Genomic DNA, 54,723 nt, shown 5'->3' with positions numbered 1-54,723 from the left:
GATTCGGGCGGCACGCCGCTCGCCAACACGCCTGCCGCCAGCCTGCTCAGGTTGGCGCTTCAGGCTGTGTTCCGTCCTGGCGACCCGGTCGCCCTGCTGTCGCTGCTCAAGCACCCGCTGCTTGGCCTCGGCCTGGAACGCGCAAGCGTCCGTCGTGCGGCGGAGATCGTCGAACTGGTGGCGCTGCGCGGCGGCACCGGCCGCCCCGACATCGCATTGCTGCCTGAGCTCTTCGAGGCCCGTCTCACCGGCGTGGGCAACGGCACCCGCCCGCCTTTCTGGTTCTCCCGCCTGACTGTGCGAAACATCGAGGGCGCCCGCGAATTGCTCATCCGCCTTGCCGCCGCGCTGGCGCCGCTGATCGCCTTTCGCAGTCAAGCCGAAACAGATCTTGCCGAATTGACCCGGGCCAACGTCGTCGCGCTCGAAAGTCTTGGCCGCACCGCGGATGGTAGCCTGAGCGAGCTCTATGCCGGCGATGCCGGCGAAAAGCTAACCGAGCTCTTGCGCGGGCTGGTCGCTGCCTCGGCGTCGTTCTCCTTCGCGGCGGACGAATGGCCTGACGTGATGGAGGCGCTGATCGCGCCCGAAACCGTCAAGCCGGCACAAGGCACCGACAGGAACATCGCCATCTGGGGTGCGCTGGAAGCCCGGTTGCAGAACGTCGACACGCTGGTCATTGGCGGGCTCAACGAGGGCGTGTGGCCGCGCAAGCCGGAAAGCGACCGCTTCATGTCGCGGCTGATGAAGACCGGCATCGATCTCGAACCGCCCGAACGGCGCATCGGCTTGGCCGCCCATGATTTCCAGATGGCGATGGGGGCGAAGAAAGTGGTGCTGGCGCGCTCCGCCCGCTCGGGCGACGCGCCGGCGGTGCCGTCGCGCTGGCTGCAACGCCTCCTGACCTTCATCGGCAAGGACCATGCGGCGGTGCTTCGCCGGCGTGGTGATGAATTCCTGTCCTGGGCCCGTGCGCTCGATGCCGGCGAAAGAAGAGACTTCGCGCCGCGACCGCAGCCGAAGCCGCCGCTGGCTGTGCGGCCTCAGCATTTCTCCGTCACCGAGATCGAGACGCTGCGGCGCGACCCTTACGCAGTCTATGCCAGGAGGATTCTTGGCCTGATGCCGCTCGATCCGGTCATCCGCGACCCGGGCGCCGCCGAGCGCGGCACGCTGTTTCACGCCATCCTGCATCTTTTCTCGCGGATAGTGGCCGATCCGCTTGTGCCGGAGGCGCTGGACGGCCTCATCGCCGCCGGCCGCCAATGCTTTGCCGAGGCGGCCCTTCCTCCCGATGTCGAGGCGGTGTGGTGGCCACGCTTCGAAAAGCTCGCCGCCGGCATCATCAAATGGGAGCGCGGCCGCGCCTTCGCCGTGACACGGCGCCACGCCGAGGAGCGCGCCGAGAAAACCGGCGTCGGCCAGTCCGGCGTGACGCTGTCCGGCTATGCCGATCGCGTCGATCTCCTGGCTGGCGGCATGGCTGACATCCTGGACTACAAGACCGGCTCCTCGCCGTCCAAGGCGCAGGCCCATACGCTGCTTTCGCCGCAATTGGCGCTCGAGGGCGCGCTGCTCAGGCGCGGCGCCTTCAAAGGGCTTGGCGCGCGTGAGCCGTCGCAGCTGGCCTTCATCAGGCTGAAGCCGAACGGCGAGGTATTCGAGGAATCCATCCTCGAATACAACCGCAAGCCGCGAACCGCCGCCGATCTCGCCGAGGAGGCCTGGGCGCGGCTCGAAAAACTGCTGATCCATTATGCCGACCCGACGACCGGCTATTTGTCACGCGCGCTGCCGTTCCGCGAGGGCGAGACCGACGGCGATTACGACCATCTCGCCCGCGTGCTCGAATGGTCCGCCGGCGGCGACGCCGACGACGAAGGAGGGGAGGCATGAAGAAGGCCTATCCCATCCCGACCGACACCGCCGCCAGCCAGGCAAGCGCCTCCGACCCGAAAAATTCCGCCTGGGTGTCGGCCAATGCCGGATCGGGCAAGACCCATGTGCTGGCCCAGCGCGTCATCAGGCTCTTGCTGCGCGGCACCGATCCATCGAAGATCCTGTGCCTGACCTACACCCGCGCCGCCGCCGCCAATATGTCGAACCGGGTGTTTTCGACGCTGTCCGAATGGACGGCGCTTGGCGACGCCGAACTGGCAACAAAGATAGCGGCGCTGGACGGCCGCCAACCCGATCGCGAAACCATGCGCCGCGCCCGCCGGCTGTTCGCCGAGGCGCTGGAGACACCGGGCGGGCTGAAGATCCAGACCGTCCACGCTTTCTGCGAATCGGTGCTGCACCAGTTTCCGCTAGAGGCCAACATACCGGCCCATTTCGAAATGCTCGATCCGCAGATGGAGGCGTCGCTCTTCGCCGCCGCCCGCCGTGACATGATCTCGGGCACGGCCGCCGGCGATGCGGGACTGGCCGAGGCATTCGCCACCATTCTGGAGCGCGGCGGCGAACATGGGCTCGACGCGTTGCTGGCCGAGATCGTGCGCAAGCGCGACGGCTTGCGCGCCTTCATCAGCGCGGCCGGCGGCGATGGTTTCCGGGCGCTCTTCGACGAGTTTAGGTTTCGTGCCGGCATTACCGCCGAAGGCCTGGCGGCGTCCGTCTGGCCGCTGCCGGGCTTCCTGCCGGACTATTTCGTCACCTTTGCCCGCGCTGCCGAAGCCGCCGATGCCCGCATCGTGCTGAACAATTTGCTGCCCTACGCCCATCTTGCCTTCGCCGAGAATGATCCGGTTCGCCGGCTGCAATTGCTGGCAAAAGCCTTCCTGCGGGCGGATGGCGAGCCTTATGAGCCGGCAAAGACGTTCAAGAAAGCGTTGCTCGACCGGCTGCCGGATCTTGCCGAGCGCTATCAGGCGGCGGCCGATGCCATCCTCGAAATCTCCGATCGGCTGGCCTTGTTCAGGATGGTCGAGGGCACACTTGCCGCGCTGACCATCGCCGACTGGCTGATCGCCCGCTACGAGCATTTGAAGCGCGCGCGCGGCTTTCTCGACTTCAACGACCTCATCACCCGAACGGTCAATCTCCTGGCGCGGCCCGATGCCGGTCCATGGGTTCAATACAAGCTCGACCAAGGCATCGACCATATCCTGCTCGACGAGGCGCAGGACACCAGTCCCGACCAATGGGAGGTGGTGAAGCGGCTGGCCGAGGAATTCTTTGCCGGGCTCGGCGCGCGCGACGCGGTTCACCGCACGGTCTTTGCCGTCGGCGACGAAAAGCAGTCGATCTATTCCTTTCAAGGAGCGGCGCCCGATTCCTTCGCCGAGTCAAGGCTGCTGTTTTCCGGAAGGGTGCGCGACGCCAACGCCGCCTTCGCCGATCTCAAGCTGACCTGGTCCTTCCGCTCGACCGACGACGTGCTTGCGGCGGTGGACCGTGTCTTTGCCGACCCGGTCGTGCGGCGCGGCATCAGCCACGATCCCGATCCGCTGAACCACAAGGCGATCCGCACCGATGCGCCGGGCTATGTCGAGGTCTGGCCGTCGATCGGTGCCGACGTCGTCGACGAGCCCGACGACTGGACACAAGCCGTCGACCACGCCCATGCGCCGGCGGTGCGTGTCGCCGAAAACGTCGCGGCGACCATTGCCGGCTGGATCGGCGCCGGCGAGATCATCGAAGGCCGCGGCAAGAAGCTTCGGCCCGGCGATGTGCTGGTGCTGGTGCGCAAGCGCGATCGTTTCGTCCATGCGCTGACGCGCGCACTGAAGCGCCGCGACATACCGGTCGCAGGCGCCGACCGGCTCAGCCTGCCCGGCCATATCGCGGTAAAGGACCTGATCGCGCTCGGCCACTTTCTTGTCCAGCCTGAGGACGATCTGTCGCTTGCCGCCGTGCTGCGCAGCCCGATTTTCGATATTTCGGAAGAGATGCTTTTCGCGCTCGCCGGCGAGCGGCCGTCCGGCCTCTCAGTGATCGCTTCGCTCAGGCAGCAAGCCGGCGAAAGCGCCGCCTTGGCCGCAATCGTTGCCCAACTCGACACATGGTCTGATGAGGCCGCATTCAAGCCGGTGTTCGAATTCTATGCCGGGGCTCTCGCCCGCGACGGCCTGCGCAAGAAGATGATCGCGCGGCTCGGGCCGGAAGCCGGCGACATCCTCGATGAGTTCCTGAGCTTCTGCCTGGCCGAGGAACGGACCGGCCTGCCGGGACTGGAATCCTTCCTGTCGACGCTGGAAAATGCCGGCCCCGAGATCAAGCGTGAAATGGACCAGACCCGCGACGAGGTTCGCGTCATGACCGTGCATGCCGCCAAGGGCCTGGAGGCGCCTGTCGTGTTCCTGGTCGATGGTGGCTCGGCACCGTTTAGCGACCAGCATCTGCCGAGACTGATGCCGTTCGATGGCTCGGGCGACCATTGGGACGGCAAGGGCTATCTCTGGCGCTCGGCCAGCGATGTCGCCAATGGATTTTCGCGGGCCGCTTCGGTCCGCGCTCGCGAGCTGGCCGACGACGAATACCGCCGGCTGCTCTATGTCGGCATGACCCGCGCCGAGGACCGGCTGATCGTCTGCGGCTATCACGGCAAGCGGGCACCGAACGCCGGCACCTGGCATTCGATCGTCAGCCGCGCGCTGGTCGGCGCCCGCGAAAGCATCGAGCGGCAGCACCCCGCCACCGGCGAGACCGTGCATCGCTTTCACGTGACAAAATTGCCGCCCGTCGCACTGGCGGCCGCCGAAGAGGCGCGGCAGGCGCTACAGTTCGAGCCGTTGCCGAAGACCCTGTTCCAGCCCTTGCCGCCGTTCGAGGATCTGCCGCGGCCGCTGTCGCCGTCCGGTGCCTCGGCATTGATCGACGAGGCCAGGGAAGCGGTAATCGACACCGGCTCGCCGGTGCTGGACACCGAGGCGGAGCCTGGCTTTGCCGTGATCCGGGGGCTGGCGCTGCACAAATTGTTGCAGATGCTGCCCGGCATTGCGGAGGCCGAACGCCGCGATGCCGCTGAGCGCTATCTCAGGCGCGCCGGGGCGCAATGGCCTGAAACCGAGCGCGACAAGGCCTTGGCCTCGGTGGCAGCGATCCTTGCCGACAGCCGTTTCGATCAGCTGTTTGCGCCGAATTCACGCGCTGAAGTCGCGGTCATGGGCAGCCTGAAGGTCAAGGGCAAGCTGCGCTCGATCTCCGGCAAGATCGACCGGCTGGCGGTCACATCAGGCAAGGTGTCGATCGTCGACTACAAGACCAACCGGCCGGAGCCTGCAACCCCGTCGGACGTTCCACCGGCCTATGTCCTGCAGCTCGCTCTCTATCGCGCGCTCCTGCAGCCGCTTTATCCAGGGCATGAGGTCTCGGCGGCGCTGCTGTTCACTGAAGCACCACGCTTGATCGAGCTGCCGCCGGCGGCGATGGACGACGCCCTTGCCCGACTCACGGGAGCGTGACACAACGGCTGCTTGAAGAAGGGCGCGACCACCACCACATTTGGTGCGACAATAACTCTCGAAAGGATTTTCGCATGGCCACCGTCAAGGTCGACAAGAGCAATTTCCAGACCGATGTGCTTGATGCCAAGGAGCCGGTCGTGGTCGATTTCTGGGCGGAGTGGTGCGGGCCGTGCAAGATGATCGCGCCGGCGCTGGAAGACATCGCCATCGAACTCGGCAGCAAGGTCAAGATTGCCAAGCTCAATATTGACGAGAATCCCGAGCTTGCCGCGCAGTTCGGCGTGCGTTCGATCCCGACGCTGATGATCTTCAAGGGCGGCGAAATGGCCGACATGAAGGTCGGCGCCGCGCCGAAGACAGCGCTGTCGCACTGGATCAATGGCAATCTCGCTTGATCCGACCCTGAATCTCTGCATTCAAGCCCGGCCTCGCGCCGGGCTTTTTCGTGGCGTCATCTACAGCGCCGCGCGTCCTCTTGGACGCGCAAAGGACGCTGTAGGACTTGATCTTGCGCATGACCCAGAAAATCGAATCCGATTTTCTGGGTCATGCGCTGGTCCGCCCTGGCACTCGCCACTTGCCGCCTCATGCTCTTGTCTGGCTTAAAGCAGGAGAACGACATGACCGGATCCGCCAAGGCCACCGTCTTCATCGACAATGAGCGCGTCATCGTCACCGAATACCGCTTCGCCCCAGGCGACAACACCGGCTGGCACCGTCATGGCCACGATTATGTCATCGTGCCGCTGATGGACGGCAAGCTCAAGCTCCTGACCAAGGACGGCGAATCCTTCGCCGAAATGAAGAAGGGGGCGCCCTATTTCCGCAAGGAGGGCGTGGAGCATGACGTCATCAATGCTAATGAAGGCGAGTACGCCTTCATCGAGATCGAGCTGAAGTAATCCACCAAGGCCGTCTCAGGCCGCCAGGGCTGGAGGCGCGGTCACCAATCCGCGATACGATCGCCTCCGACGAACTGTGCACTTTTCTCGGTATATTCAAACAGTTCTATCTTCACGTCGTTAGGATCGCGAATCCATGCCTGGTAGGTATCATCGCACGCGTGTTTCTTTGAAGTGATATCAACGCCTTTCGACCTTACGTGGGCGATCGCGGCGTCAATGTTTTCCACTTCGAGGCAGAAGTGGTTGATCTGGTTCAAGTCGCTATAGCTGGCCTCATCTTTCTGGAACACCTCGATGTGGCTGCGGCTGCCGCAATTGAGGTAGAAACCGAAAATCTTGCCGTCGCGCAGGAAGTTGAACTGGGTGTCCATGCCGAGGACGTCCCGATAGAAGCTTCGCGTCACTTCGAGGTCATCCGCGAAGATGCAAACGTGAGCGAGCTGCTTTACCTTGATCATGACTGGCTCCTCGCGGTGATCTGACGAAGTCCGGCGTCATCGTGGCCTGGTGAACGCGCGCCTCAAGCCGGCGGCGTGCCGTTTTCGGCCAGCACCGCGCCGGCCAGATAGAGCGAGCCGCTGATCAGGATGCGCGGCGGCGGTCCGTCCCATGTGTCGCGCAGCAGCATCAGCGCATTGGCGACGGAGCTGACCGGTTCGGCCGACATGCCGGCTTCGACGGCGCGGATCGCCAGTTCGTCATTCGGCACGCTAGCCTCGCTGAGGCTCACCGGTACCGTGTAGACATGCCGCACCAGGCCGTTGAAGGCGCGGAAATAGCCGCTCTGGTCCTTGGTGTTGATCATGCCGGAAATCAGAAACAGCGGCCGCGGGTTCTTTTCCTCCTGCTCGGCAAGTGCTTCGGCGACGACCACGCCGGCGCCCGGATTGTGGCCGCCGTCGAGCCAGATGTCGGCGCCCTTCGGCGCCAGTTCCGTCAGCCTGCCTTGCGGCAACTTCTGCATCCGCCCCGGCCAGCTGACATTGGCCATCGCCTTGTCGGCGACGCGATGGCTGATCTCGAAGCCCGCCGCCTTGACCGCCGCAATCGCTGCCGCCGCATTGGCGAACTGGTGGCGCCCGGGCAGGCGCGGTGGCGACAGGTCCATCAATCCGTCTTCGTCCTGATAGACCATCCGGCCGTTCTCCTCGAAGGCGAGGAAATCCTGGCCATAGACGAAGGCGGGACAGTCGAGCCGCTCGGCGGTTTCGATAAGCACCTGCAGCGCCGTCTCGCTTTCCTGCGCGCCGATGACCACCGGGCAACCGCGCTTGATTATGCCGGCCTTTTCGGCGGCGATCAGTTCGACACGGTCGCCGAGATAGGATTCGTGGTCGAGCGAGACCGGCATGATCACCGACACCGCCGGCTCGCTGATGACATTGGTGGCGTCGAAGCGGCCGCCGAGGCCGACCTCGACGATGACGGCATCTGCCGGATGTTCGGAAAACAGCAGGAAGGTGACGGCGGTGAGGATTTCGAAGACGGTGATCTTCTGGCCTTCATTGGCCTTGGCGACGCGGGTGATGGCGTCGGCGAAGACCTTGTCCTCGACCAGCCTGCCGCCGCCATCGGCGGCCAGCCGGTAGCGCTCATGCCAGTTCACCAGATGTGGCGATGTGTGGACATGGACGCGGTGGCCGGCTGCTTCGAGCAGCGCCCGCGAAAACGCGGCGCAGGAGCCCTTGCCGTTGGTGCCGGCGATGTGGATGACCGGCGGCAAATGGTCCTGCGGCTTGCCAAGCTGCTCCAGCAGCCGTGAAATGCGGTCGAGGGAAAGATCGAAGCCCTTCGGATGAAGCGACATCAGGCTTTCGATTTCGCGGTCGGCGGCAAGCGTGGTCATGGGAGAATCCTAGCGCATGACCCCGAAAATCGAAAATCGATTTTCGGAAAGGATCATGCGCGAAATCAAGATGCTACAGCGCCACAGATGGCGCGCAATCGCGGTTCGCGACGACGGATGTCGCGTCAGGCTTGCGGGCGTGCTTCCGCCGGGAGCGCCATCGGCGGCAGGATTTCCGGCTCCAGCGGCTTTTCTTCTTCCGGCAGCTTGAGCAGCATTTTCAGGAGCCGCGCGATCGTCTGGCGCATCTCCAGCCGCGACACCACCATGTCGACCATGCCGTGCTCCATCAGATACTCGGAGCGCTGGAAGCCGTCGGGCAGCTTTTCCCTGATGGTCTGCTCGATGACGCGCGGCCCGGCAAAGCCGATCAGCGCACCGGGCTCGGCGATGTGCACGTCACCCAGCATGGCGTAGGAGGCGGTGACGCCGCCGGTGGTCGGGTTGGTCAGGACGACAATATAGGGAAGACCGGCTTCCTTCAGTCGATCGACGCCGATCGTGGTTCTCGGCAATTGCATGAGCGACAGGATGCCTTCCTGCATGCGCGCGCCGCCGGATGCCGCGAACAGGATCAGCGGCCGCTTGCGTTGCACTGCGACCTCGAAGCCACGAACGATGGCGTCGCCGGCGGCCATGCCGAGCGAGCCACCCATGAAGGCGAAGTCCTGCACGGTCACCACCACCGGCAGGCCCTCGACGGTGCCCAGCGCATTGATGATCGCGTCCTCCAGCCCGGTCTTGGCCTTGGCGTCCTTCAGCCGGTCGGTGTAGCGCTTCTCGTCGCGGAATTTCAGCGGATCCTGCACCACCTTGGGGTTTTCGAGCATCTCGTACTTGCCGTCGTCGAAGAAGAATCTCAGCCGCTCTTTGGCCGAGATCTTCATGTGGTGGCCGGAGGACGGGATGACGAACTGGTTCTGCTCCAGGTCCTTGTGGAAGACCATCTCGCCGGTCTCCGGATCCTTGATCCAGAGGTTCTCAGGCATGTCGGTGCGCCGGCCGAGCATCGAATTGATCTTCGGGCGAACGTAGTTGGTGATCCAGTTCATCGCTTCGGCTCCTGTCCTGACGAAGAGTTAGACCATGATCCCGAAAAGTGGAAACCGGTTTTCGGTGGAGATCATGGTCAACCAGAAGATCAAGACTATTCGGCGGCAGCAAGGCGGGCCGCGCGCACGCCTTGCGAAAGCCCGCTGACCAGCGTGGCGACCGCCTCGGCCGGGTCGGCGGTCTTTTCGCCCTTCGGCCCCAGAACATTGGCGACGGCATTGACGATCGCGGTGCCGACGACGACGCCGTCGGCCGACGCCCCGATAATGCGCGCCTGCTCGGCGGTCTTGACGCCGAAGCCGACGCAGACCGGCAGGTCGGTATGGCCCTTGATGCGCCTGACCGCCGCCGCCACCTTGCCGGTGTCGGCAAGCGCCGAGCCGGTGATGCCGGTCATCGACACGTAATAGACGAAGCCGGAGGTATTTTGCAGCACCTTGGGCAGCCGCTTGTCGTCGGTGGTCGGCGTCGCCAGCCGGATGAAATTAATGCCGGCCTTCAGCGCCGGAATGCAAAGCTCCTCATCCATTTCCGGCGGCAGGTCGACGACGATCAGCCCGTCGATGCCGCTGGCCAGCGCATCCCTGAGGAAGCGGTCGACGCCGTGGATGTAGATCGGATTGTAGTAGCCCATCAAAACGATCGGGGTTTCATCGTCGGTGGCGCGGAATTCAGAAGCCATCCTCAGCGTCTTGACCAGCGTCTGGCCGCCTTTCAGCGCGCGCAGGCCGGCCGCCTGGATCGCCGGGCCGTCGGCCATCGGATCGGAAAACGGCATGCCCATTTCGATGATGTCGGCGCCTGCCGTGGGTAGCGCCTTCATGATCGACAAAGCGGTGTCATAGTCCGGGTCGCCGCTCATGAAATAGGTGACAAGCGCCGGGCGGCCTTCGGCCTTCAGCTTGGCCATGCGTCGGTCGATGCGGGTGGTCATGATCAGATCTCCATGCCCAGCATATTGGCCACCGTATGCACATCCTTGTCGCCGCGGCCGGACAGGTTGACGATGACGATCTGGTCCTTGTCCATGGCGGGTACGATTTTCACCGCATGCGCAATGGCATGGGCGGATTCGAGCGCCGGAATGATGCCTTCGACGCGCGTCGTCAGCTGGAACGCCTCCAGCGCCTCGTCGTCGAGAACAGGCACATAGTCGACGCGGCCACTGTCGCGCAGCCAGGAATGCTCCGGCCCGACGCCCGGATAATCGAGGCCGGCCGAAATCGAATGGCCGTCCATGATCTGCCCGTCGGCGTTCTGCAGGAGATAGGTGCGGTTGCCGTGCAGCACGCCGGGCGCGCCGGCGTTCATCGAGGCGCAATGTTCGATGCCGTCGAGGCCGCGGCCGCCGGCCTCGATGCCGATGATCTTTACGCTGCGGTCGTCGAGGAACGGGTGAAAAAGGCCGATGGCGTTCGAGCCGCCGCCGACGGCGGCGATGATGGTGTCCGGCAGCCGGCCTTCCTGTTCGAGGATCTGGGCGCGCGCCTCAATGCCGATCACCGACTGGAAGTCGCGCACCAGCTCCGGATAGGGGTGCGGGCCGGCGGCAGTGCCGATCAGGTAATAGGTGTCCTCGACATTGGTCACCCAATCCCGGAGAGCTTCGTTCATGGCGTCCTTGAGCGTGCCGTGACCAGCAGTGACCGGCCGCACCTCGGCGCCGAGCAGCTTCATCCGGAAGACGTTCGGGCTTTGCCGGGCGACGTCGGTGGCGCCCATATAGACGACACACGGGAAGCCGAAACGCGCCGCCACGGTGGCCGACGCCACGCCATGCTGGCCGGCGCCGGTCTCGGCGATGATACGCTTCTTGCCCATGCGCTTGGCCAGCAGGATCTGGCCGAGGCAGTTGTTGATCTTGTGCGAGCCGGTGTGGTTCAAATCCTCGCGCTTGAAATAGACCTTTGCGCCGCCCCCAAGACCCTTCGCCGAGGAAACCTCGCGAAGATGCCTGGTCAGGCCTTCGGCGAAATAAAGCTTCGACGGCCGCCCGGCATAGTGGGTTGAAAGGTCAGTCAGTTCGGCCTTGAAATCCGGATCGTCCTTGACCTCGTTCCAGTGCCGCTCGAGGTCGAGGATCAGCGGCATCAACGTTTCGGCAACGAAACGACCGCCGAAGATGCCGAACATGCCCTGCTCGTCGGGTCCGGTGCGGAAGGAATTGGGTATCGCCGGCTTGTTCATCGCCGATCTCCTACTTCTTGGTTGGAGCTTGTCCTTGTCGGAAAACCGGTTTCCTATTTTCCGAGACATGCTCCGGGTTCTATCCTTCAGGCTGCGCGGGTATCCCGCGCGGCTCTGACGGCCCGGAAAAACTGTTCGATCAGCGCCGGGTCCTTGACGCCTGGCGCGCTTTCCACGCCCGAGGAAATGTCTAGTCCGGGCGGGTTGGCAAGCCGAAAGGCATCGCCGATATTGGCGGCGTTGAGCCCACCGGAAAGCATGTAATCGACGCCTGCGTCAAGACCGGCCAGAACGCGCCAGTCGAAGGCAATGCCGTTGCCGCCCGGCAGTTCCGAACCCTTCGGCGGCTTGGCGTCGAACAGGAAACGGTCGGCAATGCCGACGAAGGGTCTTATCCGCTCCAGGTCGGCAGCCTCGCTGACCGGCAGCGCCTTCATCACCGGCAGGCCATAGCGGGCCTTGATCTCGGCCACCCGCTCCGGCGTTTCCGAGCCATGCAGCTGCAGCATGTCCGGGCGCATTTTTTCGACGATTTCATCCAGGAACGCATCACCGGCGTGGACCGTCACGGCAACCGCCTTGGCCTTGCCGATTGCCGCTTCACGCAAGCGGCCGGCTTCCGCCGGCTCGACATAGCGCGGGCTTTTGGCAAAGAAAATAAAGCCGACATGGCTGGCGCCGCCGGCCAATGCCGCGGCCAGCGCCTTGTCGGTCTTCAATCCGCATATCTTGATGTCGAGCGCCATGCCGCGGGATTGGCACGAAACGGCAAAAGAGTCGAGAAAAAGCATCCTGTTTGCCACCAGCGCGGAACGCGCTACCTTACTTCAGATAGTACAGGCGGGAGCAAACAAGCATGGCAGACGAAACCGTCGCCCAACTCAGGCAGAAGGTCGCGCAGGCCCGCGAGGTCATTGCTCATCTGATGGACAAGGCCGCCTTCAACGGCGCCGAGGCACACCGCGCGCTCGACTATTTCAGCAATGACGCCTTCAAGAAGGACTTCCTGCCATGGCCGCGCCATACCGACGAGGGGCTGCGCCCTGAGGAGTTGAACGCGGCGAATGATGACTGACCGGCAGTGCAGAACCTATTGATGCCGGCGGGACAGCGCCCTCCTCTGTCCTGCCGGACATCTCCGCCACTTGGGGGGAGATCGGACGTCACGCCGGCTTTCGCCAATCTCCACCCGTCGCAGGAGTCAGCAAGACGCTGAAGCTGGCAATCTCCCCCCTCGTGGGGGAGATGTCCGGCAGGACAGAGGGGGCGCGAAGGATCGCTACAGTTTTTATTCCGCTCCCTACAAGCATTCTACTCGAACATGATCGCTTGCAGCGCGCCGCCATTGCGCTTGAGCCAGTCTTTGCAGCGCTCGGTGTCGGGGCAGAGCTGCTCGCACAATTTCCAGAATTTCGGGCCGTGGTTCATTTCCTTGAGATGCGCCACCTCATGCGCGACGAGATAATTTATGACCGGTCGCGGCGCCATCATGATGCGCCAGGAGAAGGACAGATTGCCGTCGGAGGTGCACGATCCCCAACGGCTCGACGTGTCCTTGAAGCGGATCGCCTTGGCGCGCTTGCCGATCGTCCCGGTGTGCTTGACCACCAACCGCTCGATCTCGCGCTTGGCCTCGCGCTTGAGGAAATCGGCGATGCGGCGCGGCAGGTGCACGCGCTCGCCATGCACGATCATGAGCGGACCGCGTTCGTCGCACGACAGCGTGACGGTACCGCGTTTCGAGGGCTCATGAACAATGCGATGTGGCACGCCGCGCACCGGTATCTTGATGCCGGGCCGCACCTGCGGCCGGTTGGGCACCTTGGCCAGCCGCTGCTCCAGCCAGTCCTGGTGGCGGTCCAGGAATTTTTCCACTTCGCCACGGCGCAGGCCCGGCGGCACGGTGATGCGCAAGCCGCGGCCGCCGGAATCGATCCGCAGCGTCAGGCGCCGCGCCCGGTCGCTCTCGACGATCTTGAGCGGCAGCGTGCGGCCGGCAACACAATGCTCTCGCTCCACGACGGGGGCGGGCCTGGGTTTGGTCAGGTTGCGGAAGAAGCCGAATGACATGGCGGGACGATACGTGATTCGAGGAAAACGAATAGAACAAAAAAGAAACGGCGCCGCTGACGCGACGCCGTGTTTGATTATTTATCGGGGCAAGTGCCTTACTCGTCCAGTAAGCCTGGCGTGGATTTGCCACCCCGTTTGCCAGTCCCCGTCGAGCCGGTCGATCCGCCGCTTGTGGGGCCGCCGGTTGTGGGCGATGTCGACTTGTTGCGGTTCGCCATGAAGCGGTCGAACTCTTCCTGGTCCTTGGCGCGACGCAATTCCCTGGCATATTCGTCGAACTCGCTCAGCATCTCGTCGAGCTTGCGGCGCTCTTCGTTGAGCCGCTCGAGTTCCTTTTCGCGCCAGTCGTCGAAAGCAACGTTGCCGGTGCGGGCGGAGCCGTGGCCCCAGCGCGCCGCTCTGTCGGAACCGCGGCGGCAGCCGGCGAAGATGCCGTCGGTCGCGCGGTTGACGTCGCGCTTGAAGCCTTCAAGCCGGTCGCCCCAGATGATGTAGGCGAGCATGGCGAGGCCGAGCGGCCAGAACACCATAAAGCCGATCACCATCAGTGCGATGGTCGCCGGCGTCCAAGCCGGACGGATCAATGCAGATGTGTTCATTTTCTCCCAATCCTTCAGTTGGAGACAGCCAATCCCGGCTGCGTGGAATCGAAATGGGAAGGGAAAAACGGCTATTCAAGACAGTCGCAGCCAAAACCGGACAAGCATTTGAAATGGTTATCGCTTTTTGACCGATTCAAGGGAAAGAACGACCAGGCCGGCAAGCAAGGTGGCCGACGGTTCTGCAGCGAAAGTCCGGCGCCGGTGCATTGACTTGATGCTTCGGATGTCCGTTTCAAAAATCCAGGGGTGCGTTATCGACGACCTCTTTCATCACGAAGAAGGTTCTCGTCTGGCGAACGCCGGGCAATGCGATCAACTGGTCTCCGTGAATTCGGTTGAAATCCGCCATGTCGCCGACCCTGATCTTCAGAAAATAGTCGAAGTCGCCCGCCACCAGATGGCAGTCGAGGATGAATTTCAGTTTCGCGACGGCCTTCTCGAAATCCGCGAAACTCTCCGGGGTCGAGCGGTCGAGGACGACGCCAACCATCACCAGCGCGCCTCTGTCGACCTTCTGCGGTATCACCACCGCCCTGACATGGCTGATGTAGCCTTCATCGAACAAGCGCTGCGTGCGGCGGTGGCACGTCGCCGGGCTGACAGCGATCGACTGCGCCAGCTCTGCATTGGTCAGTCGTCCGTTGTCCTGGAGCAGGCGCAACATTTTCAGGTCGATCCGGTCGAGCGGTGCTCGCATGGAAGATTCTTCCGATATTGGCGTTGAAAATTGAAGCTATATGACAATTCCGCGCTGTTAGGCGATGCCTCGGACATTTTAAGTCCGATCTTTGAGAGCACCTTTCAAGGCAAAGATGATAGTGTTCACCGCATCACATCGCAATGAACAGGAACAAGAGAGGGCACTCTCATGCTCGAGAAATTCGAACGCTATCCGCTCACCTTCGGGCCGACCCATATCGAGAAACTGGAGCGGCTCGGCGCTCACCTCGGCGGGAAGGTCGATCTCTACGCTAAGCGAGAGGATTGCAATTCCGGCCTCGCCTTCGGCGGCAACAAATTGCGCAAGCTCGAATACATCATCCCGGACGCGATCGCCTCAAACGCCGACACGCTGGTCTCGATCGGCGGCGTTCAATCCAACCATACGCGCATGGTGGCGGCCGTCGCGGCGAAGATCGGCATGAAATGCCGCCTCGTGCAGGAAAGCTGGGTACCCCATGAAGATGCCATCTACGATCGCGTCGGCAACATCCTTTTGAGCCGGATTATGGGCGCTGATGTCCAGATGGTCGATGAGGGCTTCGATATCGGAATTAGGGAAAGCTGGGAGCAGGCGATCGCGGATGTGAAGGCGAAGGGTGGCAAGCCTTATCCGATTCCGGCCGGGGCTTCGGTGCATAAATATGGCGGCTTGGGTTATGTCGGCTTCGCCGAGGAGGTCCGCGCGCAGGAGAAGGAACTCGGCTTTGCCTTCGACTACATCGTCGTTTGTACCGTCACCGGTTCAACTCATGCTGGCATGCTGGTCGGCTTCGCCAAGGACGGCCGCGAACGCAACGTGATCGGCATCGACGCATCCTGCACCCCGGCGCAGACCAAGGCGCAGGTACTCAACATTGCGCAGAACACCGCGACGCTGGTCGAACTCGGCAAGGAGCTCAATGAGGATGATGTCGTCCTGATCGAGGATTATGCCTATCCGGTCTACGGCGTCCCCTCTCAGGAGACGAAGGAAGCAATCCGTCTCTGCGCGCGCCTCGAAGGCATGATCACGGATCCGGTTTACGAGGGAAAATCCATGCAGGGCACGATCGATCTCGTGAAGAAGGGTTATTTTCCCAAGGGATCCAAGGTGCTCTACGCCCACCTCGGCGGTGCTCCAGCCATCAACGGATATGCTTACACATTCCGCAACGGCTGAATGCTTTTTAGTTGCAGCACGTATCCCTCTGACGACATCCGCGTCCGCCGGCAGACAGGGATTCCAGGAGGGCTGCGGCCGGCCGCGACGAATGCGCATGTCTCTTAGCCTGCCTGCAGCACCATGGCGTCGACCGCCCGCACCAGCATGTCGAGATCCTGAGGCCGCGACAGGCGGTGGTCGCCGTCGGGGATCAGCGACAGCGTGACGTCGTCGGCCGGCAGCAGGCCGACCAGTTTCAGCGCATGGCTCGGCGGCACGTCTGCATCGGCCAGCCCTTGCAATATGTGGACGGGGCAGTGGGTGTCGATCGGCCCGTTCATTGTCAGGTTGTTGCGGCCGTCCTCGATCAGCGCACGGGTGTAGATGTAAGGCTCGGCCGAATAGTCCGACGGCTCCTCGAAATAACCCTTTTTGGCAAGATCGCGCTTCTGCGCTTTGGTCAGCGCCGGCTCGACCAGCTCTGCGGTGAAATCCGGCGCCGGCGCCAGAAGCACCAGGCCGGCGATGCGGTTCTCGCCCGATTTGTGCAATTCTTGGCGCAATTCCTGGACCATGCGCAACGCGATCCATGCGCCCATCGACGAGCCCACCAGGATCTGCTTGCCTAGCGTGAAATGGTGGAAGACAGCCAGGCTTTGCGAAAGCCATTTCGAGACGGTGCCATCGGCAAAGGCGCCGCCCGATTCGCCATGACCGGAATAGTCGTGGCGCAGGAATGCCCGGCCTTGTCCGCTCGCCCATTCCGCCAGCTTCTCGGCTTTGGTGCCCAGCATGTCCGACTTGTAGCCGCCGAGCCAGACGATGCCTGGCGCGGCACCCGCAGCGCGCCTGACAGCAATGCTGGTTCCGTCGACATCGATAAAAACCGGTGCGGTCATGGCTCACTCCTCACGCAGGTCTTTTGACACAGCTGGCGGTTCAACGAAAAGTGCTCGGCAACTTTCTTCGTTTGGTACAGGCTGAAGTCAGGGAACAGGGTGATTTCCTGTGAACGCTGTGCTATTGACTCCGGCCGCGCGCTCACCACATTGGCGCGTTCGCAATCTGAATTGAAAACCCTGAACGAAACGGCTCAAGGAGACCACGACCATTCGCAGACCTTTCAAAGCAACGGCGCCCACCAAGGAGGGCCCGCGCTCCAACCGTGACATCCGGGTTCCCCGGGTCCAACTTATCGACGCCGAAGGCCACAACCATGGCGATGTCTCCATCAACGACGCATTGCTGCTCGCCGAAGAGGCTGGGCTCGATCTGGTCGAGATATCGCCCAACGCAGTGCCGCCCGTCGTAAAAATTCTCGATCTAGGCAAGCTGAAATACGCCAACCAGAAGAAGGCGGCTGAGGCGCGCAAGAACCAGAAGGTCATTGAGATCAAGGAGATCAAGATGCGCCCGAACATCGACAGCCATGATTACGAGACCAAGATGAAAGCGGTCCGGCGGTTTTTCGAGGAAGGTGACAAGGTCAAGCTGACATTGCGCTTTCGCGGCCGCGAGATGGCGCATATGGAACTCGGCATGCAGCTTCTGAACAAGGTTCGCGAGGAAGTGGCGCCGATCGCCAAGGTCGAAGCTGAGCCGAAGCTCGAAGGCCGCCAGATGATGATGGTGCTGGCGCCCCGCTAAAGCGATCCCGTCAAAAGCAAAGGCCGCTTCGGCGGCCTTTTGTTGTTTTTGTCTCCGCCATGATTTCTCCGCAAGTTGCATCGACAAGGATTCTGGTTGCCGGTCCTCGCGGCGAAAGGATTGTCCCATGGCCGCTGCGGCACGTTCTCCGATTGAAAAGTCGTTCGACGAAATGGGCCGCTATCAGCGGCGCCGGCGCGTCCTGCTGGCACTGCTGATCGGAGCTTTTTGCGCTTTGCTGATCTTCGGCGGCTCCACGCACGATGAACTGGGCCACGAACGCATAGAGGGGCAGTACGGGATCGCCCTGCTATTGATCGGGATCGGCGGGCGGCTCTGGTCGATCCTCTATATCGGCGGCCGCAAGTCGGCCGAAGTGGTTGCTACCGGCCCATATTCGGTGATGCGCAACCCGCTGTATTTTTTCTCCACCGTAGCGGCCGCCGGCATCGGCGCCCAGACCGGCAGCGTGATCGTCTCGGTGGCGTCGGCGGTTTTGTGCGCGGCCGCGTTCTACATCGTCACGCTGCGCGAGGAACGGCATTTGACGACCGTGCTCGGGGCGCCGTACAAGGACTACATCGCACGCGTGCCGCGGTTTTTTCCCAATCCCCGGCTTTATCGCGATCAGGCCGAAGTCACCTTCACACCGCGCATCTTCAATCATACGCTGCGCGACGGCTTGATGTTCGTGGCTTCCATACCGTTTTTCGAACTCATCGAGTCCGGACAGGAAAGCGGGGTAATTCCCGTCCTCTTCTGGCTGTATTGAGCCGGATGGGCAGTCAAAGGAGGCGGACATGCTACCCGCCTTCTCGCTTCTTTTCCTCGCGCGTCGTTGTCCCAAAACCGCTGCGCACCTCGGGTGAAGCCCGTGGGCAGGCTTTTGGGCGACATGCATTAAATTCGCCTGAATCATCTTGCAAGGCGTCCCGGCGATCGGCGGGGCGCCTGTTTCTTGGCCAGACGCTGCGATCGCTGGCGAAGTTCCTCGACGATCGGATTCCCGACATGCTTAATGAAGCTAAATCGGCGCGGGCCGAACAAGCGCAGGCCAAGCGTGCGCTGGGCAGATATCAGCACGCGCGCAGGATGGTGCTTGCCGCCCTCGTGGTCGTCATGTTCGCAGCGCTGCTGTTTGGCCAGTCTGCTTTTCCTCCCGAAAGCGTGCCGCACGAAACGATCGAAATGGTCGGCGTCCTGCTGATCTTTCTCGGCATTGTCGGGCGCTTGTGGTCGACGCTCTATATCGGCGGACGCAAATCCTCCCAGGTGGTTACCGGCGGACCCTATTCGATCACCCGCAATCCGCTCTATGTCTTCTCCTCGATAGCTGCCGCCGGCGTCGGCGCGCAGATGGGCTCGATCACTGCGGCGATCGGCTTCGCGATGATTTGCGCCGCCGCCTTTCATGTCGTCATCCTGCGCGAAGAGAAGTTCCTGAAGGAGGCCTTCGGAACTCCATTCCAGACCTATATGGCGCGGGTGCCGCGCTTCTTCCCGAAGCTTTCGCTGTATCAGGAAGGCGATACCGGCAGCTTCAAGCCGCGCCTGCTGCGGACGACGCTGCTGGACGGACTGGTATTCCTCGTTGCCCTGCCGTTTTTCGAATCGATCGACGGCGCCCAACTATCGGGCATACTGCCGGTGCTTTTCCGTCTCCCATAGGCAAGATCCCGAACCGAAGGTCTGCGACGGCCAAAGTGGGAACCGGTTTTGCTGCGCTGACCTCCAGTTCGGATAAGGTCATGGGAATACCTGACACTGGACAGAGCGTCGCATCCTTGCAGGTGTTGCGCGCCGGCCCGCTTTGACGTATAGCACCGCCGTTCCCAAAAACCGCCCGGCAGGGCATGCCGTGGCGGTTTCATTTGCTTTTCGGGCTTTGGTCGGCCTGAAGCGAACAAAAAGCGCGATGATGCGCACATAACGGAGTAGCAAAATGCCCAAGATGAAGACCAAGTCAGCCGCCAAGAAGCGGTTCAAGATCACAGGTACGGGTAAAGTCCTGTCGGCTGCGGCCGGCAAGCGTCACGGCATGATCAAGCGTTCCAACAAGTTCATTCGAAATGCCCGCGGCACGATGGTTCTGGCTGAACCGGATGGCAAGAAGGTCATCAAGAATTTTCTGCCGAACGGCCTCTAAGGCATTCGGGCTGGACAACGTTTTAAGGAGATCATGACATGGCACGCGTAAAAAGAGGCGTCACCTCGCACGCCAAGCACAAGAAGGTCCTGAAAGCCGCCAAGGGTTTTTATGGCCGCCGCAAGAACACCATCCGCATCGCCAAGCAGGCGGTGGAAAAGTCGCTGCAGTATGCCTACCGCGACCGCAAGAACCGCAAGCGTTCGTTCCGCGCTCTGTGGATCCAGCGCATCAATGCCGCGACCCACGAGCATGGCCTGACCTATGGCCGCTTCATCGACGGTCTCAACAAGGCCGGCATCGAGATCGATCGCAAGATCCTGTCGGACATGGCCATCCACGAGCCGCAGGCATTTGCCGCACTTGTGGCCAAGGCCAAGATAGCGCTCGAATACCTCAAGAACACCACGCCGAACGCTTTTGAAAGCGCTGTAGCCTAACCAGCGCCTTCCCAAGCACTTCGACACTTGATTTGGGAAACCCGCGCTGGCAGGGCTGGCGCGGGTTTTTCTTTGCCTCCAATCGGGCCTGAAACATGAGTGACATGGAAACTCTCGAAAATTCCCTGATGAGCGACATTGCGTCGGCCGCCGACGAGCAGGCGATCGAAGCCGTGCGTGTTTCAGCGCTCGGCAAGAAGGGCTCGATCTCCGAAATGCTGAAGACGCTCGGCTCGATGAGCGCAGAAGAGCGCCAGATAAAGGGCCCGGCTATCAATGGCCTCAAGAACCGCATCACCGAGGCGCTTACCGCGCGGCGCGCCGAACTGAAGGACGTGGCGATCGCCGCACGGCTCGCGGCGGAAAAGGTCGACGTCACATTGCCGGTGCGGCAATCGCCGGCCGAGCGCGGCCGCATCCATCCGATCAGCCAGGTCAGCGACGAGATTGCCGCGATCTTCGGCGATCTCGGCTTTGCCATCGCCGAAGGCCCCGATATCGAGACCGATTATTACAATTTCACCGCGCTGAATTTCCCGGAAGGCCATCCGGCGCGCGAGATGCACGACACCTTCTTCTTCCAGCCGGACGAGAAGGGCGAGCGCAAGCTTTTGCGCACCCACACCTCGCCGGTGCAGATCCGCACCATGGAGGTGCAGAAGCCGCCGATCCGCATCGTCATTCCCGGAAAAACCTACCGGCAGGATTCCGATGCCACGCACTCGCCGATGTTCCATCAGGTCGAAGGGCTGGTGATCGACAGATCAGCCAACGTCGCCAACATGAAATGGGTGCTGGAGGAGTTCTGCAAGGCCTTCTTCGAGGTGCCGCAGGTCAAGATGCGCTTCCGGCCGAGCTTCTTCCCGTTCACCGAACCCAGCATGGAGGTCGACATCCAGTGCGACCGTTCGCGGCCGGGCGAGGTGCGCTTCGGCGAAGGCTCCGACTGGATGGAGATCCTCGGCTGCGGCATGGTCCACCCCAATGTGCTGAGATATGGCGGGCTCGATCCCGACGAATATCAGGGCTTTGCCTGGGGCATGGGCATCGATCGCATCGCCATGCTGAAATACGGCATGCCGGACCTGCGCGCCTTCTTCGACGCCGATGTGCGCTGGCTGTCGCATTACGGTTTCCGGCCGCTCGACATGCCGACGCTATTCGGGGGCTTGAGCGCATGACAGCGGCCCACACCGGCGGCTGCCGCTGCGGCGCCGTGCGGTTCGAGGCTTCGGCCGAGCCGCACCATGTCAGCTATTGCCATTGCGGCGATTGCCGGCGGGCCAGCGGCGCGCCGGTGTCGGCTTTCGTCGGCTTCCTGACCGAGCAGGTCGCCTTCACGGGCAAGGCGCTGAAGATGTTCGAGAACGGGCCGGTGACGCGCTCCTTTTGCGGTATCTGCGGCTCGCCGATCGCCTATGTCGACGAGCGGCTGGCCGACCACATCTATTTCATGCTCGGCGCCATGGACATGCCGGCCTATTTCAAGCCGACGCACCACGCCCATGTGCGCGAGCAGCTTCCTTTCCTGCACATGCCCGACGCGCTGCCGCGCCATTTGAAGACCAGCGTACCCAGACCAGACGGAACACGGTTATGAAATTCACCCTCTCCTGGCTCAAGGATCACCTCGAGACCGACGCCTCGCTGGCCGACATCGTCGAGCGGCTGACCTCGATCGGCCTCGAAGTCGAGCATGTCGACGACAGATCGAGCCTAAAACCCTTCGTCATCGCCAAGGTGCTGACGGCGGTGCAGCACCCCGACGCCGATCGGTTGCGCGTGCTGACGGTCGATACCGGCGACGGCAAGGCCCCCGTGAAGGTTGTGTGTGGAGCGCCGAACGCCCGCGCGGGCCTGATCGGCGCCTTTGCAGCACCCGGCGTCTATATTCCCGGCATCGACGTGACGCTGACGGTCGGCAAGATCAGGGGCGTCGAAAGCCACGGCATGATGTGCTCCGAGCGCGAGCTGGAATTGTCCGACGAGCATGACGGCATCATCGATCTGCCGGAGGATGCGCCGGTCGGCACCAGCTTCGCCGCCTATGCGCATCTCGACGACCCGTTGATCGAGATCAATTTGACGCCGAACCGGCCGGATGCGACCAGTGTCTACGGCATCGCTCGCGATCTGGCGGCCAGCGGCCTCGGCCGACTCGTCGGCGGAGCAATCATGCCGCATGCCGGCAGCGGCATGTGCCCGGTCAAGGTGACGATCGAGGCGCCTGAGCTCTGCCCCGGTTTCGCGCTGCGTCTGGTGCGCGGCGTGAAAAACCGCCCGTCGCCGAAATGGCTGCAGCAAAGGCTGATCGCCATTGGTCTTCGGCCGATCAGCGCGCTGGTCGACATCACCAATTACGTCACCTTCGATCGCGGCCGGCCCTTGCATGTGTTCGACGCGAGCAAGGTCGCCGGCAACCTTACCGTGCGCCGGGCGCGCGATGGCGAAAAGGTGCTGGCGCTCGACGGCCGCGAATACACGCTGACGCCTGACATGTGCGTGATCGCAGACGAGGACGGCGTCGAATCGATCGCCGGCATCATGGGCGGCGAGCATTCCGGCTGCGACGAGAACACCACCGACGTGCTGATCGAATCGGCCCTTTGGGATCCGATCACCACGGCCCGCACCGGCCGCACGCTCGGCATCATCAGCGACGCGCGCTATCGCTTCGAGCGCGGTGTCGACCCGGAATTCATGGTGCCAGGCGTGGAACTGGCGACCAAGCTGGTGCTGGATTTCTGCGGCGGCACGCCGACCGAAATCGAGGTGGCCGGCTATGGCGGTCACAAACCCAAGATCGTGTCCTTCCCACTGTCGGAAGTGAAGCGGCTGATCGGCATCGAGGTACCGCGCTCGACAAGCCTCGACATTCTTGCCCGCCTCGGCTTCAAGCCGGAAGGCGCGGGCGATGTCGTCAATGTGGCGGTTCCGTCCTGGCGGCCGGATGTCGACGGCAAGGCCGACCTGGTCGAGGAAGTCATGCGCATCCATGGCGTCGACAATATCGCACCGCAGCCGCTCGGCGCGCATGATGCCGTCAACCCCAAGATCCTGACTGTCTTGCAGGTCCGCACCCGCGCCGCCAAGCGGGCGCTGGCGGTGCGCGGCATGATGGAGGCCGTCACCTGGTCGTTCATTCCGGCAAAACATGCCGAACTGTTCGGCGGCGGTCAGATAGCACTCAAGCTCGCCAACCCGATCGCTGCCGACATGTCCGACATGCGGCCGTCGCTGCTGCCGGGCCTGATCGCCGCCGCGCAGCGCAATGCCGACAAGGGCATCGGCGATGTCGCGCTGTTCGAAGTGTCCGGCACCTATGAGGGCGATGCGGCCGACCAGCAGCGGCGCGTCGCCGCCGGCGTGCGGCGCGGCACGGCCAAGCTCGACGGTTCCGGCCGTCATTGGGCCGGCAATGCCGGTTCGGTCGGCGTGTTCGACGCCAAAGCCGACGCGATCGCAGCACTCGAAGCCTGCGGCGCGCCGGTCGAGCGGCTGCAGATCGAGGCCGGCGGCCCGGCCTGGTATCATCCCGGCCGTTCCGGCACGATCAAGCTCGGGCCTAAAGTCGTTCTCGGCACGTTCGGCGAATTCCACCCGAAGACGCTGGAGGAATTGGACGTCTCCGGGCCGCTCTGCGGTTTCGAGGTTTTCGTCGATGCCGTGCCCGAGCCGAAGGCCAAGCCGACGCGGACAAAGCCGAGACTGGAGCTGTCCGCCTTCCAGGCGGTCAAGCGCGATTTCGCCTTCGTCGTCGACAAGGCGGTCGAAGCCGGCACACTGACCCGCGCAGCCAGTGCCGCCGACAGGAAACTGATCACCAACGTCTCGGTCTTCGATGTTTTCGAAGGTGCCGCACTCGGCGCAGCCAAGAAATCGATCGCCATTGAAGTATCGATCCAGCCGGTCGAAAAGACGCTGACCGACGAGGATTTCGAGGCGCTGGCAAAGCGCATCGTCGAGAATGTGCATAAGCAGACCGGTGGCGTGCTACGGGCGTGACGGCTGCGGGCACATGGCGATCACTGTTGTGCCGTGGTGAGCCTATCTCCGCAGAAGTTGGCAGGACAGAGGGGGTGTCTCACGCCCACGTCTTGCAATTATTTTTGCATTGCGCGGCGCTCGAAAAAGGGGCGCCGAAACGCCCCGTTTCGATTACTCCGTCGATCACCGTTCACCCATTGACCAGCGCCAGCAGCTCTTCAGTGTAGCGCTTGCCGACGACCTTCTCCGGCGACAGGGCGTCGCCAATCGCCGCCACTTCCGCCTGGCTCAGCGCAATCTGTGCCGCTGCCGCATTTTGTTCCAGATGGCGGATTTTTCGCGCGCCGGGGATCGGCACGATGAAATCGCCCTGATGCAGCACCCAGGCGAGCGCCAGCTGCGCCGGCGTCACGCCCTTCTCCGCAGCCATTGTCTCCAGCGTCGCGATAACAGCCGCATTGGCCGCCATGGCGTCGGCCTGGAAGCGCGGTAGTCCACGCCGCCAGTCGTCGGCTCCGAGCACCTCGGGCTTGGCGATCATGCCGGTCAGCAGGCCGCGGCCGAGCGGGCTGTAGGGGACAAAGCCGATGCCGAGCTCGCGGCAGACGGCAAACACCTCTTCTTCCGGATCGCGGCTCCACAGCGAATATTCGCTCTGCACGGCTGATATCGGATGCACCGAATGCGCCCGGCGAATGGTCGCCGCACTCGCCTCCGACAGGCCGAGCGCGCGCACCTTGCCCTCGCGCACCAGCTCGGCCATGGCGCCGACCGTATCCTCGATCGGCACATTGGGATCGACGCGATGCTGGTAGTACAGGTCGATCACCTCGGTGCCCAGCCGCTTCAGCGACGCTTCGGCGACCGCCTTGACGTGCTCGGGGCGGCTGTCGACACCCGCCATGCGCTCGACGCCGTTGCCTTCTTCGAGAATCTTGAAGCCGAATTTCGTCGCGATCGTCACTTGGTCGCGCACCGGCTTCAGCGCCTTGCCGAGCAGGATCTCGTTCTCGTAAGGGCCATAGACCTCGGCCGTGTCGAAGAAATTGACGCCGATCTCGACGGCGCGGTGCAGCGTGGCAATCGACGCCTTCTCTTCCTGGCCGCCATAGACGAAGCTCATCCCCATGCAGCCGAGGCCGACCGGATAGACTTCGAGTTCAGTTCCAAGCTTGCGGGTTTGCATCACGAGTCTCCTTGTTGTGATGCGACGGAAATAGCGTCTTGCATCGCGTTCGATAATCGGCTCTCATTTGCACGGGCTGTTCCAAGAAATAGATCAATGACGCGAACCCATCTTTCCCAGCTTGCGGTGCTGGCAACCGTCGCCCAGTGCGGCAGCTTTCGCGGCGCGGCCAGGGAACTCGCCATCGCGCCATCGGCGGTCAGCCATGCGGTGTCCAGCCTGGAGGCACGTCTCGGCGTGCGGCTCCTGGCGCGCAGCACGCGCAGTGTCGCCCCGACCGAGGAGGGCGCGCAGCTGCTCGAGCGGCTGAGACCGGCGCTGTCGGAGATCGATCTGGCCCTGGAAGCGGCGGTCGAGGCGCGCGACCGGCCGGCCGGCAATCTTCGGCTGACCGTGCCGCGCACCGCCGCGCATCTGGCGCTGACGCCGCGGCTCGGCGCCTTTGCATCGGCCTATCCGGACATCGTGCTGGAGATCGTCATCGAAGACCGCTTCACCGATGTGGTCGAAGGCGGCTTCGACGCCGGCGTCCGGCTCGGCGAGAGCCTGCAGCGCGACATGATCGCGGTGCGCGTCGGGCCAAACCTTCGCGGCGCCGTCGTCGGCGCGCCATCCTATTTCGCAACCATGCCCAGACCGCGCCATCCGCACGATCTCGCCGGTCACCGCTGCCTCCGCTTCCGCTTCTCCAGCGGCATTCTCTACCGCTGGGAATTCGAGAAGGACGGCGAGGAGATCGAGCTGGCGGTGCAAGGGCCGCTGATCCTCGACGAGGACCATCTTATCGCCAATGCGGCGATCGACGGCGCCGGCCTTGCCTTCGTATTCGAGGATTATGTTCGCGATGCCATTGCCGACGGCAAGCTCATTCGCGTGCTGGAGGACTGGTGCCCGCCCTTCGACGGTTTTTTCGTCTACTATCCGAGCCGCCGCCAGATGCGGCCGGCGCTGCGAGCCTTCGTCGATTTCTTCAAGATGAGCGGGTAAGCCACCCCCCTTGTGGGGAGGGTCGGCTCACAGTCGAAGCGAAGCGGAGGCTGCGAGACGGGGTGGGGGTAGCGCCCTACGAGATCCCGCTTCGCAAAAGCTGCTTGGCGGCATTTGCTGCGCGACCCTCCCCACAAGGGGGAGGGTGGAAGAAGGCGGCCCCGGCCATCGTTCACTTCCCATGCCCATATGGATCACAAACTCTGCGACCCGCTACGGCTGGGCGGCAATCGTCCTTCACTGGCTGATCGCCGCGATCTTCATCGGCCAGTTCGTGCTCGGCTTTGTTATGATGCGGGTGTCCAGCCAGCGCACCGCCTTCGAACTGATTCAGCTGCACAAATCCTTCGGCTTTCTGCTGCTCGGGCTGGTGATCCTGCGCATTGCCTGGCGGCTCGGCAATGCGGTGCCGGCGCTGCCGCGCTCGGTCGGGCCGTTAGAGCGCCGCGTGGCGCCGCTCGTCCATTTTGCGCTCTACGTGTTTCAGCTTGCGCTGCCTCTGTCCGGCTGGGCACTGGTATCAGTGTCGATGCTGGAGATACCGAGCGTGCCGTTCAACCTGTTCGTCATGCCGGACCTGCCACTCGCGGAATCGGACCCGGCGGAAAGCTTCTGGACCTCGGCGCATTGGTATCTCGCCTATGCCGGCATCGGACTTGTCGCCCTGCATTTCGCCGCGGCGCTGCGCCATCATTTCTGGCTGAAGGACGTAGTACTGACGCGCATGATCACGCCTTCGTCGGATCACAGCGCGGAATAGAGCAGGCGGCTCATTCGTTAATAGGGCGAGGGCGCTAAAAAAGGATCACGCCCATGGTTGCACGCATCTTCGGATTTGCAGCAGTCGCCAGTTGCCTTGCCATGCCTGTTTTCGCGGCGGTCGCGCTCAGCGACGCTGCCGGCAGCTACACGATCAGCCCGGCCGGTTCCAGCATCCGTTTCTCCGTCGGCAAGGCCGGCGGCGGCGGGCTCGCCGGCGCCTTCGCCCGCTTCAAGGGCTCGATCCGCATCGACAACAGCGATGTCGGACGCTCCCGCGTCAATATCACCATCTTTCCCGAAAGCGTCGGCACCGGCCAGAGCCGCGTCGACGCCTTCCTTCGCTCCGACGCGGTGTTCGACGCCGCCAACAACCCGGAAATCCAGTTCCGCTCGACCAGCGTGAGACGCATCGGCGAGACGTCAGCCCTCGTCACCGGTCGGCTGACGGCGCGCGGCAAGACTTTTTCGGAAAAGTTCACGGCCGAGCTCGCCGGTCTCAAGGCAGGCACGATAAAATTCCATGTCACCGGCAAGGTGCTGCGGTCGCGCTACGGCATGGATGTCGGCACGCCGATCTATTCGAACGTCGTCGACTTCAACATGACGCTTACAGGTAGAAGGGGTTGAGCGGTTCTTCCTCGCCCCCGCGAGAGCGGGGAGAGAAGCTATGGGGCAGCGCCGGCATCCGAACAAGCCGCAGACGATCGCCTTGCTCGCTGCCATGCTTCTCATTGGCTTTTTTGCCGATTTCAGGCAAACCTCGACGCCTGCAATCTAAAGAGGGAGAAGCCTGATGTTCCGATGGGGTGTTTTGTCGACGGCCAAGATCGGCCGCGAGCATCTTTTGCCTGCAATGGTCGAGGCGGAGAACGGTGTACTGTCGGCGATCGCCAGCCGCGACCTGTCGAAAGCCCGCGCCCTGGCCGACCGTTTCGGCGCGCCCCATGCCTTCGGTTCCTATAGCGAGCTGCTCGCATCCAGGGACATCGACGGCGTCTACATCCCGCTGCCGACCGCGCAGCATGTCGAATGGACCGCCAAGGCGATCGAAGCCGGCAAGCATGTTCTGGTCGAGAAGCCGCTGGCGCTCGATGCCAACGACATTCCGCCGCTGATCAAGCTGCGCGACGCCAAAAACGTGCTCGTCTGCGAAGCCTTCATGGTCGTCTACCACCCGCAGTGGATCAAGGTTCGCGAGCTGATCGCCAACGGCGCCATCGGCCGGCTGCGCCATGTGCAGGGCGCGTTTTCCTACTACAATGTCGATCCCAAGAACATGCGCAACCAGCTCGACCTCGGCGGAGGCGCGCTGCCCGACATCGGCGTCTACCCGACGGTGTCGACGCGCTTTTCGACGGGCAAGGAGCCGCTGCGCGTCCAGGCGACGATCGAGCGCGACAAGACGTTCGGCACCGACATCTATTCTTCGATCCGCGCCGATTTCGGCGACTTCGAATTGTCGTTCTATCTGTCGACGCAGATGGCGGCGCGGCAGGTGATGGTATTCCACGGCGAGAAGGGTTTCATCGAGGTGCTTTCGCCGTTCAACGCCGGAATCTATGACCACCATCGCGTCGAGCTGCACAACCAGAACCATAGCGAGGCGCAAGTGTTCCGCTTCCCCGGGATGCAGCAATACCGGCTGGAGGTCGAGGCGTTCGCGCGGGCGGCACAGGGCGGCACGGACCGCGTCTTCACGCTGGAGGAATCGGTGCTCAACCAGAAGGTCATCGACGCCATCTTCCGCGCCGGCGAGAAGGAAGGCTGGGAGACGGTTTAGGCTGACCATGATCCCGAACCGAAGGTCCGCGCCAGCGAAAAGTGGGAACCGGTTTTCGGATAAGATCATGGTCAAACAAAATGGCTGACGATGCGGATGCGATCATTGTCGGCGCCGGCCTTGCCGGTCTCGTCGCCGCGGCCGAACTGGCCGAGGCCGGCAAGAAGACCATCATTGTCGACCAGGAGCCGGGCCAGTCGCTCGGCGGCATCTTCCTCGTCGATTCGCTCATGGTACGCGGCGCTGGAAGGCACGTTTCTCGGCGGCTGCATCTTTTCCGGGCCGCAGCGCCGGCCGCGCGGCATCACGCGGGGTGGGCTAGACCCCTTACCAGATCCACTCGCCGCGTCCCAGAACCGCTACCGCGTCGACGATCCGGGTAAAGCTCGAGCGCGCGCGGCCGACCGTATGCCGGGCTCTGAGATAACCATGCACCAGCCCCGGCTCTTCGAACCAGAAGGCGTGGCCGTCTGCCGCAACGACGCGGTCGCGATAGGCCTCGCCGTCTGACGACAGCGGGTCGCATTGCGCGGTGATCACCACGGTCGGCGGCAGATTGGCAAAATCGGCGTCGGCAAGCGGCCACAGAGTGAGGTCGCCAGTGCGGTCCTCGCCGCCGGTCCTGATATCCTTGTAGAAATTGAGGTCGCGCACCGTCAGCATCGGCGCCTCGGCATGGGTCACATAGGATCCTTGCGAGCGGTCGCCGCCGAGGCCGGGATAGATCAGCATTTGGCCGATCGGCCTTCGCGCGTGGCCGCGCGTCGCATGGCTGACGGAGGCGCAGAGATTGCCGCCGGCGCTGTCGCCGCAAAGCAGGACGGGGCATTCGTAGGTTGAGGTGGCCCATTCGAAGGCGCCCATCACGTCGTCGAAGGCGGCCGGATGCAGATGCTCGGGTGCCAGCCGATAGTCGACCGAAACCACTTCATAGCCGGTGCGAGCGCAAAGCTCGGCGCAGACATCGTCATGGCTATCGAGTCCGCCGAGGATGAAACCGCCGCCATGGACATAGAGCACCATCGCAGAGGCGTTCGGCGCCGCGCTGCGATAAATGCGGATCAGGACGTCGTGCGCGGGCGCGGCAATGACGGTGGTTTCAGCCGTCACGCCTTGGGGATAGCCGGCAAAGAACTCGCGGCACATGCGGTCGTAGATCGGACGCTGCTGGGCGATTGTGTAGTCGATCGTATCCGACGGATAGTAGGAATTGGTCCGCTCGATGAAGGCCCATGTCTCGGCGTCTATGAGTTTTTTGTAGTCGGTCATGAGCGCTGACCGGATCGCAATGAATTCGCCTGGACACCCCCCTCTGTCCTGCCGGACATCTCCCCCGCAAGGGGGGAGATTGGATGTCGCATCGGCTTTCGCCAATCTCCAGCGCGGCAGGAAGGGCGGATGGGCCGAAGCTGCCAATCTCCCCCCTTGCGGGGGAGATGGCCGGCAGGCCAGAGGGGGGTGGGAAGAAACGCCATCATCTCCGCAGTATCATTTCCCCTTCCACACCGGGTCGCGCTTTTCGGCAAAGGCGCGAAAGCCCTCGAGATTGTCCTCCGAGCCGTACAGTGCGTCAACCGTCGGCAATTGGCGCCGCGTCACCCGGTTCATCGCGTCCTGGAAGGTCAGCGATTCGGCGACCCGCGCCGTCTCCTTGATCGCGGCAAAGACCAGCGGCGGGCCGCCGGCGAGCAGCCGGGCGATCTCCCAGACGCGGTCCTCGAGCCTCTCCTTGGACAGCACCTCGTTGACCAGGCCCCAGCGATGCGCCTCTGCGACATCCATCCAGCGGCCGGTGAGCAAAAGGTCCATGGCGACATGATAGGGGATGCGCTTCGGCAGCTTGATCGTTGCCGCGTCGGCCAGCGTGCCGGCACGGATTTCCGGCAGCGCGAAGGAGGAATGATCCGACGCGTAGATGAGGTCGCAGGACAGCGCCAGCTCGAAGCCGCCGCCGACCGCCATGCCGTTGACGCAGGCGATCACCGGCTTGTTGAGGTCGCGCAATTCCTGCAGTCCGCCGAACCCGCCAACGCCATAGTCGCCGTCGACCGCATCGCCACCGGCCGCGGCCTTGAGGTCCCAGCCGGCACAGAAGAACTTGTCGCCGGCGGTCTTGACGATGGCAACTCGCAGATCCGGATCGTCGCGGAACGCCTTGAACGTCTCGCCCATCAGCCGCGACGTTTTCAGGTCGATGGCATTGGCCTTGGGCCGGTCGAGCACGACTTCGAGGATCGTGCCCTCGCGGCGGGTGGTGATGACGTCAGACATTTTTGTTCTCTCCCAGCACCAGCAGTGCGTCGGCGATCCAGGCGCCCCTGCCTTGCGCGCAGACGATCAGCGGGTTGATGTCGAGCTCCTCGATCTCGCCGGCATTTTGCTGCACGAAGGCGGCAATGCCTGATATCGCATCGATGGCCGCCGCGACATCGGCCTTGGGCCGGCCGCGATAGCCTTCAAGCAGCGGGAACAATTTGAGCCCGCGCAGCGCTGCCTCGATGTCGTCGCGGGTTGCCGGCAGCATCAGAGTGACGCTGTCGCGCAGCAGCTCGACCAGCACCCCGCCTGTGCCGAGCGTCATCACCGCGCCGAACATCGGGTCGCGGGTGAAACCGACGAGCAGCTCGGCGACGCCGTCGCGCACCATGCGCTCGACATAGAGGCCGGTGCCTAGCGCATCGAGATCATGGGCGGCGGTGCTGACGGATTCGGCATCCCTGAGGTTGAGCCGCACCGCGCCGAGCTCGGATTTGTGGGTGACGCCCAAAGCCTTCATCGCCACCGGAAAGCCGAGCGCCATCGAGGAGATGACCGCCTCGACCGCATTGCCGGCGCGTTCGCCCCTCGGCACGGGAAGCCCAGCCTCGATCAGCCGCGCTTTCGCCTCGGCCTCATCAGGCGTGACATGGTCGCCGGCCGGCGCCCCGGAAGCGGAGGTGTCGATCGGCTGCGCCTGCGGCTCGCGCCAGGCCCAGCCGATGAAGGCTGCCGCCTGGGCGGCATCCATGGCTTCGGAAATGCCGAACAACGGCACCATGCCGCGTGCCATCAGGCCGGCGGTGTATTCCTCGGGCAGGTTCTCCGGCAGCGACGAGACGATCGCGCCTTGCGCCTTGTTGGTCTTCAGCGCCGATTCGAAGGCACGCAGCGTCGCCCACCAGTCGGTGTCCGAGCAGCGGTCGGGGCGCGGGAAATCGAGCACCAGCATGTTGAGGTCGAAACCGCCCGACACCATGGCGGTGAAGGTGGCGGTCATCGCCGGCTCGTTGTTCCAGATGAACGTGTGGTAGTCGAGCGGGTTGGCCACCGCTACCAGCGGCCCGAGCGTCGATTTGACGTGGGCGCGATGCGTATCGGTCAGCGTCGGAAAGTTCACCCTGCGGCCTTCGGCGCTGTCGGCCATCACAGACGCCTCGCCGCCCGAACAGCTCATCGACGACAGCCGATAGCCGGGCAGGGGGCCGGTGACGTGCAGCAGCTTGAGCGCCTCGATGAAGGCCGGGATCGAATCGACGCGGGCGATGCCGAGCCGCTTCAGGAAGGCGCCCGAGGCGGCATCCGACCCGGCCAGCGATGCAGTGTGCGAAACCGTCGCCTGCCGCGCCTGCTCGGAGCGGCCGACCTTCATGGCAATGATCGGCTTCTTCAGCTCACGCGCCCGCGCGGCCAGTCTTTCGAAGCCGGCTACCGAATCGAAGGCCTCGATATGCAGGCCGAGCGAAGTGACGCGGTCGTCCTCGATTAGGCCAAGCGCCATTTCGGAGAGGCCGGTCTGCGCCTGGTTGCCGGCCGTCATCAGAAAGGCGATCGGCAGGCCGCGCTTCTGCATGGTCAAGTTGATGGCGATGTTCGACGACTGGGTGATGATGGCGACGCCGCGGCCGCCCTCGGCCAGCCTGATGCCGCCGTGCTGATCGGGCCACAGCAGTGCGCCGTCGGCATAGTTGATCAGGCCGTAGCAGTTCGGTCCGATGATCGGCATCTGGCCCGCCGCAGCGACCAGCTCGGCCTGCAGCCGCTCGCCGTCCTCGTCATAGGCCTCGGTCTCGAGGAAGCCGGCGGCAAAGCAGACGGCGCCGCCGGCGCCGCGTTCGGCCAGCGCCTTGACCACCTCGATGGTCAAATGCCGGTTGACGCCGACAAAGGCGGCGTCGGGGGCGCCGGGTAGATCGGCTACCGAACGGTAGGCCTTGCGGCCGGCGACTTCGTCTTTGCTCGGGTGCACCGGCCAGATCTCGCCGGCAAAGCCCATCTTGATCGACTGCGCGACGACGGCGGCGGCCTGCGCGCCACCGAACACGCCGATCGTTCGCGGGCGCAGAAGACGTTCAAGCCTGTGCATTGATCAGCCCCCGAACGGGCGCAGCAGCGCCCGTGAAATGATGTGGCGCTGGATTTCCGAAGTGCCTTCCCAGATGCGCTCGACGCGGGCGTCGCGCCAGATGCGCTCCAGCGGCAGATCGTCCATCAGCCCCATGCCGCCATGGATCTGGATCGCCTCGTCGGCGACGAAGGCAAGCATTTCGGTGGCCTTCAGCTTGGCCATGGCCATGTCCTGATCGGTGACGGTGCCCTGATCGTACTTCCAGCCGGCTTCGAACACCATCAGGTCGGCGGCCTTCAGTTCGGTCGCCATGTCGGCGAGCTTGAACGACACGCCCTGGAATTTGCCGATCTGCTGGCCGAACTGCTGGCGCTGCGCGGCATATTCGACGGCGTGACCAAGCGCCCGCTCGGCCCGGCCGAGACAGGTCGCGCCGACCTGCAGGCGGGTTGCGCCAAGCCACGAATTGGCGACGTCGAAACCCTTGTGGACCTCGCCGAGAACCTGGGCTCCGGGCAGCCGGCAATCGTCGAATTCGAGGATGGCATTGGTGTAGCCGCGGTGCGAGACGTTGCGGTAGCCGTCACGCACCGTAAAACCCTTGGTGCCCTTGTCGACGAAGAAGGCGGTGATCTTCTTGCGTTTTCCACGCGGCGTCTCCTCTTCGCCCGAGGCCATGAAGACGATGGCGAAATCGGCGAGGTCGGCATGGCTGATGAAGTGTTTGGTGCCGTTCAGCACCCAGTCGTCGCCATCCTGCACGGCGGTCGCCTTCATGCCGCGCAGATCGGAGCCGGCGCCCGGCTCGGTCATCGCCAGGCAATCCCATTTCTCGCCGCGAATGCAGGGATAGAGATATTTCTCGCGCTGCTCCGGCGTGCCGGCCAGAAGGATGTTGGAAGGCCGCGCCACGCAGGTCCAATGCAGCGCGTAATTGGCGCGGCCGAGCTCTTTTTCGTAAAGCAGCCAGGTCACCGTATCGAGCCCGGCGCCACCGACTTCCGTTGGCATGTTGGCGGCATAGAGCCCGGCTTCGATTGCCTTGGCCTTGATCTCCTCGATCAGTTCGCGGCGCAGTACGCCGGTGCGCTCGACCTCGCGCTCATGCGGATAGAGCTCGTTCTCGACGAAGGCGCGTGTCGTCTCGACGATGAGTTTCTGTTCTTCCGAAAGACCAAAATCCATGGCCTCAGCCTTTCTTCTTTTTCTTCGGCTTTTCAGCCTTCGCCTTTTCGGCCGCCTTGGAAGTAGCGGGCTTCTTCGCCGCAAGCTTGGCGAGCTGCTTGGTATAGTCCTTGTGCAAGGCGCCGGCGCCCCAACCCTTGCCTTTGTTCTGCTTCGACAGCGCCTCCATGATCGCGACCAGATTGTCGTCGCGGATCTTTTCGAGCTCGCGGATTGACAGGCCATGTGCCTGGTCGTCCGACTGGGTGGCGATCAGGTCGACCAGCTCGTCGTTGAACTCCGGCACATCCATTAGCTTGGTCCATGGCCATTTCAGGCATGGCCCGAACTGCGCCATGAAATGGCGCATGCCGGCCTCGCCGCCGGCGACGCGGTAGACCTGGAACATGCCCATCTGCGCCCAGCGCAGGCCGAAGCCATAGCGCATGATGTCGTCGAGTTCCTCGACCGTGCAGATGCCGTCTTTTATCAGCCACAGCGCCTCGCGCCATGCCGCCTCCAGCAGGCGGTCGCCGACAAAAGCCTCGATCTCCTTGCGGATGACCACCGGCTTCATGCCAATCGAGGCGTACATCTCCTTGGCGACCTCGAGGGCCTCGGGGAAGGTCTGTTCGCCGCCGACGATCTCGACCAGAGGCAAGAGATAGACCGGGTTGAACGGATGGCCGACGACCAGCCGCTCCGGATGCTCCTTCATCGCCACCTGCATGTCGGTCGGCTTGATGCCGGAGGTCGAGGAGCCGACAATGGCGTTGGCCGGCGCATAAAGGTCGATCTCGGCCAGCACGCGGTGTTTCAGGTCGAGCCGTTCCGGCACGCTTTCCTGGATGAAATCGGCGTCGGCCACAGCATCGGCGATGGTCTTGGCAAAGGTCAGTTTGCCCTCTTTTGGCACGCCGCCGGGCAGCATCTGCTTGTAGGCGCGGCGCGCGCCTTTCATCACTTCGCCGACCTTGCGCGCGGCTTGGGGATCGGGATCGAAGATCGACACGTCGATGCCGTTCAAGAGCAGGCGCGCGACCCAGCCGGCGCCGATGACGCCGCCGCCGATGGCAGCCGCCTTGGTGATGATGCTCATGCGGAGGCTCCGGTTCTTGTCCTGGCTACTTTGGAATCGATGAGGGGCACGCGTTCGCCGGCACGGATCACTGTGGCGTCATAGGCTCTGCGCGCGAACACTTCGAGCACGAAGGGCCGGAAGAAGTCGATCGGCAACGTCTCGTAATCCGGATCGAAGCTCGACTGATCCCAGCGCTCACAGAACTGGTCGCAATCGTCGAAATAAAGGTGGCCGGCGAAACGGTCGCGCGCATGGGGATTGCCGCCGAGATGGTGGGCATAATAGAGGCGCTGGAAGTCGCCGTGCTTTTCCACCACCCAGGTGCACTGCTCGCGCACGAAAGGTTTTAGGATCGAAGCTGCATATTCGTCGTGATTGTACGGTGCGTAGATGTCGCCGATGTCGTGCAGCAACGCGCAGGCAAGCCAGTCGGTGTCGGCGCCGTCGCGCCATGCGCGCGTCGCCGCCTGCAGCGAATGACCGAGCCGGGTGATCTTATAGCCGGAGAGGCCTTCGTCGAGTTGGATAAGCGCGTCAAGCAGCCGTTCGCCGGTCTTCGCCGCATAGTCGATCTCGTGCTCGGTGAGGAAGGCGTAATCGTCGCGGTCGCCGTCCTTCATCGCGGTGAATTTCACGGTCTTCATCGGCGGCTCCTCCCTACCGATTGCTTGTTCAAAGCGGCGCGCGCTTCGTCAGGTTGAGCTTCTTGCGCACCTCATCCGGGCCGATGACCCTTGCGCCCATGTTCGACACGATGCTGACCGCCCGCTCGACCAGCTGCGCATTGGTCGCCAGCACGCCCTTGTCGAGCCAGAGATTGTCCTCGAGCCCGACGCGGACATTGCCGCCGGCCAGCACCGCAGCGGCGGCGTAGGCCATCTGGTTGCGGCCGATAGAAAACGCCGACCAATTCCAGTTCGACGGCACGTTGTTGACCATGGCCATGAAGGTGTTGAGATCATCAGGCGCGCCCCATGGCACGCCCATGCACAATTGCACGAGCGCGTCCGGATCCAGTACCTTTTCCTCGACCAATTGCTTGGCAAACCACAGATGGCCGGTGTCGAAGGCCTCGATCTCCGGTTTGACGCCGAGCGCCGTCATCATTGCGCCCATGGCGCGCAGCATGCCGGGCGTGTTGGTCATAACATAGTCGGCTTCGGCGAAATTCATCGTCCCGCAGTCGAGCGTGCAGATCTCCGGCAGGCACTGGCGCACATGTTCCACGCGGTTGCTCGCGCCGCCCATATCGGTGGCTTTCTCGTTCAGCGGCAGTGGGTTTTCCGGCGAACCGAACACCATATCGCCGCCCATGCCGGCGGTCAGGTTCAGCACCACGTCGACGTCTGCCGCGCGGATGCGCTCGGTTACCTCGCGATAAAGCTGCACGTCGCGGCGCGGCTTGCCGGTTTCGGGATCGCGCACGTGGCAGTGGACGATCGCCGCACCCGCCTTTGCCGCATCGATGGCCGAATCGGCGATCTGCTTGGGCGAACGCGGCACATGCGGGCTTCGATCTTGCGAGCTGCCGGACCCGGTCACGGCACAGGTTATGAAAACCTCACGGTTCATTGCAAGCGGCATCGGACTCTCCCAATCGGCACAGACGGCTCCGATCAAACATGGGCTCGATCGAACAGATGGCAACAATGCCTGACTTGCCGGAAACTGTTTTGCGTTTTACGAAGAGCGTATGATGAAAACCGAAAAGCCTTCGATCTTTCGCGCCGAGCGCTCGCCGCTCAAGGTGACGCTGCTGGTGTTTTCCGGTTCGTCAATCATGTGCGTGGCATCGGCCGTCGATCCGCTGCGTGCCGCCAACCGTATTGCCGGCGAGACGCTGTTCGATTTCAGGCTGGTCTCGGTGACCGGCGAAGCGCCAGTCACCACATGCGGCCTGCCGGTTGCGGTCAGCGGCCGCTTCGATGCGGCGGATACAACCGATATGCTTGTCGTCGTCGCCGGTTTCGGCACGCAGAACTATGCCACGTCGGCCCTGCTTTCCGGCCTGCGCCGTGCGGCGCGCGCCGCGCGCGCCTGCGGCGGCGTCGAAGCCGGCACCTGGCTTGTGGCCCGCGCCGGCCTGCTGGAAGGGCGCAGCGCCACCACCCATTGGGAGGACATGGAGGATTTCTCGTCGGCCTTTCCCGGCGTCGATGTACGCCCCGACCGCTACGTCATCGACGGGCCGGTCTTCACTTCGGGCGGCGCCTCGCCGACCTTCGACCTGATGCTGCATCTGATCCGCACGCGGCTCGGCATGGCCGTCGCGCTCGATGTGGCAAGTGTCTTCATCTACGACCAGGCGCGGGCGGCGACCGATGCGCAACCGCTGGTCTCGCTCGGCCGCCTCGACGGCTACGATCCGCGGCTGGCGCAAGCCATCCGGCTGATGGAAGCGCATGTCGACCAGCCGCTGACCATCGCCGCGGTGGCGAAGCGCGCCGGCGTGACGGCAAGAACGCTGGAAAGCATCTTTCGCAAGTCGATCGGCGAGACGCCGGGCGCTTATTATCTCAGGCTGCGGCTGGGTGCCGCGCGCCGGCTGGTGGTCGACACGCGCGTGGCCATGGCCGACATTGCCGGGCGAACAGGGTTCTCGTCCGCCGCGGCATTTTCCAGGGCGTTTTCCAGAGCTTTCGGCGAAGCGCCGGTCAGGCTGCGTAGGGGATAGTCGGGATTAGGCAGCGTCCTTGCGGTCGCCTTTGCCGTCGATCTGCGAGCGCATCTGTCTCGCAAGATGGGTCTCAAAGCGGCTGGCGACCGCGCGATCCCATTCGTTTGCACTGCGCGCACCATGTTTTGGATGCGGCAGCGCCATCAGCCGGTCGATGATCGATCCCTCGCCAGATGAGAGCAGGGCGTCGATTTCGCGTTCGTGCTGCATATCGTTTCGCCTCCTTCTTTCTGTTCCCGCCACGAACCACACTATACCGGATTCGTGACGGCTGTTTGAAGGCAAGAGCGAGGCGATTGAGGGGCGGTGCGAGGCAAAACCTTGTCATCGGTTCCGCCTTCGCGCAAAGCTGTTCCGGGCAGGCGGATCGGTCAAAGACCCGCCGGTGCGACACCTCAGACGTACCGGTTGACGATATTCTCGAGCAGTTCCTGGCGGCCGGATCTGGGCTGCGGCTCGATCTTCTTCTTGACGACGCGCTCGGCGATCTCCTCCAGCGTCCGCTTGCCGGCAAGCATCGCCTTGGCCTCGGCGGAGTTCCAGCCGGCATAGCGCTCGGCCAGCGGGGCGGATAGCGCCTTGTCCTCGACCATGCGGGCGGCGGCCTTGAGGCCGCGTGCACAGCAATCCATGCCGCCGATATGGCCAATCAGCAGATCCTGCGGATCGAGCGATTGCCGGCGCAGCTTGGCATCGAAATTGGTGCCGCCGGACTTGAAGCCGCCGGCCTGCAAGACCTGGTAATAGGCAAGCGTCATCTCCGGCACGTTGTTGGGGAACTGGTCGGTGTCCCAGCCCGACTGGTAGTCGTTGCGGTTCATGTCGATCGAGCCGAAGATGCCGAGCGCATTGGCCAGCGCCAGCTCATGCTCGAAGGAATGGCCGGCCAGGATCGCATGGCCCTGCTCGATGTTGAGCTTGACCTCCTTCTCCAAGCCGAAGCGTTTCAGGAAGCCGTAGACCGTGGCGACGTCATAGTCGTACTGGTGCTTTGTCGGCTCCTGCGGCTTCGGCTCGATCAGGATGGTGCCCTTGAAGCCGATCCGGTGCTTGTAGTCGACGACCAGGTTGAGGAAGCGACCGGCCTGCTCCTGCTCGCGGGCAAGGTCGGTGTTGAGCAGCGTCTCATAGCCCTCGCGTCCGCCCCACAGCACATAGTTCTCGCCCTTCAGCCGCTTGGTGACGTCGATGCAGTGCTTCACCGTCGCTGCCGCATAGGCAAACACGTCCGGATCGGGATTGGTGGCGGCGCCCGACATGAAGCGGCGGTTGGAGAACAGGTTGGCCGTGCCCCAAAGCAGCTTGACGCCGGTCTGCTTCATCTTCGTCGCAAAATAATCTGATATCTCGTCGAGGCGCGCGGCACTTTCGGAAAAATCTTTTCCTTCCGGCCGCACATCGGCATCGTGGAAGCAGAAGTAGGGTGCGCCGAGCAGCGCAAACATCTCGAAGGCGACATCGGCCTTGAGCTTGGCCAGTTCCATCGTGTCGGTGCCGCCAGCCTTGGCAAACCACGGCCGATCGAAAGTCTGGCCGCCGAACGGATCTCCGCCCGGCCAGGCGAACGAATGCCAGTAGGCGACGGCAAAGCGCAGATGGTCTTCCAGCCGCTTGCCGGCGACAATTTCATCGGGATTGTAGAAGCGGTAGGCCAGCGGATTGGTCGAATCTGGCCCCTCGTATTTGATCTTTTGGATGTCGCCGAAAAACCCACTGGTCATGATTGTCTGTCCTCTCGCATGGTTCTGTCCTGATTACCTCAGGCGTAATTGGTTTCGCGCTGGCGCTGGATGAAAACGGTCATGTCAAAGCCACTCAACAAAGGAGACAGACCATGACCGACCTCAACACGATCGCCGAAAACTACATCGCCGCCTGGAACGAGAGCGAGGCCGCGCGCCGGACTGCCTTGCTCAAGGCGACCTTCACCGAAGACGTCAGCTATCGTGACCCGATCGTGCAGGGCGACGGCCATGATGGCATCGCCGCGCTCATCGATGGTGTCCAAAAACGTTTTGCCGGCTTCCGGTTCTCGCTGAAGGGCAAGCCGGACGGGTTTGGCGACACGATCCGCTTCTCGTGGAATCTCGGGCCGGAAGGCACTGATTCCGTTATCGAAGGCACCGACATCGGCGTCATGGAGAATGGCCGCCTGAAAAGCGTCACCGGCTTTCTCGACAAGGTTCCGGCACAATGAAGACTTCGTGGCGAGACGGGGGCGACACACCCCCCTCTGGCCTGCCGGCCATCTCCCCCTCAAGGGCAGCCCCCTCAAGGGCAGCCCCCTCATCCGGCCGCTTCGCGGCCACCTTCTCCCCGCTGGGGAGAAGAGGCTGGCGCCAAGGTCGGCGATCTCCTCTCCCCCCGGGGAGAGGTCGAATTGCCCCGAATTGCTCTTCGCAATTCGGTTGGCAATCCGGGTGAGGGGGCGCTTGCCTAAAAGCCATAGCCATACCCTTGAGGGGGAGATGGCCGGCAGGCTAGAGGCGGCTAAACCCTCGCTCATGCGGTCGCAGCCTTGATGGCTGGGTAAAGCAAGCGATAGCGCTGATAAGCATCCGCATAGGCGTTGCTTAGCGCGGCGACCGGTTCGATGGTGGCATCGGTGGCTGGCGCCGTGCACACTCTGAGCGGATCGGCGCCCGTCGCCGCGATCATGCCGAGCCGGGACGCACCGAAGGCAGCGCCGAAATCGCCATCGGCCGGGATGTCGACGGGCAGGCCGAGCGCGGTGGCGATTGCCTTCAGCCAATAGCGCGAGCGCGAGCCGCCGCCGATCGCCGTCACTCGTGTCAGCGTCGTGCCGGCCTTGGCCAGGGCTTCGAGACTGTCGCGAAAGGCGAAAGCCACGCCCTCCAGCACGGCCTGGGTCAACACGGCGCGGCTCGATTCATGCGCAAGCCCAGTAAACGAGCCGCGAATGGCCGAATCATTGTGGGGCGTGCGCTCGCCGGAGAGATAGGGCAGGAAGGACACGCCGGTCGGCGCCTTCAGCGTATCGCCGAGCTCGGCGGTCAGCTCGCCGGCGCCTTTCCCTGATATCTCCGACAGCCAGTTGACCGAATCGGTTGCCGACAGGATGACGCCCATCTGGTGCCAGGTGTCGGGCAGCGCGTGGCAGAACGTGTGCACCGCGCTTTCCGGGTTTGGCAGATAAGACGCATTGGCGGCGAACAGCACGCCTGACGTGCCAAGCGAGACGAAGGCCTGGCCGGCTGCCACCGTGCCCATGCCGCAGGCCGAGGCCGCATTGTCGCCGGCGCCGCCGGCGATCGGGATGCCGGCCTGCATCCCCCATTTCGAGGCCAATTCGCTGCGCAAGGCGCCGGCCTTCTCAGTGCCTTCGACCAGCGACGGCATCTGCCCTTCATCGAGCGACGTCGCGGAAAGCAGGTCGGTTGACCAGTCTCGCTTGCCGACATCGAGCCAGGACGTGCCTGCCGAGTCCGACATCTCAGAAATATGCTCGCCGGAGAGCCAGAGCCGCAGGAAATCCTTCGGCAGCAGGACCTTCGCCACTTTGTCGAAAATATCCGGCTCGTTGTTTTTCACCCAGACCAGTTTTGGTGCGGTGAAACCGGGGAAGACGATGTTGCCGGTGAGCTTGCGAAAACGCGGATCGGCGTCGAGCTTGGCCGCCTCGGCATGGCTGCGCGTGTCGTTCCAGAGGATGCAGGGGCGCAGCACCTGGTCGCCGGCATCGAGCAAGGTGGCGCCGTGCATCTGGCCGGAGAGGCCTATGCCTTTGACCGCGGCAAGTTCTTTCGAATGGGAAACCTTGAGCTCGGCGATCGCGTCCTCGCAGGCGCGGATCCACTCGGTGGGGTTCTGCTCGGACCAGCCGGGATGCGGCCGCGACACGTCGAGCGACGCGTGGCCGGAGCCGATGATGGTCTGCCCGGCATCGATCAAAAGCGCCTTGACGCCCGACGTGCCAAGATCGAGGCCGAGATACATGGTGTCCTCCCACTGCCATTAATTTTTTCGGATCTCGAAAAAATCTGACTTGGCAGTTTTTAAGACAAGATCCGCCTCCGGTCAATTCTCCGACAAATCGGCAGCCCGCCGCGAAAGCAGCGCCGACAGCGGGCTGTCCGGCCGCGCCAGCGCGCGTTCCGCGGCAAGCGCCCGTGCCAGCGCATGGTCGCCGGAACGCAGCGCCGCCTCGATCAGCGTCAGGTCGATGACGTCGCGTTGCGCGTGGCTGCCGCCGAAGCGGTGGGCGATCACCCGGATTGGCCGGATCAGGCCCACCGTCTCGGTGTAGTTGCCATCGCCGAATGCCTTGATGGCGAGCGTGAGGGGGATGGCCGACATCCCGGGTGAAAGCGGCGTTGTCGTCGTTGCCATGCATGGCCTCGCGCTGCGCCTCGAGCAAGGTGCGAACCGGCGCTTCTTGGCCGGCGCCGACGAAAGCCATCATTGCATGGGCATCGTTGAAGGCATAGTTGCCGGCGCCGGCCTTGGCCCAGTTGGCGGCAAGTGCTGCCCAGCGGGCGCCGACATCGATGCCGCCGAGATGCAGTCGCCACAGGATAGCCGAGGCATCGACCATGTTGAGCGCCAGCGTCGAGCGCTCGCCGTAGATCGGGCCGTCATAGAGCGCCAGCACCTCGCCGGTCTCGCCGAGATCGTAGTGGAACAGCGCCAGATGCCACCAATTATGCACCTGCAGGAAGCTTTCCAGCGTCCACGCTTCCGGGTTGGCGCGCATCCATGCGATGCCGTCCCTTTGCCGGCTCTGCATTTCCATGACATGAGCGACGGCGTGCTGCGCCCAGCCGTCGCGCGGCTCGATGTCGACTGCTGCGCGGCCAAGCTTTTCGGCGCGCGCATAGTCGCCCATCTCCTCCAGCCCGAACGCCTGCATGCCGAGTATGGCGTGGTATCCCGGCATGCCGCTCTGCCACGACGGCAGCGCGCGGCCGATGCGGTCGCGCAACATACGGGCATTGCCGGTGAAGAAATCAATCTGGTGCCCGGTCTGCAGCGCCAGCGCGTCGAGCGGGAAGTCGATGGCGATCTCCTCGAGCAGACGGGCGGCTTCATGCCAGTGTCCTCCGGCAAGATGGCCAAGTGCTGCGACATGCGCCTGTTCGCGCGACGTGGCGGCAAGCGGCAGTGCCGCCTCGTGGCATGTCCTGGCCACGGCCGTTGCTTCGCGTTCGGTGGCGAGGCCGAAGAGATAGCCCTTGAACACATGCGCCATGACGAAGCCGGGATCCTCGGCGATGGCGCAGTCGACCGAGGCGATCGGATCGCCGATGAAGCACTGCAGTTCGCGCACGGCCTGGCTGTAGGACGAGAACCCGGCCTCGGTCGCGCCCGAAAACGTCAGGCCGAATGCATCCCTGACTGCCATGTCATGTCCTCAATTGCCCGAGCGCATCGCCACCGTGGCGATGCCGGCGCCGACCAGCAGCGTGCCGCCGGTGCGGTTGAAGATGCGGATCGCCCGGGGATTACGCACGACGTTGCGCGCCCTTGCCGCGATCAGCGCGTAGCCGAAGGCATTGGCGAAGGCGAGCGCCAGGAAGGTCGTTTCGAAGATCAGCATCTGCGTCCAGAAATCGGCGTGCCGGTCGAGGAACTGCGGCAGGAAGGCGACGAAGAAGGTGATGCTTTTCGGGTTGAGCGCGGTGACCAGCCAGGCATGCGCCATCATCTTGGCCGAGGACACCGCGTCCAGGCGCGGCTCGGCCTTGAGCGTGCCACCGGCGCGAAACAGCTTTACGCCGAGATAGATCAGATAGCCGGCGCCGATCACCTTCAGCACGGTGAACACGGTGGCCGACGCCGCCAGCAGTGCGCCTATGCCCAGCATCGACAGCGTCATCGCCGTAAAATCGCCAAACGCCACGCCAACCGCCATCGGCAGCGCGGTGCGCCAGCCCTGACCGAGCGCATAGGACACGACCAGAAGGATGGTCGGGCCGGGAATGACAAGAAGGATCGTCGAGGCGGCGGCAAAGGCGGCCCAGTTTTCGAAGGACATGTTCGTCTCCTTGAGCTCAAAGAAGAGGATAAATCCTTGGGCTCGCAAAGATGTAAAGGGGCTGCATCGAAAATGTGCGGCGCGACGGCTCGGCCAGGAGGTTAAGGTAGGCAAGATGTCTTCACGCTTTTTCAACTATGATTGGTGAAAATGCATCCTATCCGGCCGGGACCGTGTTTCCCGCCGACAGCGTAGGGTTTGGGTAGATGCGTGAGTTGACGCGAGGTCTGACGTCGCCGTACGGCGGCGACGCCATCGACATCGAAATTTCCGAAAACCAGCTTTCCCGCCGCGCGGTGTTGTCCGGCGCCGGTGCCATGGCGTTGCTCGGCGTCGCCGGCTGCAGCCAGACGCTCGACCTGTCGGCGCTGCAACTCGACGGCGTCACAACCGGCGCGATCACCCCCATCCGCCCGAGCATCAGCGTCGATAAGAACATCACCAGCCCTGGTGTGATGTATGCCTCCGTCACCGACGGCGGCTTCACGCTGCCGGAAGTGCCCTACCTCAAGGTCAAGCCGGAGTTCCGCCGCCAGATCGTCGTCGACCCGACCGGCGAGCAGCCCGGCACCATCGTCGTCCATTCTCAGGAGCGGCTGCTCTATCTGGTGCAGCCCGGCGGTGACGCGATCCGTTACGGCGTCGGCATCGGCAAGGAAGGCTTCCGCTGGTCCGGCCGCGCCAACATCCAGTACGGCAAGGAATGGCCGACTTGGAGGCCGCCGGCCGAGATGATCGCCCGCAAGCCGGAACTGGTGAAATGGCAGGCCGGGCAGCCCGGCGGCCTCGACAACCCACTCGGCGCGCGCGCGCTGTACATCTACCAGAACGGCCAGGACACCGGCTACCGCATCCACGGCTCGCCCGAATGGTGGAGCATCGGCCAGGCGATGTCCTCGGGCTGCGTTCGCCTGATCAACCAGGACGTCATAGACCTCTACAGCCGCGTGTCGAGGAAGAACCCGGTCGTCGTCGTCTGACTCTCCCGGTCGTCGTCTGACCTGATAGCGCGGCCGGCGCGGCTGCTCGACTCTCCCGTTGCGCGATCTCGCAAGACAGGCGAATGTGCCTGCAAAGCCACTGCTCGGGAGACGTGAAGCATGTCCGGAACTTTTGTGATCGCGCAAGGCGGCGGTCCGACCGCCGTCATCAACCAAACGATGGTGGGCGCCGCGCTCGAAATCCGCAAGCGGCATCCCGGCGCCAAGGTCCTGGGCTCGATCCATGGCGTGCGTGGCATTCGTGACGGCAACTATGTCGATCTCTCAGCCATTCCGGAGGATCGGCTGCGGCTGATTGCGGCAACGCCGAGCGCCGCGCTTGGCTCGACCCGCGACAAGCCGGATGACGCCTATTGCGAGATCATCCTCAACGGCCTGAAGAAAGCCGGCGCCGACGCCTTCATCTATATCGGCGGCAACGACACGTCGGGCACGCAGCAGATCCTGACCGACGCCGCCGGTGGCAAGATGGCTTTCGTCCATGCGCCGAAAACCATCGACAACGATCTAGAGGAGAACGACCACACGCCCGGCTTCATTTCGGCAGCCGAGTTCGTCGCCGGCGCCTTTCTCTCGGTCGACCTCGACTTCCGTGCTCTGCCCGGCATCTATGTCGGCATCGTCATGGGGCGGCATGCCGGTTTCCTCACCGCCGCCGCCGCCGCATGGCAGCTTGATCCCGACAGCGGCCCGCATCTCGTCTATGTGCCGGAGCGCCCGTTCTCGGCCGCGGCCTTCATCGACGATGTTCGCGCCACGCTTGACCGCCACAAGCGCTGCATCGTCGCCGTGTCCGAAGGCGTCAGCACCGCCGACGGCAAGGCGCTGGTCGAAAGCCTTGTGCCGCCGGACAAACTGGAGCGCGATGCGCATGGCAACGTCAAGCTGTCGGGCAGCGACCTGCCGGCCGCCCTCGAGCGCGCCCTGGCCGAAGGATTGCCGGGCAAGCGGGCGCGAGTCGATGCGCTCGGCTACATGCCGCGCGGCTATGTCGGCGCCATCAACGCCGTCGATGCGCAGGAAGCCTTCGATGCCGGCGTCTTTGCGGTCGCTGTCGCCGAACAGGGCGGCGGCTCGGTGGCGCTGCAATATGACGGCGAGAAAACCGTGCTGAACAAGGTGCCGCTGAAAAACGTTGCCGGCAAGACCCGTCACATGCCCGACGATTTCATGCTGCCTGAAGTCAACCAGCTCTCCGATGCGGGAATGGCCTATCTGAAGCGGCTGGTCCCCGAAAAATATAAGGTTGGAAAACCGTTTGTCTGATGCCGGGTCTCTCCTGATGCCGGGTCTCTTCTGATGCTTGACTGGTTCAGCAAGACCGTCATCGACGCCGATACGACGATGCTGACCGAGCCGTTCGTGCATGATTTCGTGCGCGCCAACATCTGGCATCTGCGCGGCCGCGACCTCGACCTGCTTGTCGACACCGGCATGGGCATCCGCCCGCTGGCGCCGGAGATCGACACGCCCGATGGCAAGCCGCTGCTCGTCGTCGCCACCCACATCCATCTCGACCATGTCGGCTCGCTGCACGAATTCCCGCTGCGGGCAGGGCCCAGGATGAGTGCCGCGCAATTCGACAGCATGGACGACGCCGTCACCTACGCCCACATGTTTCATGATCTCGACGGCGCGTCTCGAAGCTGCCGGCGCCAGGCTGGAAAGCGGTCGATTACAAGATTCCGCCGGCGCCGCTGACGCGGACACTCGACGAGGGCGATCTGGTCGATCTCGGCGACCGGCAATTCCGCGTGCTGTATCTGCCCGGCCATTCGCCCGATTCGATCGCGCTGTTCGATGAGGCCGACGGCCTGTTCTTCGCCGGTGACGCCATCTACGACGCCATCCTGATCGACGACCTGCCGGACTCCGACAGGCGCGCTTACCGCCGCACCATGCAGCAGCTGCTCGACCTGCCGATCCGCATCGGCCATGGCGGCCATGGCCCGAGCTTCGACGCCAGACGCATGCGCGAAATCGCCAGCGGCTATCTCAGGCGGACAGACGGGATCGGCGCATAGGAGGCTTCGATGACCGGCAGGATAGAGGCGGGAAGATATGCGAGCTCGTGATTCCCTGTCAGCAAGTTTGTTCTTGCTTTGTGCCGGCAGCTATGTTATCAATTTCCGCATGGTGCTGATCGCGCCAACCCGCCGCAAGGTGGGTTTTTTGTTTCAGGTCGTGCGCTACCTCCCTTCATCAGGGTTCGACTCCAGCCACGCATCAGGCGAGCGGGCGACACCGACCCGTTAGATTAAATCTTCGTAATATCATCTAGAAACCGCGATCTCCGCCCTAGATGCGGGGCTGTCGATCCGGTCGGCTGCCTGCCAGGCGAGGCAATGCAGACGAAGTGCAGACGGCATCGGTGGGCGACTCAGACACACCGTCCGCACAGCAGGGCCTTCGTGCTCCTGCGATCGGCCTCGGCCTGATGGACGTCACTCCTAATGTCCGACAAGCGATGAATCTGACGCACAACCAGCGCGGCGCGCTGGTCGAGAGCGTCAATCCTGACAAGACGGCCTCGGCTTCCGGTATGCAGCCCGGCGACATCATCGTCGCCGTCAATCAGGCGCCGGTGCGGAACGCCAGGCAGGCGGACCAGGCGATTGCGCAGGTCGGGAAGAAGTCCGTGCTCCTGCTCGTCGAACGCGGCGACGCGCAGATGTTCGTCGCCGTGCCCTTCGCCAGTGGCTGAAGCGGCGCATTGCCGCGAGGTTGCAGCCAAAATTATGGTTGCCCGCCAGAGCATCTTCGAGAAGACTGGTGAAGGCCGACAGGCGGCCTGATTTAAACGGATTTCCCGATGGTCACCCGCGGCTTCTTTTCAGGACGAAAGCCTCCGACGGATACGGATGCGCGTATCCCGCCGGGGCAGTATCTCGAGCAAGGGTTTCCGGTGCTGTCGGCCGGGCCGACGCCGCGCGTGAGCACCGAGGACTGGTCGTTCACGCTCAAGCACGGACCGCGGCCGATCAAGAAGTGGAACTGGACAGAGTTCAACGCGCTGCCTTTGACCAAGATGACCCGCGACATCCATTGCGTGACCGCATGGACCAAGTTCGACACGGCGTGGCAAGGCGTGCTGGTCGACGATATTCTGACGGATGCCGGCATCGAGCCGCCGACCGGCTTCACGCTGGCACTGTCGTTCGACGGCTACACCACCAACGTGCCGACGAAGGATCTCACCGCCGGCAAGGCGATGGTGGCACTGCTTTACGAAGGCAAGCCGATCACGCCGGACCATGGCGGCCCAGCGCGGCTGCTGGTTCCGCATCTCTATTTCTGGAAGTCGGCCAAATGGCTGAACGGGCTGCAGTTCACCGAGCGCGACGAGCCCGGGTTCTGGGAGCTGCGCGGCTATCACATCTATGGCGACCCGTGGCGCGAGCAGCGCTATACGGGCGATCCATGAGCGACGGGCCGGCGGCGCAGTCGCCTTGGCAGACGGTCACCATCAGCCGCATCGAAAAGCGCACGCCGCGCGTCACCAGTTTTTTCCTCCAGCCGTCGCGGCCCTTCGCCTATCGTGCCGGGCAGCATGTCGATGTCAGGCTGACGGCGCCGGACGGCTATCAGGCGCGCCGCTCCTACTCCATCGCCTCGGCGCCGGAAGCCGGCGAGACGATCGAACTGGCGATCGAAAGGCTCGATGATGGCGAGATCTCACCCTTCTTTCACGATATCGCTGCGGTCGGCGATGAGGTCGAACTGCGCGGACCGCTCGGCGGCCACTTCGTCTGGTCCGACAGCGACGGCGGCCCGCTTCTGCTGGTCGGCGGCGGGTCCGGCGTGGTTCCGCTGATGGCGATGGTCCGCCATCGCGCCGCGCGCAAATCAACGGTGCCCGCGGCGTTGGTGTTTTCCGCACGGATCTGGGACGAGGTGATCTTTCGCGACGAACTGATCGACTTCCATGATCGCCGGGACGGCTTCGATCTGGTGTTGGCGCTGACTCGCGAGCCGGCCCGGCGCCCGGCGGACTATTCGCGGCGGGTCGATGCCGCGATGATGGAGCAATCGATGGCGCGGCTGCCCGCGCCGCCAAGGTTAGTCTTTGTCTGCGGCTCGAATGCCTTCGTGTCGGCCGCCGCCCAGGCGCTGATCGATGCCGGCGTTCCGGCAAGCCTCATCCGCACCGAGCGTTACGGGGTTTAAGCTCCCCGCCGGTTAGGCGTCGATCTCGATCGCCGTCAGCGGCTTCGAACAGCAGGCAAGGATGAAGCCGTCGTCGATCTCGTGATCGAGGATGCCGCCATTGTGGCTCATCTCGACTGTGCCCGAGACCTTTTTCACCTTGCAGGTTCCGCACAGGCCGAACTCGCAGGCTGCGGGAATTCGTACGCCCGAAGCGCGCGCCGTCTGCAGCACGGTCTGGCCGGCAACGCAGTCGGCATCGACATCCGAAAGCGAAAAGCGGATCGGCGTTGCGGCCTCAGTAGGTATCTCGACCCCGCCCTCTGCCGGCCCACCCTCTGCCGGCGAACCGAACGGGGCCGGTATTTCCTCCACCCCTGGGGCCGCAAAGCTTTCCTGATGATAGTTGGCCATGTCGAAGCCGGCCGCCTCCAGCATCTGCCGCACGGCGCGCATGAACGGGTCGGGGCCGCAGCAGAAAATTTCGCGCTCGCGAAAATCGGGCGCCAGCAGCGGCAGCCGTATCGCGTCGATCCGGCCCATATGGCCGAACCAGCCCTCGCGGCTGGACCGCTCCTCGATCATGAAGCCGAGCGTCAGGCCCGGCATGCGGCTGCCGAGCAATTCGAGCTCCTTGCGGAAGATGATCTCCTCGGGCTTTCGCGCGCAGTTGACGAAGCCGACATCTGTCCAGGGCGCGCAATCGTTCAGCCAGCGCAGCATCGACATCATCGGAGTCACGCCGGAGCCGGCCGAAATGAACAGATATCTGGCCGCGGGATGGCTGTGCAGCGAAAAGTTGCCCGACGGCCCATAGGCCTTCACGTGAACACCGGGCTTCAGATTGTCGAACATCCAGCGTGTGCCGAGGCTGCCGGGCTGTGCTTTCACCGTCACCGCGATCGAGAACGGCCGCGACGGCGAGGACGACAGCGTATAGGTCCGCATCAACGGGCCCTCGGTGGTCGGCAGTTCCAGCGTCACGAACTGCCCCGGTCTGTAGCGGAACCAGGTCTGGTTGTCGGAGCGGAAGGTGAAGGTCTTCACGTCAGGCGCCTCGTCACTGACGCCGATGACTTCCAGCACCTGGAGCCTGTCGTTCCAGGGCGCCATCTCGTCGAGATGGCGGTAGAGGCCGAGGTCCGTCATCGTATTCATCCCCTTGGCCTCGCTCAGGCGACGCTGCGCAACGCCGGCCGCCCGCCCTCGGCAAGGCGCGGCCCGATGAAGGAGGCGTACCATTCGACGAACTGGATGACGCCGCCCTCATGCAGTTCCGAATAGGGGCCGGGCTCATAGGCCGGCGACAGGATGCCGAAGGCGTTTTCCTCAACGATGCGGCGGTCCTGGTCGTTGGTCTCGGTCCAGACATGGGTGAGATCGGCGAGGTCGTAGTCGACGCCTTCGACCGCGTCCTTGTGGACAAGCCATTTGGTGGTGACGGCCGTTTCCGTGGCACTGATCGGCAGCACGCGGAAGGTGACCGCATGATCGCCGAGGATATGGTTCCAGGTCGTCGGATAGTGATAGAGCAGCAGCGAGCCGATACCGTCGGTCGAAACGTCGTCGGAGAGGTTCTTCTTCACCGCACGTCTTCCCGTCATCGTGTAGCTAACGGCATCGCGCAGCAGCGGGGCGCGGGTGGCGCGATACTGCCCGGCCGGATCGATGCGGAACTTGCTCGGCAGGCCCGCCGCCTCGCATTTCGCCCAGTGCGCGAGCATCTCCGGATCGCTGTCGGCGCCCTGCACGCCGGTGACGGTCGGCGCTTCCGGGAATGTCTTGCACAGTTCCGGATGGTTGCCGGCGCAATGGTAGCACTCGCGGTTGTTCTCCCAGACGAGCTTCCAGTTGCCCTTCTCGACGATGGTCGATTCGAAGGCGATTTTTGCCTCGCGCAGCCGGTGCGGCAGGAGGTAAGGCTCGATCATGGCGCGCATCGGCGCGAAATCGGCGGGCTCCTTGGCCAGGCAGATGAAGATGTAGCCACTGATGCTTTCGCAAGCCACCGGCTTCAGGCTGAACTGGCTCTTGTCGAAGCCGTCCGCCATCTGCCTCGCGAACAAGAGCCTGCCGTCCAGCTCGTAGGTCCATTGGTGATAGGGGCAGACGAGCTTCGCCGCCGTACCCTTGTCGGCGTTGCAGACGCGGCTGCCGCGATGCCGGCAGGAATTGTGGAAGGCGTTGATCTTGCCTTGCTGGTCGCGGACCAGCACGACCGGATAGTCGCCGATCTGCGCGGTGATGTAGCTGCCCGGCTTCGGCAACTCGCAATCGTGGCCGATGAACAGCCAGTCGCGATACCAGATCAGCTCCATGTCGAGCTTGAAGAAATCGGGATCGGTGTAGAAGGGCTGCTCGAGCGAGTAGCCTTCCCTGCGGCCGTGCAAGAGCCTCAGCATGTCGTTGCGCGCATCCATGTCCTGTCCTCATAGCCGTCGCATCGGCCCGAAATCGGAATCGATTTCGGAAAGCACGATGCGCAATTCAAAGTCTTGGAGCGTACGTTGTGCGTCCAAATGGACGCATGTCGCTCCAAAGACTGAACTGGTGGTGATGGAGGGAGGATCGGCCGCAAGCCGGCGACAGGGCCGGGCATGCACTATCCACCTCTTGACCGCCCACCGCGATCAGTCGAGTCTAGAAATCTCGGGCTGGTTTCCGGGCTCTGGAGTGTCCTTGCGGACCATCGCGACACCTTCCCAGGCTTGGGCCCAGTGGTCTCCCGTTGCGACTTGAACTCCACCACCGTTGCGGGGGCAGCGCCGGGTTCTGACCGGCTTCCCAATTCTCCGCTTCGTCGTCACCAAGCGGCACCTGAGATGGCGTGATCTAATCATGACGGCCGGCTGACTGTCCGCATGAAAGCGACATCGTATCCATGCGGCGCGACACTGCCGGCGAAACCTGTGGGCCGGGATTTGAGGAAGGTGAACTTTGCGCCTGCTGCGAGCGCTGCCGGTCCTGAAAGCGTGCCGGATTGACCATTGCAGGGCGCCGAAATGGTTAACGATTCGACAACAACTCAGCACCGGCTTTTTAAGCCGCTTCTAAAATCGAACCGAACGGTTCGTTTCTGTTGACAATGCGTGCATGACGCTGTGAACGCAGGTCCGGCAATCCGTCAAATGGTCGATTAGCCTCTTTGTCCTAAACCTTTGAAAACAAAACAGAAAGCAATGACGATAGAAGCCTCTGGTACAATTTCAAGGTGTAGATTCTTGGTCCACACGGAACAACTTCGTGATTGGAATCTGCCGGATGGCCTTCCCACATCGGGGCTGTCCGGACGACGCGAATTCCTCCCAAGACACGCCGCTAGACGGACGGAAAACTAAAGATACTGGAGTTCCAAAAATGAAAAAGATTGCTCTTATTGCCGTCGCCGTTCTGGCCATCACCGGCAGCGCCTTTGCTGGCAGCGACCATTATGGGTCCAACGGCGCCAATCAGCCGACCGCCTCGGTCGACAGTTCGTATACGGCTTCCATTCAGAAGTCGGCTCACGCTGAAAAGCCCGTCGACCAGGGCGCCGACCGCAACCTTTTCGGCAACAATTAACAGCTGATCCCAGACCATGATCCCGAAGTGGAAACCGGTTTTCGTAAAAGATCATGGTCAAACAACAAGACAAAGCGGCCAGTCCGCCGCTCGGGATCTGAAAAATTCAGGAGTACTAGAAATGAAGAAGATCATTCTTGCCACCGCCGCCATCCTGGCTGTCTCCGGCAGCGCTTTTGCCGGCAGCGACAACTTTGGATCGAACGGCGCCAACCAGCCGGCCGCTGCGGTCGACAACGGCTCGTACACGGCTTCGATTCAGAATTCGGCTTCGGCGCAGAATCCGGTTCCGGCTGACGAGAAGCCCGTCAATGGCAGCGACCGTAACCTCTTCGGCAACAACTAATGTCGATCCCAACAGCAGCGGCGGCATTGTCTTTCACAAAGACCGAGGCCGCCGCGCTGATGGGATACGAGAATCCAGGATTACTGAAATGAAGAAGATCGTTCTCACCGCTGCGGCACTTTTGATTGCTGCCGGCAGCGCCTATGCCCGCAACGACAAAGTTGGCGGAACCGACATCAACAAGCAGGCGACCGTCAACGTCGACAACACGCAGACGTCTTCGGTAGGCAATACCGGCTCGCTGGTTTACAAGCTGATCAATTCCTCGGGCGACATACAGAAGTCCGCCCCGCAGGGCAGCGACCGGAACCTGTTCGGCCGCTAACAGCGACCTGAATGCAATGCACAAGAGCGGCGGGCTCTGCCCGCCGCTCTTGTTTTTGCCTTCGCCAAACTGCCTGATCCAGTAGTTAGGCTGCCTTTGCTTCCGCCATGTGGAGTGTGAAGGAATGTCCGTCGGCGTCGAAAATATGCAGGTCGCCGGGATCGGCATTCAACCGCAACGCAGCGCCGCGCTTGACTTCGGCATTGCCTGGCAGCTTGGTCACCAGCGGCAGGTCGGCGCGGCCGATGTCGACATAGACGAGCTGGACCTCGCCGAGCTGCTCGACATAATCCACCGTTCCCTCGAAAAGATAATCGGCGCCGGTGGCGATCATCAGATCCTCCGGCCGCACGCCGAAGCTGACCGAAGCACCCTTCGCGGACGCCGGCGTGGCGATCGGCACCGTCGCCTTGCGCCCGCCGACATGACTGACGATGGTCGGGTCGCCTGATTTGTCGATCGTCGCCGGCAGGATGTTCATGGCCGGCGAGCCGATGAACTGGGCGACGAACAGATTGCCGGGTCTCTTGTAGAGCTCCATCGGCGTGCCGACCTGCTCGATGTGGCCCTCCTTGAGCACGACGATGCGGTCGGCCAGCGTCATCGCCTCGACCTGGTCGTGGGTGACGTAGATCATCGTCGTAGCAGGCATCGACTCCTTGAGCTTGGCGATCTCGATGCGGGTGGCAACCCGCAGTGCCGCGTCGAGGTTCGACAGCGGCTCGTCGAACAGGAAGACCTTAGGGTTACGCACGATGGCGCGGCCGATGGCGACGCGCTGGCGCTGGCCGCCCGACATCGCCTTGGGCAAGCGGTCGAGGTATTTGGTCAGCTGCAGGATTTCCGCCGCCTGGCGCACCCGCTTGTCGATCTCGGCCTTGCTCTCCTTGCCGATCTTCATCGAGAACGCCATGTTGTCGTAGACGGTCATGTGCGGATAGAGCGCATAGGACTGGAACACCATGGCGATGCCGCGCTTCGACGGTGGCACGTCGTTCACCACCTCGCCGTCGATCTTGAGCTCGCCGGAGGTGATTTCCTCAAGTCCGGCGATCGACCGCAGCAAGGTCGACTTGCCACAGCCCGAAGGGCCGACGAAGACGATGAACTCGCCCGACTTTATGTCGAGGTCGATGCCGTGGAGAATGTTGAGATTGCCGTATGATTTCTTCACTTGCCTTAGCGTGACATCGGCCATGATACCCTCCGGTGAATTGCAAACTCAGTCGA

Annotated in this window: 54 protein-coding genes, 3 pseudogenes and 1 riboswitch (2 of these 58 cut by a window edge); of the genes and pseudogenes, 30 read left to right on the top strand and 27 right to left on the bottom strand. The window is 63.3% G+C overall.

What is annotated here, in order from left to right; all coding sequences use genetic code 11:
• From addB to AC0NIE_RS02315, 4 genes are all read left to right on the top strand, one after another.
• Positions 1-1,896, top strand: the 3' portion of a protein-coding gene (gene addB / locus AC0NIE_RS02330; protein ID WP_473484447.1) for a double-strand break repair protein AddB. 1,227 nt of this gene lie to the left of the window's left edge; only the last 1,896 of its 3,123 coding nucleotides appear in the window; the start codon falls outside the window, past its left edge; the stop codon is at positions 1,894-1,896.
• A complete protein-coding gene (gene addA, locus AC0NIE_RS02325) occupies positions 1,893-5,405 on the top strand; it encodes a double-strand break repair helicase AddA (RefSeq protein WP_473484445.1) in 3,513 nt (1,170 codons plus the stop codon). Before addB ends, addA begins: the two co-directional genes overlap by 4 nt.
• A 74-nt stretch (positions 5,406-5,479) precedes the next feature.
• The gene (trxA, locus tag AC0NIE_RS02320; protein WP_027152031.1) at positions 5,480-5,803 is read left to right on the top strand and encodes a thioredoxin; all 324 of its coding nucleotides are present in this window, start codon (positions 5,480-5,482) and stop codon (positions 5,801-5,803) included.
• 225 nt (positions 5,804-6,028) lie between these two features.
• Entirely contained in the window at positions 6,029-6,310 is a 282-nt protein-coding gene (locus AC0NIE_RS02315; RefSeq protein ID WP_065011517.1) for a cupin domain-containing protein, read from the top strand.
• A gap of 41 nt (positions 6,311-6,351) precedes the next feature.
• Here the strand turns inward: AC0NIE_RS02315 and AC0NIE_RS02310 are convergent, their stop codons facing one another.
• The 6 genes from AC0NIE_RS02310 to AC0NIE_RS02285 all read right to left on the bottom strand — a co-directional run bounded on the left by AC0NIE_RS02310 (position 6,352) and on the right by AC0NIE_RS02285 (position 12,145).
• A complete protein-coding gene (locus AC0NIE_RS02310; protein ID WP_473484442.1) occupies positions 6,352-6,771 on the bottom strand; it encodes a VOC family protein in 420 nt (139 codons plus the stop codon).
• A 62-nt stretch (positions 6,772-6,833) separates the two neighbouring features.
• Positions 6,834-8,159 (bottom strand): bifunctional folylpolyglutamate synthase/dihydrofolate synthase, encoded by a 1,326-nt coding sequence (locus tag AC0NIE_RS02305; protein WP_473484441.1) that lies wholly within the window; start codon positions 8,157-8,159, stop codon positions 6,834-6,836.
• Between the two features lie 125 nt (positions 8,160-8,284).
• Positions 8,285-9,211: an acetyl-CoA carboxylase, carboxyltransferase subunit beta gene (gene accD, locus AC0NIE_RS02300; protein WP_095493989.1), complete on the bottom strand. Its 927-nt coding sequence runs from the start codon at positions 9,209-9,211 to the stop codon at positions 8,285-8,287.
• 95 nt (positions 9,212-9,306) lie between these two features.
• Positions 9,307-10,146: a tryptophan synthase subunit alpha gene (gene trpA, locus AC0NIE_RS02295; RefSeq protein WP_473484439.1), complete on the bottom strand. Its 840-nt coding sequence runs from the start codon at positions 10,144-10,146 to the stop codon at positions 9,307-9,309.
• 2 nt (positions 10,147-10,148) lie between these two features.
• Positions 10,149-11,399, bottom strand: a complete 1,251-nt coding sequence (trpB, locus tag AC0NIE_RS02290) for a tryptophan synthase subunit beta (RefSeq protein ID WP_473484437.1) — start codon at positions 11,397-11,399, stop codon at positions 10,149-10,151.
• Positions 11,400-11,485: 86 nt separating this feature from the next.
• Positions 11,486-12,145, bottom strand: a complete 660-nt coding sequence (locus tag AC0NIE_RS02285; RefSeq protein WP_473484555.1) for a phosphoribosylanthranilate isomerase — start codon at positions 12,143-12,145, stop codon at positions 11,486-11,488.
• A 110-nt stretch (positions 12,146-12,255) separates the two neighbouring features.
• Between AC0NIE_RS02285 and AC0NIE_RS02280 the strand changes: the two genes are divergently transcribed.
• Positions 12,256-12,474, top strand: coding sequence for a hypothetical protein (locus tag AC0NIE_RS02280; protein WP_473484435.1), 219 nt, complete (start codon positions 12,256-12,258; stop codon positions 12,472-12,474).
• A 236-nt stretch (positions 12,475-12,710) separates the two neighbouring features.
• Here AC0NIE_RS02280 and AC0NIE_RS02275 read toward each other — a convergent pair whose 3' ends face one another.
• The 3 genes from AC0NIE_RS02275 to AC0NIE_RS02265 form a co-directional block, all read right to left on the bottom strand.
• Positions 12,711-13,469, bottom strand: coding sequence for a M48 family metallopeptidase (locus tag AC0NIE_RS02275; RefSeq protein WP_473484433.1), 759 nt, complete (start codon positions 13,467-13,469; stop codon positions 12,711-12,713).
• 98 nt (positions 13,470-13,567) lie between these two features.
• Positions 13,568-14,071 (bottom strand): DUF2852 domain-containing protein, encoded by a 504-nt coding sequence (locus AC0NIE_RS02270; RefSeq protein WP_473484431.1) that lies wholly within the window; start codon positions 14,069-14,071, stop codon positions 13,568-13,570.
• Between the two features lie 235 nt (positions 14,072-14,306).
• On the bottom strand, positions 14,307-14,771 hold the full coding sequence (locus AC0NIE_RS02265) for an Lrp/AsnC family transcriptional regulator (protein ID WP_473484429.1): 465 nt from the start codon (positions 14,769-14,771) through the stop codon (positions 14,307-14,309).
• A 171-nt stretch (positions 14,772-14,942) separates the two neighbouring features.
• Between AC0NIE_RS02265 and AC0NIE_RS02260 the strand changes: the two genes are divergently transcribed.
• Entirely contained in the window at positions 14,943-15,956 is a 1,014-nt protein-coding gene (locus AC0NIE_RS02260) for a 1-aminocyclopropane-1-carboxylate deaminase (RefSeq protein WP_292179742.1), read from the top strand.
• Positions 15,957-16,060: 104 nt separating this feature from the next.
• Here AC0NIE_RS02260 and AC0NIE_RS02255 read toward each other — a convergent pair whose 3' ends face one another.
• The gene (locus AC0NIE_RS02255; protein WP_473484427.1) at positions 16,061-16,837 is read right to left on the bottom strand and encodes an alpha/beta hydrolase; all 777 of its coding nucleotides are present in this window, start codon (positions 16,835-16,837) and stop codon (positions 16,061-16,063) included.
• Between the two features lie 211 nt (positions 16,838-17,048).
• On the opposite strand from AC0NIE_RS02255, the gene infC reads away from it, so the two are divergent.
• The 8 genes from infC to pheT all read left to right on the top strand — a co-directional run bounded on the left by infC (position 17,049) and on the right by pheT (position 24,176).
• Positions 17,049-17,585 carry a translation initiation factor IF-3 gene (gene infC / locus AC0NIE_RS02250; protein WP_077374810.1) on the top strand — a complete coding sequence of 179 codons (537 nt, stop codon included), beginning with the start codon at positions 17,049-17,051 and terminating at the stop codon, positions 17,583-17,585.
• Positions 17,586-17,712: 127 nt separating this feature from the next.
• Positions 17,713-18,357: a methyltransferase family protein gene (locus AC0NIE_RS02245; RefSeq protein WP_473484425.1), complete on the top strand. Its 645-nt coding sequence runs from the start codon at positions 17,713-17,715 to the stop codon at positions 18,355-18,357.
• A 239-nt stretch (positions 18,358-18,596) separates the two neighbouring features.
• The gene (locus AC0NIE_RS02240; RefSeq protein ID WP_473484424.1) at positions 18,597-19,253 is read left to right on the top strand and encodes a methyltransferase family protein; all 657 of its coding nucleotides are present in this window, start codon (positions 18,597-18,599) and stop codon (positions 19,251-19,253) included.
• Positions 19,254-19,527: 274 nt separating this feature from the next.
• Positions 19,528-19,731 carry a 50S ribosomal protein L35 gene (gene rpmI, locus AC0NIE_RS02235; RefSeq protein ID WP_006201248.1) on the top strand — a complete coding sequence of 68 codons (204 nt, stop codon included), beginning with the start codon at positions 19,528-19,530 and terminating at the stop codon, positions 19,729-19,731.
• A gap of 38 nt (positions 19,732-19,769) precedes the next feature.
• The gene (gene rplT / locus AC0NIE_RS02230; protein ID WP_473484423.1) at positions 19,770-20,171 is read left to right on the top strand and encodes a 50S ribosomal protein L20; all 402 of its coding nucleotides are present in this window, start codon (positions 19,770-19,772) and stop codon (positions 20,169-20,171) included.
• A 95-nt stretch (positions 20,172-20,266) separates the two neighbouring features.
• Complete coding sequence (gene pheS / locus AC0NIE_RS02225; RefSeq protein WP_473484421.1) at positions 20,267-21,352, top strand: phenylalanine--tRNA ligase subunit alpha; 1,086 nt, start codon at positions 20,267-20,269, stop codon at positions 21,350-21,352.
• Entirely contained in the window at positions 21,349-21,771 is a 423-nt protein-coding gene (locus tag AC0NIE_RS02220) for a GFA family protein (protein WP_192361611.1), read from the top strand. Before pheS ends, AC0NIE_RS02220 begins: the two co-directional genes overlap by 4 nt.
• Positions 21,768-24,176: a phenylalanine--tRNA ligase subunit beta gene (pheT, locus tag AC0NIE_RS02215; RefSeq protein WP_473484420.1), complete on the top strand. Its 2,409-nt coding sequence runs from the start codon at positions 21,768-21,770 to the stop codon at positions 24,174-24,176. The genes AC0NIE_RS02220 and pheT overlap by 4 nt, the downstream gene beginning before the upstream one ends.
• 172 nt (positions 24,177-24,348) lie before the next feature.
• On the opposite strand, the gene AC0NIE_RS02210 is transcribed toward pheT, so the two are convergent.
• Positions 24,349-25,344, bottom strand: coding sequence for an aldo/keto reductase (locus tag AC0NIE_RS02210; protein ID WP_473484419.1), 996 nt, complete (start codon positions 25,342-25,344; stop codon positions 24,349-24,351).
• A 96-nt stretch (positions 25,345-25,440) separates the two neighbouring features.
• Here AC0NIE_RS02210 and AC0NIE_RS02205 point away from each other — a divergent pair, with 96 nt between their 5' ends.
• The 5 genes and pseudogenes from AC0NIE_RS02205 to AC0NIE_RS02185 form a co-directional block, all read left to right on the top strand.
• The gene (locus AC0NIE_RS02205) at positions 25,441-26,331 is read left to right on the top strand and encodes a LysR family transcriptional regulator (RefSeq protein ID WP_473484418.1); all 891 of its coding nucleotides are present in this window, start codon (positions 25,441-25,443) and stop codon (positions 26,329-26,331) included.
• A gap of 181 nt (positions 26,332-26,512) precedes the next feature.
• Positions 26,513-27,091 carry a cytochrome b gene (locus AC0NIE_RS02200; RefSeq protein WP_473484416.1) on the top strand — a complete coding sequence of 193 codons (579 nt, stop codon included), beginning with the start codon at positions 26,513-26,515 and terminating at the stop codon, positions 27,089-27,091.
• Positions 27,092-27,144: 53 nt separating this feature from the next.
• Complete coding sequence (locus tag AC0NIE_RS02195) at positions 27,145-27,720, top strand: YceI family protein (RefSeq protein WP_473484414.1); 576 nt, start codon at positions 27,145-27,147, stop codon at positions 27,718-27,720.
• Between the two features lie 166 nt (positions 27,721-27,886).
• Positions 27,887-28,873 (top strand): Gfo/Idh/MocA family protein, encoded by a 987-nt coding sequence (locus tag AC0NIE_RS02190; RefSeq protein ID WP_473484412.1) that lies wholly within the window; start codon positions 27,887-27,889, stop codon positions 28,871-28,873.
• 80 nt (positions 28,874-28,953) lie between these two features.
• Positions 28,954-29,142 (top strand): annotated as a pseudogene (locus tag AC0NIE_RS02185) (FAD-binding protein); the annotation flags it as partial.
• A 58-nt stretch (positions 29,143-29,200) separates the two neighbouring features.
• On the opposite strand, the gene AC0NIE_RS02180 reads toward AC0NIE_RS02185, so the two are convergent.
• The 7 genes from AC0NIE_RS02180 to bcoG form a co-directional block, all read right to left on the bottom strand.
• Complete coding sequence (locus AC0NIE_RS02180; RefSeq protein WP_473484410.1) at positions 29,201-30,142, bottom strand: alpha/beta hydrolase; 942 nt, start codon at positions 30,140-30,142, stop codon at positions 29,201-29,203.
• A 219-nt stretch (positions 30,143-30,361) separates the two neighbouring features.
• On the bottom strand, positions 30,362-31,144 hold the full coding sequence (locus tag AC0NIE_RS02175) for a carnitinyl-CoA dehydratase (protein ID WP_473484408.1): 783 nt from the start codon (positions 31,142-31,144) through the stop codon (positions 30,362-30,364).
• Positions 31,137-33,215, bottom strand: a complete 2,079-nt coding sequence (locus AC0NIE_RS02170) for an acetate--CoA ligase family protein (protein WP_473484406.1) — start codon at positions 33,213-33,215, stop codon at positions 31,137-31,139. The genes AC0NIE_RS02175 and AC0NIE_RS02170 overlap by 8 nt, the downstream gene beginning before the upstream one ends.
• 3 nt (positions 33,216-33,218) lie before the next feature.
• On the bottom strand, positions 33,219-34,382 hold the full coding sequence (locus AC0NIE_RS02165; protein ID WP_473484404.1) for an acyl-CoA dehydrogenase family protein: 1,164 nt from the start codon (positions 34,380-34,382) through the stop codon (positions 33,219-33,221).
• Positions 34,383-34,386: 4 nt separating this feature from the next.
• Entirely contained in the window at positions 34,387-35,460 is a 1,074-nt protein-coding gene (locus AC0NIE_RS02160) for a 3-hydroxyacyl-CoA dehydrogenase NAD-binding domain-containing protein (protein ID WP_473484402.1), read from the bottom strand.
• Entirely contained in the window at positions 35,457-36,086 is a 630-nt protein-coding gene (locus AC0NIE_RS02155; protein ID WP_473484400.1) for an HD domain-containing protein, read from the bottom strand. The genes AC0NIE_RS02160 and AC0NIE_RS02155 overlap by 4 nt, the downstream gene beginning before the upstream one ends.
• A gap of 28 nt (positions 36,087-36,114) precedes the next feature.
• The gene (gene bcoG / locus AC0NIE_RS02150; protein ID WP_473484398.1) at positions 36,115-37,026 is read right to left on the bottom strand and encodes a 3-dehydrocarnitine:acetyl-CoA trimethylamine transferase BcoG; all 912 of its coding nucleotides are present in this window, start codon (positions 37,024-37,026) and stop codon (positions 36,115-36,117) included.
• Between the two features lie 109 nt (positions 37,027-37,135).
• On the opposite strand from bcoG, the gene AC0NIE_RS02145 reads away from it, so the two are divergent.
• Complete coding sequence (locus AC0NIE_RS02145) at positions 37,136-38,116, top strand: GlxA family transcriptional regulator (protein ID WP_473484397.1); 981 nt, start codon at positions 37,136-37,138, stop codon at positions 38,114-38,116.
• 6 nt (positions 38,117-38,122) lie between these two features.
• Here AC0NIE_RS02145 and AC0NIE_RS02140 read toward each other — a convergent pair whose 3' ends face one another.
• Positions 38,123-38,329: a hypothetical protein gene (locus AC0NIE_RS02140; RefSeq protein ID WP_473484395.1), complete on the bottom strand. Its 207-nt coding sequence runs from the start codon at positions 38,327-38,329 to the stop codon at positions 38,123-38,125.
• 185 nt (positions 38,330-38,514) lie between these two features.
• Positions 38,515-39,840 (bottom strand): xylose isomerase, encoded by a 1,326-nt coding sequence (gene xylA, locus AC0NIE_RS02135; protein ID WP_473484392.1) that lies wholly within the window; start codon positions 39,838-39,840, stop codon positions 38,515-38,517.
• Between the two features lie 113 nt (positions 39,841-39,953).
• Here xylA and AC0NIE_RS02130 point away from each other — a divergent pair, with 113 nt between their 5' ends.
• Positions 39,954-40,316, top strand: a complete 363-nt coding sequence (locus AC0NIE_RS02130) for a nuclear transport factor 2 family protein (RefSeq protein WP_473484390.1) — start codon at positions 39,954-39,956, stop codon at positions 40,314-40,316.
• A gap of 305 nt (positions 40,317-40,621) precedes the next feature.
• Here AC0NIE_RS02130 and xylB read toward each other — a convergent pair whose 3' ends face one another.
• From xylB to AC0NIE_RS02115, 3 genes and pseudogenes are all read right to left on the bottom strand, one after another.
• Complete coding sequence (gene xylB, locus AC0NIE_RS02125) at positions 40,622-42,076, bottom strand: xylulokinase (RefSeq protein WP_473484388.1); 1,455 nt, start codon at positions 42,074-42,076, stop codon at positions 40,622-40,624.
• 81 nt (positions 42,077-42,157) lie between these two features.
• A pseudogene (locus AC0NIE_RS02120) lies at positions 42,158-43,481 on the bottom strand (tetratricopeptide repeat protein).
• A 9-nt stretch (positions 43,482-43,490) separates the two neighbouring features.
• Positions 43,491-44,114 carry a LysE family translocator gene (locus AC0NIE_RS02115; protein WP_473484387.1) on the bottom strand — a complete coding sequence of 208 codons (624 nt, stop codon included), beginning with the start codon at positions 44,112-44,114 and terminating at the stop codon, positions 43,491-43,493.
• Positions 44,115-44,320: 206 nt separating this feature from the next.
• Between AC0NIE_RS02115 and AC0NIE_RS02110 the strand changes: the two genes are divergently transcribed.
• The 6 genes and pseudogenes from AC0NIE_RS02110 (at position 44,321) to AC0NIE_RS02085 (ending at position 49,282) form a co-directional block, all read left to right on the top strand.
• Positions 44,321-45,094: a L,D-transpeptidase gene (locus tag AC0NIE_RS02110; RefSeq protein ID WP_473484385.1), complete on the top strand. Its 774-nt coding sequence runs from the start codon at positions 44,321-44,323 to the stop codon at positions 45,092-45,094.
• A gap of 120 nt (positions 45,095-45,214) precedes the next feature.
• Positions 45,215-46,381, top strand: a complete 1,167-nt coding sequence (locus tag AC0NIE_RS02105) for a diphosphate--fructose-6-phosphate 1-phosphotransferase (RefSeq protein WP_473484383.1) — start codon at positions 45,215-45,217, stop codon at positions 46,379-46,381.
• 33 nt (positions 46,382-46,414) lie between these two features.
• Positions 46,415-47,139, top strand: a pseudogene (locus AC0NIE_RS02100) (MBL fold metallo-hydrolase).
• A gap of 347 nt (positions 47,140-47,486) precedes the next feature.
• Positions 47,487-47,819 (top strand): PDZ domain-containing protein, encoded by a 333-nt coding sequence (locus tag AC0NIE_RS02095; protein ID WP_473484381.1) that lies wholly within the window; start codon positions 47,487-47,489, stop codon positions 47,817-47,819.
• 108 nt (positions 47,820-47,927) lie between these two features.
• Positions 47,928-48,539: a molybdopterin-dependent oxidoreductase gene (locus tag AC0NIE_RS02090; protein ID WP_473484379.1), complete on the top strand. Its 612-nt coding sequence runs from the start codon at positions 47,928-47,930 to the stop codon at positions 48,537-48,539.
• Positions 48,536-49,282: an FAD-binding oxidoreductase gene (locus AC0NIE_RS02085; protein ID WP_473484377.1), complete on the top strand. Its 747-nt coding sequence runs from the start codon at positions 48,536-48,538 to the stop codon at positions 49,280-49,282. Before AC0NIE_RS02090 ends, AC0NIE_RS02085 begins: the two co-directional genes overlap by 4 nt.
• A 12-nt stretch (positions 49,283-49,294) precedes the next feature.
• Here AC0NIE_RS02085 and AC0NIE_RS02080 read toward each other — a convergent pair whose 3' ends face one another.
• Both AC0NIE_RS02080 and AC0NIE_RS02075 read right to left on the bottom strand, forming a co-directional pair.
• Positions 49,295-50,410 (bottom strand): FAD-binding oxidoreductase, encoded by a 1,116-nt coding sequence (locus AC0NIE_RS02080; protein WP_473484375.1) that lies wholly within the window; start codon positions 50,408-50,410, stop codon positions 49,295-49,297.
• 23 nt (positions 50,411-50,433) lie between these two features.
• Complete coding sequence (locus AC0NIE_RS02075; RefSeq protein WP_473484373.1) at positions 50,434-51,681, bottom strand: aromatic ring-hydroxylating oxygenase subunit alpha; 1,248 nt, start codon at positions 51,679-51,681, stop codon at positions 50,434-50,436.
• Between the two features lie 215 nt (positions 51,682-51,896).
• A riboswitch (cobalamin riboswitch) is annotated at positions 51,897-52,097 on the bottom strand.
• Positions 52,098-52,618: 521 nt separating this feature from the next.
• On the opposite strand from AC0NIE_RS02075, the gene AC0NIE_RS02070 reads away from it, so the two are divergent.
• The 3 genes from AC0NIE_RS02070 (at position 52,619) to AC0NIE_RS02060 (ending at position 53,493) form a co-directional block, all read left to right on the top strand.
• On the top strand, positions 52,619-52,822 hold the full coding sequence (locus AC0NIE_RS02070; protein WP_473484371.1) for a DUF680 domain-containing protein: 204 nt from the start codon (positions 52,619-52,621) through the stop codon (positions 52,820-52,822).
• 121 nt (positions 52,823-52,943) lie between these two features.
• Positions 52,944-53,168, top strand: a complete 225-nt coding sequence (locus tag AC0NIE_RS02065; protein WP_473484553.1) for a DUF680 domain-containing protein — start codon at positions 52,944-52,946, stop codon at positions 53,166-53,168.
• Positions 53,134-53,493 carry a DUF680 domain-containing protein gene (locus AC0NIE_RS02060; RefSeq protein WP_473484369.1) on the top strand — a complete coding sequence of 120 codons (360 nt, stop codon included), beginning with the start codon at positions 53,134-53,136 and terminating at the stop codon, positions 53,491-53,493. The genes AC0NIE_RS02065 and AC0NIE_RS02060 overlap by 35 nt, the downstream gene beginning before the upstream one ends.
• Positions 53,494-53,578: 85 nt before the next feature.
• On the opposite strand, the gene AC0NIE_RS02055 is transcribed toward AC0NIE_RS02060, so the two are convergent.
• Together AC0NIE_RS02055 and bglA are read right to left on the bottom strand one after the other, a co-directional pair.
• On the bottom strand, positions 53,579-54,691 hold the full coding sequence (locus AC0NIE_RS02055; RefSeq protein ID WP_473484367.1) for an ABC transporter ATP-binding protein: 1,113 nt from the start codon (positions 54,689-54,691) through the stop codon (positions 53,579-53,581).
• 24 nt (positions 54,692-54,715) lie between these two features.
• Positions 54,716-54,723, bottom strand: partial view of a beta-galactosidase BglA gene (gene bglA / locus AC0NIE_RS02050; protein ID WP_473484365.1) — the final stretch only. It continues 1,657 nt past the right edge of the window; 8 of the gene's 1,665 nt are visible here — the last part of the coding sequence; the start codon falls outside the window, past its right edge; its stop codon occupies positions 54,716-54,718.

The sequence above is a fragment of the Mesorhizobium sp. WSM4842 genome (assembly GCF_055901575.1).
Note: the sequence above shows the minus strand (reverse complement) of the source record. Positions and strands in the feature narration are given on the sequence as shown.

Excerpts from the sequence above, each read along its gene's own strand:
- addA (WP_473484445.1), top strand. The coding sequence starts at position 1,893 with ATGAAGAAGGCCTATCCCATCCCGACCGACACCGCCGCCAGCCAGGCA.
- trxA (WP_027152031.1), top strand. The coding sequence starts at position 5,480 with ATGGCCACCGTCAAGGTCGACAAGAGCAATTTCCAGACCGATGTGCTT.
- AC0NIE_RS02315 (WP_065011517.1), top strand. The coding sequence starts at position 6,029 with ATGACCGGATCCGCCAAGGCCACCGTCTTCATCGACAATGAGCGCGTC.
- AC0NIE_RS02310 (WP_473484442.1), bottom strand. The coding sequence starts at position 6,771 with ATGATCAAGGTAAAGCAGCTCGCTCACGTTTGCATCTTCGCGGATGAC.
- AC0NIE_RS02305 (WP_473484441.1), bottom strand. The coding sequence starts at position 8,159 with ATGACCACGCTTGCCGCCGACCGCGAAATCGAAAGCCTGATGTCGCTT.
- accD (WP_095493989.1), bottom strand. The coding sequence starts at position 9,211 with ATGAACTGGATCACCAACTACGTTCGCCCGAAGATCAATTCGATGCTC.
- trpA (WP_473484439.1), bottom strand. The coding sequence starts at position 10,146 with ATGACCACCCGCATCGACCGACGCATGGCCAAGCTGAAGGCCGAAGGC.
- trpB (WP_473484437.1), bottom strand. The coding sequence starts at position 11,399 with ATGAACAAGCCGGCGATACCCAATTCCTTCCGCACCGGACCCGACGAG.
- AC0NIE_RS02285 (WP_473484555.1), bottom strand. The coding sequence starts at position 12,145 with ATGGCGCTCGACATCAAGATATGCGGATTGAAGACCGACAAGGCGCTG.
- AC0NIE_RS02280 (WP_473484435.1), top strand. The coding sequence starts at position 12,256 with ATGGCAGACGAAACCGTCGCCCAACTCAGGCAGAAGGTCGCGCAGGCC.
- AC0NIE_RS02275 (WP_473484433.1), bottom strand. The coding sequence starts at position 13,469 with ATGTCATTCGGCTTCTTCCGCAACCTGACCAAACCCAGGCCCGCCCCC.
- AC0NIE_RS02270 (WP_473484431.1), bottom strand. The coding sequence starts at position 14,071 with ATGAACACATCTGCATTGATCCGTCCGGCTTGGACGCCGGCGACCATC.
- AC0NIE_RS02265 (WP_473484429.1), bottom strand. The coding sequence starts at position 14,771 with ATGCGAGCACCGCTCGACCGGATCGACCTGAAAATGTTGCGCCTGCTC.
- AC0NIE_RS02260 (WP_292179742.1), top strand. The coding sequence starts at position 14,943 with ATGCTCGAGAAATTCGAACGCTATCCGCTCACCTTCGGGCCGACCCAT.
- AC0NIE_RS02255 (WP_473484427.1), bottom strand. The coding sequence starts at position 16,837 with ATGACCGCACCGGTTTTTATCGATGTCGACGGAACCAGCATTGCTGTC.
- AC0NIE_RS02245 (WP_473484425.1), top strand. The coding sequence starts at position 17,713 with ATGGCCGCTGCGGCACGTTCTCCGATTGAAAAGTCGTTCGACGAAATG.
- AC0NIE_RS02240 (WP_473484424.1), top strand. The coding sequence starts at position 18,597 with ATGCTTAATGAAGCTAAATCGGCGCGGGCCGAACAAGCGCAGGCCAAG.
- rpmI (WP_006201248.1), top strand. The coding sequence starts at position 19,528 with ATGCCCAAGATGAAGACCAAGTCAGCCGCCAAGAAGCGGTTCAAGATC.
- rplT (WP_473484423.1), top strand. The coding sequence starts at position 19,770 with ATGGCACGCGTAAAAAGAGGCGTCACCTCGCACGCCAAGCACAAGAAG.
- pheS (WP_473484421.1), top strand. The coding sequence starts at position 20,267 with ATGAGTGACATGGAAACTCTCGAAAATTCCCTGATGAGCGACATTGCG.
- AC0NIE_RS02220 (WP_192361611.1), top strand. The coding sequence starts at position 21,349 with ATGACAGCGGCCCACACCGGCGGCTGCCGCTGCGGCGCCGTGCGGTTC.
- pheT (WP_473484420.1), top strand. The coding sequence starts at position 21,768 with ATGAAATTCACCCTCTCCTGGCTCAAGGATCACCTCGAGACCGACGCC.
- AC0NIE_RS02210 (WP_473484419.1), bottom strand. The coding sequence starts at position 25,344 with ATGCAAACCCGCAAGCTTGGAACTGAACTCGAAGTCTATCCGGTCGGC.
- AC0NIE_RS02205 (WP_473484418.1), top strand. The coding sequence starts at position 25,441 with ATGACGCGAACCCATCTTTCCCAGCTTGCGGTGCTGGCAACCGTCGCC.
- AC0NIE_RS02200 (WP_473484416.1), top strand. The coding sequence starts at position 26,513 with ATGCCCATATGGATCACAAACTCTGCGACCCGCTACGGCTGGGCGGCA.
- AC0NIE_RS02195 (WP_473484414.1), top strand. The coding sequence starts at position 27,145 with ATGGTTGCACGCATCTTCGGATTTGCAGCAGTCGCCAGTTGCCTTGCC.
- AC0NIE_RS02190 (WP_473484412.1), top strand. The coding sequence starts at position 27,887 with ATGTTCCGATGGGGTGTTTTGTCGACGGCCAAGATCGGCCGCGAGCAT.
- AC0NIE_RS02180 (WP_473484410.1), bottom strand. The coding sequence starts at position 30,142 with ATGACCGACTACAAAAAACTCATAGACGCCGAGACATGGGCCTTCATC.
- AC0NIE_RS02175 (WP_473484408.1), bottom strand. The coding sequence starts at position 31,144 with ATGTCTGACGTCATCACCACCCGCCGCGAGGGCACGATCCTCGAAGTC.
- AC0NIE_RS02170 (WP_473484406.1), bottom strand. The coding sequence starts at position 33,215 with ATGCACAGGCTTGAACGTCTTCTGCGCCCGCGAACGATCGGCGTGTTC.
- AC0NIE_RS02165 (WP_473484404.1), bottom strand. The coding sequence starts at position 34,382 with ATGGATTTTGGTCTTTCGGAAGAACAGAAACTCATCGTCGAGACGACA.
- AC0NIE_RS02160 (WP_473484402.1), bottom strand. The coding sequence starts at position 35,460 with ATGAGCATCATCACCAAGGCGGCTGCCATCGGCGGCGGCGTCATCGGC.
- AC0NIE_RS02155 (WP_473484400.1), bottom strand. The coding sequence starts at position 36,086 with ATGAAGACCGTGAAATTCACCGCGATGAAGGACGGCGACCGCGACGAT.
- bcoG (WP_473484398.1), bottom strand. The coding sequence starts at position 37,026 with ATGCCGCTTGCAATGAACCGTGAGGTTTTCATAACCTGTGCCGTGACC.
- AC0NIE_RS02145 (WP_473484397.1), top strand. The coding sequence starts at position 37,136 with ATGATGAAAACCGAAAAGCCTTCGATCTTTCGCGCCGAGCGCTCGCCG.
- AC0NIE_RS02140 (WP_473484395.1), bottom strand. The coding sequence starts at position 38,329 with ATGCAGCACGAACGCGAAATCGACGCCCTGCTCTCATCTGGCGAGGGA.
- xylA (WP_473484392.1), bottom strand. The coding sequence starts at position 39,840 with ATGACCAGTGGGTTTTTCGGCGACATCCAAAAGATCAAATACGAGGGG.
- AC0NIE_RS02130 (WP_473484390.1), top strand. The coding sequence starts at position 39,954 with ATGACCGACCTCAACACGATCGCCGAAAACTACATCGCCGCCTGGAAC.
- xylB (WP_473484388.1), bottom strand. The coding sequence starts at position 42,076 with ATGTATCTCGGCCTCGATCTTGGCACGTCGGGCGTCAAGGCGCTTTTG.
- AC0NIE_RS02115 (WP_473484387.1), bottom strand. The coding sequence starts at position 44,114 with ATGTCCTTCGAAAACTGGGCCGCCTTTGCCGCCGCCTCGACGATCCTT.
- AC0NIE_RS02110 (WP_473484385.1), top strand. The coding sequence starts at position 44,321 with ATGCGTGAGTTGACGCGAGGTCTGACGTCGCCGTACGGCGGCGACGCC.
- AC0NIE_RS02105 (WP_473484383.1), top strand. The coding sequence starts at position 45,215 with ATGTCCGGAACTTTTGTGATCGCGCAAGGCGGCGGTCCGACCGCCGTC.
- AC0NIE_RS02090 (WP_473484379.1), top strand. The coding sequence starts at position 47,928 with ATGGTCACCCGCGGCTTCTTTTCAGGACGAAAGCCTCCGACGGATACG.
- AC0NIE_RS02085 (WP_473484377.1), top strand. The coding sequence starts at position 48,536 with ATGAGCGACGGGCCGGCGGCGCAGTCGCCTTGGCAGACGGTCACCATC.
- AC0NIE_RS02080 (WP_473484375.1), bottom strand. The coding sequence starts at position 50,410 with ATGACGGACCTCGGCCTCTACCGCCATCTCGACGAGATGGCGCCCTGG.
- AC0NIE_RS02075 (WP_473484373.1), bottom strand. The coding sequence starts at position 51,681 with ATGGATGCGCGCAACGACATGCTGAGGCTCTTGCACGGCCGCAGGGAA.
- AC0NIE_RS02070 (WP_473484371.1), top strand. The coding sequence starts at position 52,619 with ATGAAAAAGATTGCTCTTATTGCCGTCGCCGTTCTGGCCATCACCGGC.
- AC0NIE_RS02065 (WP_473484553.1), top strand. The coding sequence starts at position 52,944 with ATGAAGAAGATCATTCTTGCCACCGCCGCCATCCTGGCTGTCTCCGGC.
- AC0NIE_RS02060 (WP_473484369.1), top strand. The coding sequence starts at position 53,134 with ATGGCAGCGACCGTAACCTCTTCGGCAACAACTAATGTCGATCCCAAC.
- AC0NIE_RS02055 (WP_473484367.1), bottom strand. The coding sequence starts at position 54,691 with ATGGCCGATGTCACGCTAAGGCAAGTGAAGAAATCATACGGCAATCTC.